Raw genomic sequence first — 55,756 nt, 5'->3', positions numbered from 1 at the left:
TCGACCTGCACCGGGTAGGGGACCGGCAGGCCGAGCTCCCAGCAGCGGTTGAGGGCGGACCACTCCGAGACCGCCCACTCGCCGGCGGCGACCTCGCGGCCGAAGGTGGACTTGCGCTTGACCGCGCGCTCGTCGCGCGAGCGCTTCATGCTGCGCCCCTCGGTGTAGCTCGCCGCACGGTGGAAGGTGCGGTGCTCCGGCGCGCGGTAGCGCTTGGCCGCCATCACCACCGACTGCGCCGGGTCGTGCGGGTCGGTGCGGTCCAGCAGGAAGACGTCGGCCTCCTTGCCGGTCTTCAAGATGCCGAGCTCGGTGTCGACCGCGCCCTGCGAGGTCACCACCCAGTCGGGACGGGGCTCGGGGCCGCGGGACAGCGGCTCGACGTCGAGCCAGGTCGACCAGCGTTGGCCGGGCCCGAGGTCGTCGTAGGCCCGGTAGTCGAAGACGAACCGGGGGTCGAGGTCAGGGGAGAGGTTCTCCTGGGACAAGACGGGTGCTCCTGGGGATCGAGAGGAATCGGTCTGAAGGCAGGCCGAGGACAGTCATGGACATGTCACGCTCCTCTCGACGGGTCCGCGGGGCGCGCGGACGACGTAGCCGATGCTCGCGCATCCCGATCCGGCACGACAACCGGTTTTCCGTCGGAGGATTGACGTACGGTGCTGCCATGCGTTGGCGGATCGTTCTCGTGGTGCTCCTGCTGGTCCTCGTCCCGGGCTTCTCGGGCGCTGCCGTGCGCACGGCCGCACCCAGCGGCGGCGGGGGGAGTGGCCCCGACCCGTACTGGAAGCTCGACGGCAACGGCGGCACCAACGCCCTGCGCTACGACGTCCGCGTCGGCTACGACTTCTCGCGGGCGCGCCTCAGCGGCCGCACGATCGTCACGATGCGGGCCACCAAGGACCTCTACAGCCTCAACCTCGACCTGCTGCTGCCGGTCTCCGGGGTCACCGTCGACGGGCGCAAGGCCCGCTTCGGCAAGCCCAACAACCACGAGCTCTACATCCGCCCCGCCCGGGCGATCCGCAAGGGCGCGATCTTCAAGGTGGCCGTGGCCTACGGCGGCTACCCGGGCCGCTACCGCTACGCCGGCGAGCGCAACTGGCTCGCCGACAGCGGCGAGGTCGTCGCGATGAACGAGCCGCACATGGCGCCGTGGTGGTTCCCCTCCAACGACCACCCCAGCGACAAGGCCGTCTTCGACATCCGGGTGACCACCCCGCGCGGCAAGCGGGTCGTCAGCAACGGCAGCTACGTCGGCCGCACGGTCCGCGGCACCAAGGCCACCACGCACTGGCGGATGAGCGACCCGATGGCGACCTACCTCGCGTTCTTCGCGGCGGGCCGGTTCCAGGTCGAGACCGGCCGCAGCGCCGCCGGCATCCGTTACGTCAACGCCGTCTCGGCCCGGCTGCCGAAGGCGGAGCGGACCCGGGCGATGGCGGCGCTGCGCCGCACCGGCGCGATCACCGACTGGCTGCAGTCCTGGGTGGGGAAGTACCCGTTCACCTCCACCGGTGGGCTGGTGACCAGCCTCGGCGTGGGCTTCGCCCTGGAGAACCAGACGCGTCCGACGTACGGCTCGTGGGTCTACCCGGGGGTGATCGTGCACGAGATCGCCCACCAGTGGTTCGGCGACAGCGTCTCCGTGCAGCGCTGGCGCGACATCTGGATCAACGAGGGCTTCGCGACCTTCAGCGAGGTCGCCTACGACGCCGCGCACGGCGGCCCCTCGGTGAAGACCTGGCTCGACCGGGCCTGGGACGAGGAGTGCGGGGAGCGAGGATCGTTCTGGGCGATCAACCTCAGCAACCCCGGCGCGGCCAACATCTTCGACTCGGCGGTCTACGACCGCGGGGCGATGGTGCTCGCGGCCCTGCAGAGCCGGATCGGTGCCACCGCGATGCGCGACCTGCTGCGCACCTGGGTCGCCTCGCACCACGACGGCAACGCGACGGTCGCGCAGTTCGAGGCGCTCGCCTCGGCGCGCACCGGCCAGGACCTGCGCGGGTTCTTCCAGGCCTGGCTGCGCTCCGGCGCGGCGCCGGCGGCCACGCCGGCCAACGGGTTGACCCACGCCTGCCCGTAGCCTCCCTCCGCGCCGAGTGACACCCACGGCAGCCGCACGGCGCCGTACGACCTGCCGGAGGTGTCACTCGCCCGGCCGGGCGAGGTCCAGCGCGCCTCCCACGTGACGGGTGGGGCGTTTGGTACCAATGTGTCGACCTGTGCCCCCGTCGGGCGCGCGCCCGCACCAGGATGGAGACCCATGGACGCCAAGAAGCTGATCGCCCTGGTGGTGATCGTGTTCCTCGGGTTCTGGATGTTCACCGACCCCTCGGGGCTGGCGGTCACGTCCAAGAGCGCGGCGAGCAACGGCTGGGACCTGACCACCCAGGCCTTCGACGGGGTCATCGACTTCGTCGGCGCGATGGACTGACCCAGGGACTCCTCATGAGCTTCGTCGCGGGCCTCGTGGTCCGGCTCGGCGACCCGAAGATCGGCAAGCACCTCCTGCGCGACGAGGGCGAGGTGGTCGTCGACGAGGTGACCCACCACTGGTTCGCCTACCTGCGCCCCGGTGCCGAGGGCGTGCTGGCGACCCTGCTGCTGGTCTGGAGCTGGTTCGTGGCCGTCCAGGTCGCCTGGTTCTTCCTCATCGTCGCGGTCGCCCTGCTCGCGCACGCCGCGTGGGGCTGGCTGGCGGTCCTGCGCGACCGCTTCGTGATCACCAACATGCGGGTCTTCCGCGTGCACGGCGTGCTCTCCCAGAGCCTCGCCACCATGCCGCTGAGCCGGATCCTCGACATCTCGGTGAAGAAGCCGCTGCACGGGCGCATGCTCGGCTTCGGCCACTTCTGCTTCGAGTCGGCCGCGCAGGAGCAGGGCCTGCGCGACATCCGGTACGTCGGGCGGCCCGACGACCGCGACCTCGCCATCCAGCGCGTCGTCCAGCGCTCTGGCCTGCGCGGCCCCCGCGTCCCGAACTAGCCTCGATGGGCCGAGCGCGCCCTCGCTGCGCTCCGCCGCGCTGCCGGCCACGCGGTCGCGTCCGGTGCCACCGAGTCCGCCTAGCGACAAACCACCGGCGACCGGTATCTGGATGACCGGTATCTGATCGCCCGTCGTCGGTGTCTCCACCGGGGCTTCGTAGGATTGCGGGCATGACGCAGCAGCCGTTCTCCCGTCCCGGAGCCATCGACCTCTCGGCGCTGAAGCGGCCCGCCCCGGCCGCCGGCGGCAGTACGCCGAGCGCGGCACCCGCAGGCGGCGCGAGCGCCGGGTCGGCGTACTCGGTGGCGGTGGACGAGGCGAACTTCCAGAACGTGCTCGAGGCGTCGATGACGGCGCCGGTCGTGCTGGTGTTCCACTCCGCGACCCAGTCGCCGGAGAGCGAGCAGCTGGCACGCGACGTGGCCACCGTGGCGGCCGAGTACGACGGCCGGTTCCTCGCCGCGAGCATCGACGTGGACGCCGTGCCGCAGATCGCCCAGGCGATGCAGATCCCGCAGGTGCCGCTGATGCTGGTGATCCTCGACGGTCGGCCGGCGACCCAGCCGATCCCGGGAGCGGCGCCGATCGACGACATCCGGGCCCTGTTCAACCAGCTCGCCCAGCAGCTCACCGCCCAGGGCATCGCCGGGCGGCACCAGCCGAACGCGTTCGCCGCGCCCGCGGCCCCCGGCGAGGAGGGCGAGGAGGCCGAGGTCGACCCGCGCTACGCGCCGGCCCAGGACGCGCTCGCCGCGGGCGACATCGACCGTGCGGTCGCGGAGTACCAGAAGCTCGTCGACGGCAACCCCGCCGACGCCGAGGCCGCCGCCGGCCTGGCGATGGCGAAGGTGCTGCAGCGCACCCAGGGCGTCGACCTCAACGCGGCGCGGGCCGCGGCCGCCGCGAGCCCCGACGACCTCGACGCGCAGACCCTCGTCGCCGACCTGGACATGCTGGGCGGCCACGTGGAGGACGCCTTCGCACGGCTGGTGGAGCTGGTCCGTCGTACGGCCGGCAAGGACCGCGACCGGGCCCGCGAGCACCTGCTCGGGCTCTTCGGCGCGGTCGGCAACGACGACCCGCGGGTGCTCAAGGGCCGCCAGGCCCTCGCGTCTGCCCTGTTCTGAGCCGATGGGCTTCCGGCAGGGCGCCGGCTTCCTGCTGCGGGGGCTGCGGCTGTGGCGCGAGCGGCCCCGTCTGATGCTGCTCGGCATCGTCCCGGCGCTGATCGTCGGGGTGCTGCTGGCGGGGGCGTTCGTCGCCCTGGTCGTCTACGCCGACGACCTGATCTCCTGGGCCACCCCCTTCGCCGACGGCTGGTCCGAGGCGATCCGCTCGGTGTTCCGGGCGCTGCTGTGGCTGCTGGTCGTCGCCGGTGCCGGCATGCTCGCGATCGTCACCTTCACCGGGCTCACGCTCGCGGTGGGCGACCCCTTCTACGAGAAGATCTGGAAGGAGGTCGAGCTCTCGCTCGGCGGCACCGTGCCCGACCGTGGCGTCGGCTGGCTGCGTGGCATCGCCGACGGGCTGGTGCTGGTGGTGATGGGGGTCGTCACCGCCGTCGTGGTCTTCGCGATCGGGCTGCTGCCGCTGGTCGGAGCGGTGATCGGATTCGCGCTCGGCCTGGTCCTGTCCGGCCGGCTGCTCGCGGGCGAGCTCGTCTCCCGGCCATTGGAGGCGCGCGGCCTCGACCGTGCGCAGCGGGCCGCGCTGATGAGGCAGCACCGCGGTGCGATGCTCGGCTTCGGGGTCTGCGTGCAGGCCTGCTTCCTGGTGCCCCTCGGCGGGATCGCGGTGATGCCGGCGGCGGTGGCCGGCGCGACGTACCTGGCCCGGGAGGCGCTGGACCGCGCGCCGCGATGACCAGATGCGGTAAACCTTCCGCGAATTCGGCGATGGTCGCGTAAGACCTCCGTCGCGGCGGTGTCCGGCACCGGGACAATCGTCGATCGAGGGAGCAGCACCGATGCCATCCGGCAGCGCCGCCGCGCGCACGCACACCACCAGGAACCGAGCCCGGGGAGGGCGCCTCGCGCGCTGGCTCTCCGCCGTCGCGGTCCTCGCCACGGGGATCGCCGTGCCGGCCCTCGTGCTGGCGCCCGCGGACGCGGTGAGTGTCGGCAACGTCACCGGCGCGGTCTCCGACGTCCGCAACGCCGACGGCACCCCGGTGCCCTGCCTGCACTACGCGCCCGGGGCCGGCACGCCGTCGGCCGGCGAGGTGGACTTCTCCTACGGCGTGCCGAGCGGTGCCACCGGATGTCCGGCGGCGCTCGACCTCGACCGCCAGAGCGGGGTCGGCTTCGACGCCCACAACGCGGGTGACGTGGACCCGGGCCAGGCCTTCCTGCTCGCCTCGATCATCCACTACAACAACCCGATCCGCTCCTCGGGCGGCGCCGGCTCGACGTTCCTCGGCGGCACCCTGTCGCTGCGGCTGGGCGACTTCCAGGGCACGCCGACGGTGGACTACCCGTGGGTGCTGGAGGAGACGCCGAACGTCGCCGGCCGGTGCGCGTACGGCGCCACGAACGGCCCGTGCGACGACCGGCTGAGCTTCACCGACCCGAGCGGCTCCCGGGCGGTCACCGACGCGACCGGCCAGCGCTACCGGCTGACCATCACCTCGGTCGCGAAGGCGCCCGGATCCACCTGCCCGGCCACGCCGCCTGCGAACGCCACCGACGCCTTCGTGACCCCGGAGCAGCAGGAGACCACCGGCTGCGTCTACGGCATCCTCGACCCGGTCCGCCAGGTCACCATCGAGAAGCAGACCCTGCCGCAGGGTGCGCCGGACCGGTTCACCTTCGACCTCGACGGGGACACCGTCGACGGCCCGCTGCCGGCGAGCACGACGCTCGGCGACGACGACACCGCGTCGTACGAGGTCAGCGGGGAGTCGACCTTCGGTGAGCGGGACGCCGCCGGCTGGACGCTGACCGGCCTCGCCTGCACCGGCGACACCTCGGGGGTGCGCACCGACCTCGCCACCGGCGTCGTGACCGTGGGCGCCGAGGGCGGCGACGTGCACTGCGTCTTCACCAACACCCAGGGTGGTGCGATCGTCGAGAAGCGCGACGCCGACGGCGGTGCGCTGATCGGTGCCGCGACCTTCCGCTTCGAGCACGCCGGCCGTCCGGCGATCGAGGTCACCGACAACCAGGCGCCCGACGCCGACCCGACCCTGGGCCGGGTCGAGGTGCGCGGCCTGGTCCCCGGTGCGTGGACGGTCACCGAGATCGCCGCGCCCGAGGGCTACCGGATCGACGACCCGAGCCCGGTCCCCTTCACCGTGCCGGCCGGTGACGCCACCCCGGTGCGGGTGCCCGCCTTCACCGACAGCCGGCTGACCTCGGAGCTGTCGGTCCTCAAGCACGAGGCGCGTCCGGACGGGTCCGTCACCGACACCGTCGTACCGGGCGCCGTCTTCCAGCTGTGGCGCGAGAGCAACGGCGAGACCGGGCTCCAGCCCGGCGCCGACACCGCGGTGGGCAGCCCCTGCACGACGGCCGGCACCGCGCCGTGCACGGTCGGCGACCTGCCGTTCGGCACGTACTACTGGCAGGAGACCCAGGCGCCGCAGGGCTACGAGCTGCCCGCCGACGCGATCTCCGCGGCGATCGTGGTCGACGCGAGCAACGCCGGCGGCCGCTTCCCGGTGACCGTGATCGGTGACCCGCAGAAGCGCAGCGCGCTGTCGGTCGTGAAGACGGACGCGAGCACCGGGGCGCACCTGCCCGGGGCGACCTTCGCGCTCTACCGCGACACCAACGGCACCGCTGGCCTCCAGCGGGACGAGGACACCCTGCGCGACACCTGCGTGACGGGGGCGGCGGGCTCGTGCACGATCGGCGACCTGCCGTTCGGGACGTACTGGTGGGTCGAGACCGCCGCGCCGACGGGCTACGCGCTCCCGGCGGACCCGGTCGTCGGCCCGGTCACGGTCGACGCCACCAACGCCGGTACGACGATCGCCCCGGCCACGCTGGCCGACCCGCAGGTCCGCTCCGCGCTCACCGTCGTCAAGCGCGACGCGAGCACGGACGCCGAGCTGGACGGTGCGGTCTTCGAGCTGCGCCGGCAGGGCACGGACGGCTCCTGGACGACGTACGGCACCTGCACCACGCAGGCCGGGCGCTGCACCGTCGGTGGCCTGGAGTTCGGCACCTACGTCTGGCACGAGCTGACCCCACCGGTGGGCTACGACCTGCCCGCGGACCGCGACTCCGACCCGATCGAGGTCACCGCGGCCAACGCCGGCGGCGACTTCGCGCTGACGACCTTCCGCGACCCGCAGACCGCCAGCACGCTGGCGGTGCTCAAGCAGGACCAGGAGACCGGTACGACGCTCGACGGCGCCACCTTCGCGCTCCACACCGAGACCAACGGCGTCCCCGGCCTCCAGCCGGACGGCGACCGCCTGGTCGAGGAGTGCACCACCGCCGGTGGCGTGGCGTGCTCGGTCGACGGGCTGCCGTTCGGTACGTACTACTGGCTGGAGACGGTGGCGCCGCAGGGCTACGACCTGCCGGCCGGCGCCCAGTCCGGCGCGATCGTGGTCACCGCGGAGAACGCCGGCAGCACCTTCCCGGTGACCGTGATCGGCGACCCGCAGAAGCGCAGCGCGCTGAGCGTGGTCAAGCACGACGCCGAGACCGGTGCCGTGCTGGCCGGGGCGACGTTCGAGCTGTGGCGCGACACGGATGGCGACGGCCGCCTCGACGCCGCGACGGACACGAAGGTCGGTGCCTGCACCACCACCACCGAGGCGTGCGGCGTGGACCCGGTCGGGTTCGGCACGTACTTCTGGCGGGAGACCAAGGCGCCCCAGGGCTACCAGCTGCCGAAGGACGCGGTGTCGGTGCCGATCGTGGTGTCGGCCGCCAACGCCGGCACCACCTTCACCCCGGTCCCGGTGGCCGACCCGCAGAAGCGCAGCCGGATCGACCTGCGCAAGACCGACGCCTTCACCGCGAAGGCGCTGGCGGGCGCGGTCTTCCAGCTCTACGCCGACACCGACCGTGACGGCCGCCGCGACCCGGGCGAGCCGATGGTCGGCGGGCCGCGCACGAGCGACGCACAGGGCCGGATCGCCTGGGACCGTCTGCTCGTCGGCGGGTACGTCGCGGTGGAGACCAAGGCCCCGAAGGGCTACGTCCTGCCGACCGGCACCGCGGCCGAGCACGCCGTGGAGGTCACGACCGCCAACGCCGGCTCGACGCTGACGATCGCCGTCACCAACGAGCGCGGTGGCACGGTCGGCGGCATCGTCGAGGACCCGCCGGCCGGAACCCCGACGAGCGCGTCGGGTGTGCTGCCCAACACCGGCGCCCCGACGTACGCCGTCCCGCTGGTGGCCTTCGCCGCCCTGCTGGTGCTGCTCGGCGGGTGGCTGATGGCCGGTGAGCAGCGGCGCCGCGCGCACTTGTAACTACGTGTTCAGGCCTCTACCAGGGTGGTAGACCACCCTGGTAGAGGCCACAACACCCGGGTAGATGAGCGCCGCGGACCGGTCAGCCCAGCCCGGCGAACGCGGCGAGCACGGCCTGTACGGCGGGGGAGTCGGCCATCGTGCGCCGGTGCAGGGCGTCGACCAGGCGGATCGGCTCCGGGTCCACCACCCGTACGGCGACCAGGTCGTCCCCGAGCGGTCCACGACCCATCCGCGGGACCAGCGCGACGCCGAGCCCGGCGCGCACCAGCGCCAGGTGCGACTCGAACTCCCCGCTGACGTGGGCGATCCGCGGTGGGCGGCCGGTGCCGTCGTACATCCGGGAGAGCCACTGGCGGCAGATCGTCCCCTCGGGCGTGGCGATCCAGCCGACGTCGACGAGGTCGTGGGGGGTGACCCGGGGCCGCCGCGCGAGCGGGTCGTCGCGGTGCACGACCAGCTCGGCGAGGTCGGTGGCGACAGCGGTGGTGACGACGTGGTCCGGCACCGCGAGCGGCACACCGCCCCAGCGGTGCACGATCCCGAGCTCGGCCTGGCCGGAGGCGACGAGGTCGACGACGTCCCACGGCTCGCGCTCGTCGAGGGTCAGCTCGAGGTCGGGGTGCGCGTCGCGCAGGGTCCGTGCGATCGGGGCGATCAGCCCGCGCATGGCGGTGGAGAAGGCCGCGAGCCGGACCCGGCCGGCGACGACCCCGGCGCGTTGCTGGAGCCCGGCCTCGAGCTGCTCCAGGTCGGCGAGCACCCGTTCGCCGGCGTCGACGAGGTGCTGGCCGTGGCTGGTCAGCATGACCCCGCGACCCACTCGCTCGAGCAGCGGCACACCGGTCTGCTTCTCCAGCCGCTTGACCTGCTGCGAGATCGCGCTCGGGGTGAAGCCGGTGGCGGCGGCCGCGGCGACGACCGAGCCGTGGGTCGCGACGGCGCGCAGCCCGGCGAGGGCATCCAGATTGATCATGCAGTGACGCTACATGAAATGACACACAACTGTTCGCTGGTGCTTCATGGTGTGCAGCCCCGACGATGGACACGTGACTCGTAGGGACCAGGCCCTCGCCGCGCTCGTCGCGACCATCTGGGGCTTCAACTTCGTCGTGATCGACTGGGGCATGGGCGATGTGCCGCCGCTGCTCTTCCTCGCCGTGCGCTTCCTGGCGGTGCTCGTGCCGGCGGTCTTCCTGCTGCCGCGCCCGCCCGTGCCGTGGCGCACCATCGTGGCGGTCGGGACGTTCATGTCGCTCGGCCAGTTCGGCTTCCTGTACGTCGCGATGGACGCCGGCATGCCGCCCGGGCTCGCCGGCCTGGTGCTCCAGGCCCAGGTCGTGCTGACGATCGGGCTCGCCGCCGTGGTGCTCCGCGAGCGGCCCACCCGGCCGCAGGTCGCGGGGGTGCTGCTCGGGGTGGTCGGCCTGGTCGTGGTCGGGCTCGGCCGCGGCGGGCACGTCCCGGCGGTCGCGCTGCTGCTGTGCCTGAGCGCCGCGGCGATGTGGGCGATCGGCAACGTCGTCTCCCGTGCGAGCGGGGCCAGGGGCGGGCTGAGCCTGACGGTGTGGTCCGCGCTCGTCGTACCGTTGCCGCTCGTCGCGCTCTCGCTGCTGGTCGACGGGCCGGTCGCGGTGGCCGACGGTGTCGCCGCCTTCGGCTGGCGGGCCGCGTTCTCCACGCTCTACACCGCGGGGCTGGCCTCGCTGGTGGGCTACGGGCTCTTCAACAGCCTGCTCTCGCGCAACCCGTCCTCGGCGGTGGTGCCGTGGATCCTGCTCGTGCCGCCGGTCGCGATCGGCTCGGCGTGGGCGCTGCTCGACGAGGTGCCCTCGGCGGGCGAGCTCGCCGGGGGAGCGCTGCTGGTGCTCGGTGTCCTGGTCGCCCAGGCCCGGTGGAGCAGGCTCAGCGGCCGGACTCGGAGTACGCCGGGCCCTCGCCCGCGAGATGAGCCAGCGCCGCTCGCACCCGTCGCGCCGTGAAGTCGGCGGCGCGCTCGTCGACCTGAGCCAGGGTCAGGAACTCTGCGCTCCTGATCTCGCGGGCCTGCGGCACGATCCGCTCGGTGATCGACGCCGGGTGCACGCCGCCGTCGAAGACCAGGCACAGCGCGTCGTCCCAGCCGCCCCACGGCGGCAGCCAGTCGGTCAGCAGCAGCGGGCCGGCCGCGATCTCCAGCGCCAGCTCCTCCTCGACCTCGCGGGAGACCGCGACGAGGGGGGACTCGCCGACCTCGACGACCCCGCCGGGCAGGTCCCAGTCGCTCTTGTAGGTGAGCTCGCACAGCAGCACCCGCGGCTCGGGCGACTCGTCACGCACCAGCATCTGCGCGATCCCGCGCTTGCGCGGCAGGAAGGAGTTGAGCAGCGCCCGGAAGCCGCCGGGCTCGTGCACCGGCACGTCGTCGACCAGGCGCGCGTAGACGACCACGTCCCCGGCCCGTCCGCGCTGCACGCCCTCGCGGCGCAGCCCCGACCAGGTCGCGATCCGCTGCGCCTCGGCGTCGTCGACGGCGACCTTGACCTCGACCCGCTCGTGGTCGGCGAGGGCCGTGGCCACCTGGCGTCGTACGACGTCCACGGCGGCCTGCCAGCCGCGGTCGGTCAGGTCGGAGGTCCAGGTCAGCCGGGCGGTGCCGTCGTCGACGGTCGCATGACTGATCTCCGGCTGCTCGGACACGCCCCGAACCCTAGTAGACCGGTGGCTATTGCCCGGAGGGCGCTCGCAGCCACAGCGTCGCCAGCGGCGGTACGACGAGCGAGGCGTACGCCGCGCTGCCGCCGGGCGCCCCCGACTCCATCGCCCCCGCGGCCTCCGCGTGCACGGTGCCGAGGTTGCCGACCCCGCTGCCGCCGTAGGGGACGGCGTCGGTGTTGAGCAGCTCGGTCCAGGGTCCGGCGACGGGCAGGCCGAGCCGGTAGTCGTGGGGGACGGCGGCGAAGTTCGCGACGCAGACCACGTCGGGAACGTCCGGCCGGCCGGAGCGGCGCACGAAGGAGAAGACGTTGTGCCCGGCGTCCTGGGCGTCGATCCACGCGAAGCCGGCGGGGTCGTTGTCGCGGGCCCACAGTGCGGGCTCGTCGCGGTAGCGGGCGTTGAGGTCGCGCACGAAGTCGTGCACCCCGCGGTGCTCGGGCTTGGCGAGCAGCCACCAGTCGAGCTCGCGGGCCTCGGCCCACTCCGACTCCTGGGCGAACTCGCTGCCCATCATGATCAGCTGCTTGCCCGGGTGGGCCCACATGAACGCGAGGTAGGCGCGCAGGGTGGCGAGCTGCTGCCAGCGGTCGCCGGGCATCTTGCGCACCAGCGAGCCCTTGCCGTGGACGACCTCGTCGTGGCTCAGCGGCAGCACGTAGTTCTCGGAGAAGGCGTAGACGAGGGAGAAGGTCATCTCGCCGTGGTGGTAGGCACGGTGCACCGGCTCGTGGGCGAGGTAGCCGAGGCTGTCGTGCATCCAGCCCATGTTCCACTTGAAGCCGAAGCCCAGCCCGCCGCCGGAGGTGGCGCCGGTGACCCCGGGCCACGCGGTGGACTCCTCGGCGATGGTGACGATGCCCGGCACCCGCTTGTACGCCGTGGCGTTCAGCTCCTGCAGGAACTGCACCGCCTCGAGGTGCTCGCGGCCGCCGTACCGGTTGGGGTGCCACTCGCCGTGGCTGCGCCCGTAGTCGAGGTAGAGCATCGAGGCGACGCCGTCGACGCGCAGCCCGTCGACGTGGAACTCCTCCAGCCAGTAGAGCGCGTTGGCGACGAGGAAGTTGCGGACCTCGGGCCGGCCGAAGTCGAAGATGTAGGAGCCCCACTCGGGGTGCCAGCCGCGCTGGGGGTCGGGGTGCTCGTAGAGCGCGGTGCCGTCGAAGCGGGCCAGCGCCCACTCGTCGGTCGCGAAGTGGCCCGGCACCCAGTCCAGGACCACCGCGATGCCGGCGGCGTGCAGGGCGTCGACCAGCCGGCGGAAGCCGTCGGGGTCGCCGAAGCGGGCGTCCGGGGCGAAGTACGACGTCACGTGGTAGCCCCACGAGCCGCCGAACGGGTGCTGCATGACCGGCATCAGCTCGACGTGGGTGAAGCCCAGGTCGGCCAGGTAGGCCGGCAGGTCCGCGGCGAGCTCGTCGTAGGACCAGAAGGTGCCGTCGGGGTGCTTCTTCCACGAGCCGAGGTGCAGCTCGTAGGTCGCCATCGGCTCGTTCACCGGCTGCCTGCGGGCCCGCTCGGCGAGCCACGCGTCGTCGCTCCACTCGTGACTGCTGGCGAAGACGCGGGACGCGGTGGCGGGCGGCTTCTCGGCGTAGAACGCCATCGGGTCGGCCTTGTGGCGCCACACGCCGTCGGCGCCCTCCACGACGTACTTGTACGACGCGCCGGAGCCCACGCCGGGCACGAACGCCTCCCACAGCCCGCTGCCGATCGGCGTCATCCGGTGGGCGTTGCCGTCCCAGCCGTTGAACTCGCCGATGACGCTGACGTTGCGAGCGTTGGGGGCCCACACCACGAAGCTGGTGCCGTGCTCCGGCTCGCTGCGCACGTGGGCGCCGAGGGCTTGCCACAGCAGCTCGTGGCGGCCTTCCGCGACGAGGTGCAGATCGATCTCTCCGAGGGTCGACGGCACGATGGGCGGCATCCTCTCGAGTCTAGCGGCGGGTGGTGAGGTGACCCAGTGGGCACCTGCACGCCGGCTGTACCCAGGAGGTGGCCGGTCAGTCGTGGCTCGTCCGCCTATTGATTTTCGATAGGAAATGAGCGACAGTCGACATATGACTCTCGTTCGTCGTGCGGTCCTCCCGCTCCGCGCCGTGCTCGTGATGGCCTTCGCGCTGCTGGTGGTCTTCCAGGTGCTCTCGATGCCCGGCCAGTTCCGCCACCAGGCCGAGCAACACCCCGAGGACGCCGAGCTCCGCTGGCCGCTGACCATCGTGGCGGTGCTCGTCATCGCCTGCGTGCAGGTCGTCATCGTGTGCACCTGGCGGCTGCTGACGATGGTCGCCGAGGACCGGATCTTCACCCGCGCCTCGATGCGCTGGGTGGACGCGATCGTGGTCGCCATCGGCGTCGGCTGGCTGCTGATGGCCGGCGTCCTCCTCGGGCTCGCCGGCTACTGGGACGACCCGGGGGCACCGCTGCTGCTGACCCTCCTGCTGCTCTGCGCGGGCGCGCTCGGGCTGCTCATGATCGTGATGCGCGAGCTGCTGCGGCAGGCGACCGACCTGCGCACCGACCTGGACGCGGTGATCTGAGTGGCGATCGTCGTCCGGATCGACGTCGAGCTGGCCCGTCGCAAGATGAGCGTGGGGGAGTTCGCCGAGCAGGTCGGGCTCACCCCGGCCAACGTCGCGGTGCTCAAGAACGGCCGGGCCAAGGCCGTGCGCTTCAGCACCCTGGAGGCGATGTGCCGGGTGCTGGAGTGCCAGCCCGGCGACCTGCTCGAGTACGTCGAGGACTGAGTCGCCGCGCGGGTCTGGTGTGATGGACCGGTGACGAGCGAGGAGCGGCTGGGCTGGCGGCTCACGGTGCTGGTGCCGGGTGTGCTGGCGTTCTTGTCGATGATCGGCCCCTTCAGCATCGACACCCCCTTCCCGGCGTTCGCCCAGATGGGCCGCGAGCTCCCGGCGACGGCCGGCCAGCTGCAGCTCGTGGTGACCGTCTACCTCGCCGCCTTCGCCGCGATGAGCGTGCTGCACGGCCCGATCTCCGACGCCGTCGGACGACGCCCGGTGATGGTCGTCTCGATGGCCGTCTACGTCGCCGCCTCGATCGCCTGCGCCTTCGCGCCCAACCTGGTCCTGCTCCTCGTCGGCCGTGCCTTCCAGGGCCTCAGCGCGGGCGGGGCGACCATCGTCAGCCGCACCGTCATCCGCGACCTGTTCGAGGGCGCGACGGCACAGCGGCTGATGAGCCGGGTCGCGGTCATCTTCGGCATCGCGCCGGCCATCGGGCCGATCATCGGCGGCCTCGTCCTCCAGCTCGGCGACTGGCCGCTCATCTTCGTCTTCCAGGCCGTGCTGGGCGTGGCGCTGGTGCTCGCCGTGGTGCTGCTCCTGCCCGAGACGCATCCCCGCGAGCGTCGTACCTCGCTGCGGGTGGGGGAGGTCCTCGGTGGCCTCGCCGCGGTCGCCCGCCGGCCTGCCTTCCACCGGCTGGCATGGTCGACCGCGCTGATCTTCGGAGCGCAGTTCCTCTACATCGGCGGGGCCGCGATCTTCGTCGTCGACGTGCTCGGCCAGGGCGAGCTCGACTTCTGGAAGCTCTTCGTGCCGATGATCGGCTGCATGATGCTCGGCTCCTGGCTGTGCGGCCGCGCAGCGGGCCGGATCACCGCCCGCCGGCTGACCTCGATCGGCTGCACGACCTCCTTCGTCGGCGGTGTCGTCGGTGTCCTGGTCGCAGCCTCGCCGGCCGCCACCGACCTGCCCTGGGCGGTCGTCGGGATCAGCCTGGTCGCGCTCGGCAACGGGATCACCTATCCGACGATGCAGCTGCTGCTCCTCGACCTCTTCCCCGGCCGGCTCGGCGCCGTGGTGTCGATGTCGTCCTTCCTGGCGCTGATCCTGAACGCGGTCACGGCGGTCGCCGTCACGCCGTACCTGGGGAGCGCACTCGGCTTCGCCACCGCCGCCCTCGTCGGCGTGGGGGCCGGGCAGCTGTGCTGGGCCTGGCACTGCGCGATCGAGGACCGCGACTGCGCGGTCGCCGACGTGCACGCGCGGGAGCCGGTGGAGCTCCTGTGAGCCCGTGGGTCCGGGGTCATCCTCAGGGCCGGCGCCGCCCGAGCACGCCGACCACGCCCACCAGCGCGACGAGCAGCACGGTCAGCCAGGACATCGCCGTCACGGCGCTGACGCCGCGCACGGCCAGCCCGATGCCGACGGCCGGCACGCTCATCCCGAGGTAGGCCACGAGGAAGAGCCCGGCCAGCGCCTCGCCCCGCTCGGCCGGCGCGGCCAGTCCGGCGACCGCGCCCACCGCGGACTTGAAGAGCAGCCCGGCACCCGCGCCGGCGACCACGCCGCCGAGCAGGAAAAGCCCCAGGGAGGCGGCGTGCATGCCCAGGGTCAGCAGGACGAGGCCGGCGGCGACACTGAGCAGCCCGGCCCGGCGGCGCAGGTCGAGGGACAGGCCGCCGCTCGTCGCCTGCGCGAGCGCCGCGCTGCCGAAGACCGAGAACACGACCAGCCCGGCCAGCGCCCGTGAGGGGTGGTGGAGGCTGCCGGCGACGAAGCCGGGTGCCACCGAGGTGAACAGCCCGAACACCCCGAAGGCCACGAATCCGGACAGCACCGCCGCGAGCCAGGTGCGCGGGTCGCGGTGGTCGGCCCGCGGCCGCTGGGGACGGTACGCCGGCCGCTCGGCCGGGCGCTCGACGGTCTCCGGGGTGAGCGCCACCGCGGCGATCGCGGCGGCGACGAGGGCCACGAACACGACGTACGCGGTCCGCAGGGGAGCGGGCGCCCACTCGGCGAGGACGCCGGTGAGCAGGGCGCCGGCGCCGAGGCCGCCGATGTTGACGGTCGTCGAGACCACCTCGAAGCGGCGCGGCCCGGCGCCCGGGCGGTGCCGGGCGTCGAGGTCGGCGAGCGCGGCGGTGGCGGTCGCGGTCAGCATCCCGACGCCGAGGCCGTTGACGAAGCGCGCGACCAGCAGCGTGGCGAGGTCGGTGCCGCTGAGGAAGAGCACAGCCGCGACCAGCTCCAGGACGAGCGCGGGCACGAGCACCCGCCGCCGCCCGAGCCAGTCCGAGACGTGGCCGGCGAGCACCAGCGCGGTGGCGACGCCGACGGCGTAGGCCGCGAAGACCACGGTGATCATGAACGTCGAGAAGCCGTCGCGCTCCTGGTAGACGGGGAAGAGCGGGGCCGGCACGGTCGAGAACGCCATCGCGACGAGGAAGGCGAAGGCGACGTACCAGAAGCCGCGGCCGTGCCCGGTGGTGCGGGGCGTGGTCGGCGGAGCGGGCGCGGTGATCGTCATGGCTCCAGCCTGCCGCGCGCAAGCCATCACGTCCAACGAAGAATAATGCATTGATCTATCATCAGAAGCGATAGATTGGTCGGCATGGAGCTGCGCCACCTGGACTACTTCGTCGCGGTCGCCGAGGAGGGCAGCTTCACCGCGGCCGCCGCCCGGCTGCACGTCGTGCAGTCAGCCGTCTCCGCCGGGGTCAAGGCCCTGGAGCGCGAGCTCGGCACCGTGCTGCTGGAGCGGACCTCACGCAGGGTCGGGCTCACCGACGCCGGTGCCGTGCTGCTGCCGCACGCCCGGGCCAGCCTGGACGCGGCCCGCGACGGCCGCGAGGCGGTCGCCGCGGCCGAGGGCGGCCTTCGCGGGACCGTGCGGGTGGGGATGCTGACCTCGGTGGGCTGGCTCGACGTGCCGGCCCTGCTGGCGCGCTTCCACCACGCCCACCCCGGCGTGGCGCTGCGCCTCAGCGCCGCGCCCTCCGGGTCCAGTGGCCTCGTCGCCTCGGTGGCCGAACGACGTCTCGACCTGGCCTTCGTGTCGGTCCCCGGCCCGCGGCCCACGGGGGTGCGGCTGACCGACCTCGGTGCCGTGCCGATGGACCTGGTGCTGCCGCTCGACGACCCGCTCGCGGACCGCCGCCGGATCAGCGTGGCCGACCTCGCCGAGCGCGACTTCGTCGACTCGCCACTCGGCTTCGGCAACCGCGGCGTGGTCGACCGAGCCTTCGAGGCCGCCGGCGTCGCGCGCCGGGTGGTCATCGAGGTCGCCGACATCGCCACCGCGCCGAGCTACGTCCGGCACGGGCTCGGCATCGCGATCCTGCCCCGCTTCACCACCGAGCGGCTGGGCGCCGGCACCGTGGTCCGCACCGTCGAGGGCGCCGACCTCAGCTGGCCGATCGGTCTCGCGACCCCCGCCGACCGGACGCCGAGCGCGGCCGCCGCCCGGCTGGCCGAGATGGTCGTCGCGGACGCCGCGAGCCGCGCGGGCTGAGCCGACGCAGTCGCTCAGCCGACGAGCCGGGCCACCCCGGCGAGCGGGATCGGCAGCCAGGCCGGGCGGTTGCGGGCCTCGTAGAGGCACTCGTAGACGGCCTTGTCGACGACGTACGCCGTCAGCAGGGTGCGGTCGGCCGGGCCCAGCCCACCTTCGCCGCAGTAGGCCGCGAGGAACGCCTTGCGGTTGCGACGCGCCCACTCACCGGCCCGGATCGCGCGCTGGTGCAGCACGTCGGGGTCCTCCTCGGGCAGCGAGGCCGCCACGGCGTGCGGGGCGTAGTCGAAGGAGCGGGTCATCCCGGCGACGTCGCGCCACGGCGAGTCGGGGAGCAGCCGCTCGGCGAGGGTCTTGGCGGGCTCGCCCTCGAAGTCCACGAACTTCCAGCCGTTGACGGTGCGCAGTGTCTGGCCGAGGTGGAGGTCGGCGTGGACCCGCTGCACCGGGATCTCGCCGAGTCCGGCGACCGCGGCGAAGAGGTCCCGCGCGCCGTCGGCGTGCTCGGCCAGCTCCGGCACCACGCCGATCGCCGCGTCCAGGCGTTGGGTCATCACTTCGGCGAGCACCGACGCCGACGTGGTGGAGGTGGGGAAGGCGTCGCGGAGCTGGGCGTGCACCTCGGCGAGCGCCTCGCCGAGCCGGGCGGCCTCGCCGGCGAAGTCGCCGCCGACCTCCTCGGCATGCAGGTCGGCCTCGGCGAACAGGTCGCGCACGCTGGCCAGCGCCTGGCCCCAGCCGTCGGAGGCGGTGCGCAGGAACTGCTGCAGCATGCCGAGCTGCAGGTCCTCGTGCTCGATCCAGCCGTAGAGCGCGGCGATGTGCGGGGAGCCGGCCTCGGTGAGGGCACGGTGCGTGGTGACGTCGGGGTTCTCGCCCGGGGTCACCTTGCGGAACAGCTTGAGCACCGAGTCCTCACCGAAGAACACCGAGGAATTCGACTGCTCGCCGCTGAACGGGCTGCCCGGGGCGTCCAGGTCGAGGTCGTGGCCCTCGATGCGCACGAACCGGATCGGCCCGTCCGGCGGGTCGCCGAAGGCTCGCAGGTACGCCGCCATCGCGTCCCGGTCCTGCACGGCGTCGTACGCGGTGCGGCCCTCCCAGGTGCCGACCAGGGCGTGCTCGATGCGGTCCTGCGGCGCGTCGTAGAGGGCGAGGGGGACCTGGTAGATCTCCACCTCGTCCGCCTGCCCCGAGCCCGTCGAAGGGTAGGTGACCTCGACGAGCAGCACGACGACCTCGGGGGAGGTGCCGAGGCTGCCGACCTCGGTGGTCCCGGTGACCGTGAACGTCCGCCCCTTGCCGCCGAACCACCGGCTGCGGGCGAGGAAGGAGTCGATCACAGCACGGGCCTCCCGGTCGTGTCCGGATCGGTGAGCCGGAACCAGTAGAAGCCGTGCCCACTCAGGGTCAGCAGATACGGGAGCTCGCCGATCCGCGGGAAGGGCACCCCGCCGATCAGCTCCACTGGCACCCGGCCCTCGAAGCGGCGCAGGTCCAGCTCGACGGGCTGCGGGAAGCGGGACAGGTTGTTGACGCACAGGATCACGTCGGAGCCGTCGGGCAGCTCGCGCACGTAGGACAGCACGGTCGGGTTGGAGCCGCCCAGGTCCTCGAAGGTGCCGAGGCCGAAGGCGTCGTGCTGGCGGCGGATGTGGATCATCCGGCGGGTCCAGTGCAGCAGCGAGGAGGGGTTCTCCAGCTGCGCCTCGACGTTGACGCTCTGGTAGCCGTAGACCGGGTCCTGGATCGCCGGCAGGTGCAGCTTGCCGGGGGTGGCCGCGGAGAAGCCCGCGTTGCGGTCGGGGGTCCACTGCATCGGCGTACGGACGCCGTCACGGTCACCGAGCCAGATGTTGTCGCCCATCCCGATCTCGTCGCCGTAGTAGAGGACGGGGGAGCCGGGCAGCGAGAGCAGCAGGGCCGTGAACAGCTCGATCTGGTTGGTGTCGTTGTCGAGCAGCGGCGCGAGCCGGCGGCGGATGCCGATGTTGGCCTTCATGCGGGGGTCCTTGGCGTACTCGCCCCACATGTAGTCGCGGTCCTCGTCGGTGACCATCTCCAGGGTCAGCTCGTCGTGGTTGCGCAGGAAGATGCCCCACTGGCAGCCCGACGGGATGTCCGGGGTCTGCTCCATGATCTCCGAGATCGGGAAACGGGACTCGCGCCGCACGGCCATGAAGATGCGCGGCATCACCGGGAAGTGGAAGGCCATGTGGCACTCGTCGCCGCCCACCTCGGGGTCGCCGAAGTACTCCACCACGTCGGTCGGCCACTGGTTGGCCTCGCACAGCAGCACCCGGCCGGGGTAGTTGTCGTCGACGAACCGGCGCACCTTCTTGAGCATCTCGTGCGTCTCGGGAAGGTTCTCGCCGTTGGTGCCCGGGCGCTCGTAGAGGTAGGGCACCGCGTCCAGCCGGAAGCCGTCGAGGCCCATGTCGAGCCAGAAGGCCATCGCCTCCAGCATCGCGTCCTGCACCTTCGGGTTGTCGAAGTTGAGGTCCGGCTGGTGGTGGAAGAAGCGGTGCCAGTAGTACTGCCCCCGGGTCTGGTCCCAGGTCCAGTTCGACGGCTCGGTGTCGACGAAGATGATCCGCGCGTCCTGGTAGAGCTCGTCGGTGTCGGACCAGACGTAGAAGTCGCCGTAGGGGCCGTCGGGGTCGTTGCGGGAGGCCTGGAACCACGGGTGCGCGTCACTGGTGTGGTTCATGACGAAGTCGATGATCACCCGGATGCCGCGCTCGTGCGCGGCGTCGAGGAAGGCGTGGAAGTCGTCGACCGTGCCGCACTCGGGGAGGATGTCGGTGTAGTCGGCGACGTCGTAGCCGCCGTCGCGCAGCGGCGAGGTGAAGAACGGCGGCACCCACAGGCAGTCGACGCCCAGCCACTGCAGGTAGTCGAGCTTCTCCGTGAGCCCGCGGAAGTCGCCCGTCCCGTCGGCGTCGGCGTCGCGGAAGGAGCGCACCAGCACCTCGTAGAAGACCGCGGTGCGGAACCACTCCGGCTCCTCGCCCAGCACGATCGACCCGGTCGTGGCCTCGCTCATGCGCCTGCTCCCTTCACCACGAGGATGTGCGCCGGCTCCGCGGGGGTGAGCCGGACGTAGTTGTCCTCACCCCACGTCCAGCTGCTCCTGGTGACCTCGTCCTCGACCGTGTACGACGCCCCGGGCAGCATGCCCAGCGCGGCCAGGTCGAGGTGGACCATCGCCTCGTGGGCCTGGTGCGGGTCGAGGTTGAGCACCACGACCACCCGGTCGGCACCGGCGGTCTTGGAGAAGCACAGGATGTGCTCGTCGTTCGTCTCGTGCACCGTGAGGTTGCGCAGCAGCTGCAGCGCGGGGTGCGCGCGGCGGATCGCGTTCAGCCGGCTGACGTACGCCGTGAGGTCGGCCCCGATCGTGCCGGGCGCCGTCGCGGCGGCCCAGTCCCGCACCCGGACCTGGTACTTCTCGGAGTCGAGGTACTCCTCGCTGCCCGGGCGCACGGCCACGTGCTCGCCGAGCTCGTAGCCGGCGTACATCCCCCACAGCGGCGAGGACATCGCCGCCAGCGCGGCCCGGATCTTGAAGGCCGGCGGGCCGCCGTACTGCAGGAACTCGTGGAGGATGTCGGGGGTGTTGACGAAGAAGTTCGGCCGCACCCGGTGGGCCGACTCGGTGCTCACCTCGCGCAGGTAGTCCTCGATCTCCTCCTTCTCCGTGCGCCACGTGAAGTAGGTGTAGGACTGGTGGAAGCCGATCGCACCGAGGGTCTGCAGCATCGGCGGCTTGGTGAAGGCCTCGGAGAGGAAGACGACGTCGGGGTCGGTGCGTCGTACCTCACCCAGCAGCCACTGCCAGAACGCGACCGGCTTGGTGTGCGGGTTGTCGACGCGGAAGGTGCGCACGCCGTGGGACATCCACAGCCGCACCACGCGCAGCACCTCGTTGGCGATGCCCTCGGGGTCGTCGTCGAAGTTGATCGGGTAGATGTCCTGGTACTTCTTCGGCGGGTTCTCCGCGTAGGCGATCGTGCCGTCGGCGCGGGTGGTGAACCATTCCGGGTGCGCGGCGACCCACGGGTGGTCGGGCGCGCACTGCAGGGCGAGGTCGAGCGCCACCTCCAGGCCCGACTCCGCGGCGGCCGCGACGAAGGCGTCGAAGTCGGCGAAGGTGCCCAGGTCCGGGTGGATCGCGTCGTGCCCGCCGTCCTTGCTGCCGATCGCCCACGGCGAGCCCGCCCAGTCGGCCGGCGTCTCCTCGTCGTCGGGCAGGACGGCGTTGTTCGGGCCCTTGCGGTTGACCTCGCCGATCGGGTGGATCGGCGGCAGGTAGATCACGTCGAAGCCCATCGCCGCCACCGCGGGCAGGCGCTCGGCGGCCGTCGCGAACGTGCCGGAGACGACCTCGCCGGTCGCCTTGTCGTACGTCGCTCCCTCGGAGCGGGGGAAGAACTCGTACCAGCTCGCGTAGCGCGCCCGGGGCCGGTCGGCGTAGACCGGGTAGGGGCCGCTGATGGTGAGCAGGTCGCGCAGCGGGTGGGCCAGCAGCACGGCCCGCAGCTCGGGCGACTCCAGCTGGGCGAGCCGGGCCTCGGCAGGCCGTTCGGTGTCCCGTGCGGCCTTGACGGCCGCCTGGACGGTGGCCTTCTCGGCCTTGCCCAGGCCGTCGGCGAGCACCCGCTCGAGCAGCAGGACGCCCTCGGCGAACATCAGCTCGGTGTCGATCCCGGCGCGGATCTTGATGCCCGCGGCGTGCTGCCAGGTCGCGACCGGGTCGGCCCAGGCGTGCACCTCGAAGGCCCACGAGCCGACCACGTCGGGCGTCACCCAGGCCTGGTGGCGGTCGACGCTGTGCCGGTCGACCGTGGCGACCGGGCTCATCCGGACCGGTGGTCGCCGGTTGCCGTCGGGGTCGACGAGCACGACCTCCGCGCCGAACCTGTCGTGGCCCTCGCGGAAGACCGTGGCGCTGACCGGGAACGGCTCGCCGGCACTGGCCTTCGCCGGCAGCGGTCCCTCGGTCGGGCCGGTGTCGAGCACCGGCTGTACGTCGATGACGGGGATGCGTCCGACCATGTCTCCGAACCTATCGATGAGTCCTAACCGTTGGCCAAGTCCCACACGTCGACCGTGTCGCCCGGCGCCAGCGGCGTGGTACCCGGAGACAGGTCGATCAGTGCGTCCGCTCCCGCGAACCACCCGAGAAAACCGGATCCGGCCGGTCCCCAGGGGGTGACCTCGCCGCTCGCGCGGTCCAGCCGGCCGCGGCGCCACTGCCGCTTCGCGGCCAGCGGCGTGAGCGCCTCGGTGAGCCGGGCGCGCACCACCGGGCGATGCGGCAGCGGGTGCCCGTACGCCGCGCGCAGGGCCGGGCGCACGAAGACCTCCCACGACGTCAGCGCACTCACCGGGTTGCCCGGGAGGCAGACCACCGGCACCCCGGCGACCCGCCCCGAGCCTTGCGGCATCCCGGGCTGCATGGCGACCTTGACGAACTCCACCCCGCGCGGGCCGAGGGCGTCCTTGACCACCTCGTAGGCGCCGGCGCTCACCCCGCCGGAGGTGAGCACGAGGTCCACGTCGCCGCCCGAGAGCTCGTCGTCGATCCGGGCGAGGAAGCCGCCCACGTCGTCGGCGACCCACAGCCGTCGTACGGCGACCGCGCCGGCGTCCTCGACCGCGGCCGAGAGCAGCACCCCGTTGGCGTCGCGGATCTGGCCCGAGCCGGGCTCGGGCTCCTCGGCGAGCTCGGAGCCGGTGGAGATCACGAGCACCCGCGGACGGCGGCGGACCTCCACCTCGCGCACGCCCAGCGCGGCGAGCACGCCGAGCTGCGCGGCGCCGAGCACGGCGCCCGCGGCGAGCACCTCGTCGCCGACGGCGACGTCTCCACCGGCGGGTCGCACGAAGCTGCCCACGTCCCGGGCCGCGCTGATCACGACGGTCTCGGTGCCGCCGTCGGTCACCTCCACCTCGACCACCGCGTCGGCGCCGCGGGGGACCGGGGCGCCGGTCATGATCCGCACCGTGGTGCCGGGAGCGAGGTCGCTGACGGGCGCCCCGGCCGGCACGTCACCGGCCACGGGCAGCCGGACCGGCTGCTCGGCGGACGCCGCGGCGACCTCGGCCGCCCGGACGGCGTACCCGTCCATGCCGGAGTTGTCGAAGGCGGGCAGCTGCTCCTCGGCGCGCACGGCCGTGGCGAGCACCCGCCCGCGCGCGGCGTCGAGGGGCACCCGCTCGGTCGGCCACGCGCCCGGGCGGGCGAGCAGATCGGCGACATGGCGCTGGTGGTCGGCGACGGGGCGCGGCTGGGTGCTCATCGCCCGCCAGCCTAGGGGCAGTCGTCCGGCGCCGCCTTCCCCGCGAAGCGGTCGGCGAGGTAGGCCATCCCCTGCGGCGCGAGCAGCACGGCGCCGGAGACGTGCTCGGCGAGCGGCAGGGCGAGGAAGCGCGCGTCGGCGCCGCGGGCGCACCAGGCGTGGAAGAGCGCCTGGCCCATCGCGAAGGGCATGATCTCGTCCTGCCGGGCGTAGCTCACCAGCACCGGTGTCCGCGGCGCGACCCGGCCCAGCTCGTTCTCGTCCATCCGGCGCCGGAACGCGGGGATGGTGCGTGGGTCCACGGTGAAGTAGCGCGCGAGCTGCTTCGGCAGCAGGAGACCGACGGCGATCGCGTCGTAGATGCAGGTGGTCCGCACCCAGGAGACGACCTGCCGGCCCAGCGGGGTGAGGTACGGGTCGAGGTCGACGTCGGGGTACGCCGAGGTGAAGCCGCTCGCGGCATAGGCGAGCAGGAAGGCGAACGGGCTGCCGTCGTGGCGCTCCAGGAGGGCGTCGAAGTCCGACGGCGCGGCGCCGACGACGGCACCGGTGATCCGCACGTCCGGGGCGTACGACGGCTGCTGCTCGATCGCGCCGCCGGCGGCCCCACCGCCCTCGGACCAGCCGTAGATCGCGACCGGCCCGTCCGGGGCCAGCCCCGCCCCGGGCAGCCGACGGGCGGCCCGCACCGAGTCGAGGACCGCCCGGCCGAGGGCGCGGGTGACGACGTACGGGTGCTCGCCCGGCGTGCCCAGGCCGGGGTAGTCGGTCACCGCGACGGCCCATCCGCGGGCCAGCGCCTGCGCGATCTGCGGCGTCTCGTACTCGGTGCCCGCGCGGAGCTGGGCGGAGGCCGCGCACCGGTCTGCGAGTCCCTGGGTGCCGACGGCGAAGCCGACGACCGGGCGGCTGCCGCGACCGGTCCAGGGCGTGCGCGGGACGAGCACCGTGCCGGAGACGACGTCGACACCGCCGGTGGCGTTCGTCGAGCGGTAGCGGACCTGCCAGGCCCGCGCCGGCAGCAGCGGCACGCTCACCGGCGTGGCCGCGACCAGGTCGCCGGGACGTGCGGGCTCGGCGGCCGCGGGCACGGCGAGGGCGGTGAGCGCCACGACGGTGGCGAGGACGGTGCGCATCATCGGGTCACCTCGGTGAGTCGGCTCTTGACGACCTTGCCGGTCGCGTTGCGAGGCAGGTCCGCCACCACGACGATGTCGCGCGGCAGCTCGTAGCGCGCCAGCCGATCGCGCAGGTGGGCGCGGACAGCGTCCTCGTCGTAGCCGTCGCGGGTGACGACGTAGGCCCGCAGGCGCTGCCCGAAGTCCTCGTCCGGCACGCCGACGACGGCCGCGTCCGCGATGGCCGGGTGCCCGAGCAGGGCGTCCTCGACGGGCTGCGGGAAGACGTTCTCGCCGCCGGAGACGATCATGTCGTCGGCCCGGCCGTCGATGAACAGCCGGCCGCGTGCGTCGAGGTGCCCGAGGTCGCCGCTGGCGAGGTGGCCGTGCCGCACGTCCTTGCTGCCGCCGCCGGTGTAGCCGTCGAAGGTCATCGGGCTGGACACGAAGACCTGGCCGACCGTGCCGGTGGGCACGCGCTGCCCGGCCTCGTCGAGGACGAGCACCGAGGCGCCGAGGGCCGGCCGGCCGACCGTGCCCGGCGCGGCCCGCAGGTCCGCGGGCGTGGCGAAGGTGACGATGCCGATCTCCGAGGAGCCGTAGCCGTCGTGCAGCACGTCGCCGACGACGTCCATGAAGGCGGAGGCGACGCTCGGGCTGAGCGGCGCGGCGCCGGACAGCACGGCGCGCAGCGACCCGGTGCGGCCGGCGAGGCCGGGCAGCGCGCTGAGCCGCTGGAGCATCGCGGGCACCGCGACCAGGTCGGTCACCTGGTGCCGCTGGATCGCGGCGAGGGCCTGCTCGGCGTCGAAGCGGCGCTGCAGCACCACGGTGTCGCCCATGGCGAGCCCGAGCAGCAGCGTGGCCAGGCCCATCCCGTGGAAGGCCGGCGGGCTGACCAGCATCGTGCTGCCCGTGCGCAGGCCGAGGCGGTGCACGGCGCTGGCCGCCATGCCCAGCAGCGACAGCGGCTCCGGCGTGCGCGGGACGCCCTTGGGTGCGCCGGTCGTGCCGGAGGTGAGCAGCACGAGCTGGCCCGGACGGCGGACCCGGGGGAGCGGCGTGCTCGCCGGCGGCAGGTCGACCGGGCCGTCCTCCCACAGGCTCAGGGCCGGCAGGTCAGGTCCGGCCTCGGCGAGGCGCCCGGTGAGGTCGTCGTCGTGGAGCACGACCGCGGGCTCCTGCCGGGCCAGGATCGCGCCGAGCTGGGCCGCGGGCAGCTCGGTGTTGACCATCAGCACGTCCGCGCCGATCCGCCCGGCCGCGAGGATGCCCTCGACCACGGCGCGGGAGTTGCGGCACATCACGGCGACGCCCTGGTTGGGGCGCACCTCGTACCGGTCGGCGAGGTGGGTGGCGAGCGCGTCGGCGCGCTCGGACAGCTCGCGGTAGGTGAGCTCGCCGCCGTCGTCGACGATCGCGACCCGGTCCGGCCAGCGCACCGCGGACACCCCGACCAGGGTCGCGGGAGAGGCGCCCCAGCGCCGCGTCTGAGCCGCGATCCGGGCCAGCCGCACCGGGCCGACGGGCCGGACGACGCCGGCACGGGTCAGCACCGCGGCGGCGGCCAGCAGCTCCTTCATCGGGCCTTGCCGCCCACCTCGGCGCGCGGGTGCGCGTCCGGCAGCGGTACGTCGCCGCGAGCGCTCGCGGTGTCGCCGGAGTGGCGCGCCATCACCCGCATCGCCGCGGCGATCGGGCGGCGGGCGAGGGCGTCGGTGGCCTGTGCGGGGGTCACCCACCAGGGCGTGATCTCCCGCTCCCGCTTCACGATCGAGCGTGCCACCAGCCACGCGGCGTCGTCGGCGGTCATCCCGGGCAGGCGGCGCATCGACGGTGTCGGCGCGCTCATCCGGGTGTAGATGAGGGTCATGTAGATCGTCGAGACGTCCACGCCGTCGGGCGTGATCTCGGGCGTGATCGAGCGCAGCCACACGTCGAAGGCCGTCTTGGTGGACTGGTAGACGCCCCAGCGTGGACCGGGTGGGATCCGCACCCCGATCGTGGAGACGTTGACGACCAGCCCCGAGCCGCGCTCGCGCATGTGGGGGAGCAGGCCGAGCAGCAGGCGGACCGGGCCGAGGTAGTTGACGTTGGTCATCCGGGTGAAGTCGTGGAAGCGCTCGTACTGCAGGTCCAGCGAACGGCGCATCGACTTGCCGGCGTTGTTGACGACGACGTCCACGCCGCCGTGCTCGGCCAGCACCTGCCGGACGAGGTCGCCGACGGCGTCGAAGTCGCCGAGGTCGACCGGGTACGCCGTCGCGGAGCCGCCGGCGGCCCGGATCTCGGCCACCAGCTCCTCCAGCCGCTCGGCCGTGCGGGCGACGACGAGCACGTGCGCGCCGTGCCGCGCGAGCAGCCGGGCGGTGGCCTCGCCGAGGCCGAAGGACGCCCCGGTGACCAGCACCGTCCTGCCCTCGACCGCGCGGCGCAGCGCCGCCTCGTCGGAGATCCGGGCGGAGTTGACCACCCGGTCGACGACCCGGTCGCGGGCCTTCGAGAGTCGCGGTGCCATGCGGGCTCCTTCATCGAGGTAACGTTGTCATTCAGATAATCACGTTATTTCAACGACGTCAACGGATAGGGTTCCGGTGTGCCCCGCCTCACCCGGACCGAGAGCCAGTCCCGCAACCGCGAGCTGCTGGTGGCCTCCGCACGCCGGCTGTTCCTGCGCGACGGCTACGCCGCCACCTCGCTCGCCGCGGTCGCGGCGGAGGCCGGGTTCTCCACCGGGGTCGTCTACTCGAACGTCGCGGGCAAGGCCGACCTGGCGCTCCTCGTGCTGCGCGAGATCCAGGCCGAGCAGATCGCGGCGCTGGAGGCCGCGCTGGAGGCAGGAGCCCGGCCCGAGGACAAGCTCGACGCCTTCGTCGGTTGGGCGGAGGCCGCGCTGGGCGGCGGGTGGCCCCAGCTGGAGCTGGAGTTCGCGCTCGACGCCCGCAGCGACCCGCGCCTGGTCGCCGAGGAGGCGGAGCGCCACGACGCCGCCCGGGACCTCGCCGAGCGGGCGCTGGCCCACCTCGTCCCGCCGGAGCTCGCACCGATGGTGCCGACCGGCGCGGTCGCCGAGGCGCTGGTCAACCTGGTCATCGGGGTGTCCGTACGACGCCTGATCGACCCGTCGGTGACCTACGACAGCATGCTCGGGCCGCTGCGCGACCTGCTCCGCGCCGTCGCGCCGGCCTGAGCCGCACGAGGCAAAAAGTCAGGACGGGTGAGGAAGCCCCCATGACCCGCCTCACCCGTCCGCTGACCGGTACAACCGCGCCCGGCCCCCGGGGTTACGGGACCTCGTCCCGACTTTCTCGCCACGCCCGGCCGTTGGAACGTTCAAGTCGGCTTCGATAACGTCGGACCCATGCGTGCGATCCGGAGGTTCACGGTCCGCCCCGTCCTGCCCGACGCGCTCGCCGGCCTCGGTGAGCTCGCCGCCAACCTGCGCTGGTCGTGGCACCCGCCGACCCAGGCGCTGTTCGCCCAGATCGACCCGGCCGGCTGGCTGGCGGTGGGCCACGACCCGCTGCGCCTGCTCGGCGAGGTCTCGGCCGAGCGGTGGGCGGAGCTGGCCGCCGACGAGGCCTACGTCGCGCGGGTCGCCGAGGTGCGCGCCGACCTCGCGTCGTACCTCACGGGGGAGCGGTGGTACCAGCGCGCCTCCGCCGCGGCGCCGGAGCAGACCTGGCCGGCCTCGATCGCCTACTTCTCCCCGGAGTTCGGCATCACCGCCGTGCTGCCGCAGTACTCCGGCGGTCTCGGCATCCTCGCCGGCGACCACCTCAAGGCGGCCAGTGACCTCGGCGCGCCGATCGTCGGCGTCGGGCTGCTCTACCGCCACGGCTACTTCAAGCAGGCGCTCTCCCGCGAGGCCTGGCAGGTCGAGTCCTACCCGGTGCTCGACCCCGACGGGCTGCCGATCTCGCTGCTGCGCGAGGAGGACGGCGAGCGCGCCACCGTCACGCTGAGCCTGCCCGGCGGCCCCGGCCTGCTCGCGCAGGTCTGGGTGGCCTCCGTCGGCCGGGTCCCGCTGCTGCTGCTCGACACCGACTTCGAGGCCAACCCGGAGCAGTACCGGCTCGTCACCGACCGGCTCTACGGCGGCAACACCGAGCACCGACTGCGCCAGGAGCTGCTCCTCGGTGTCGGCGGTGTCCGAGCGCTGCGTGCCTACGCCCGGATCACCGGCGCCCCCGCGCCCGAGGTGTTCCACACCAATGAGGGGCACGCCGGCTTCCTCGGCGTCGAGCGGATCCGCGAGCTCACCGCCGGGGGAGAGGTCGACTTCGCCACCGCGCTGGAGATCGGCCGCACGTCGACCGTCTTCACCACGCACACGCCCGTCCCCGCCGGCATCGACCGCTTCCCGCGCGAGCTCGTCGAGCAGCACCTCGGCGACCAGGGCGCCATGCCTGGCGTACCCGTCGACCTGGTGCTCGGCCTCGGCGCCGAGGACTACGACGGCGGCGACCCCGGCGTCTTCAACATGGCCGTCATGGGCTTCCGGCTCGCGCAGCGCGCCAACGGCGTCTCGCAGCTGCACGGGCACGTCAGCCGCGGCATGTTCAACGGCCTGTGGCCCGCCTTCGACGAGGCCGAGGTCCCGATCACCTCGATCACCAACGGCGTGCACGCCCCCACCTGGGTCGCGCCCGAGGTGCTCGCGCTCGGCGCCGCCCAGGGCGGCGACCCGGAGGGTGACGACACCGAGGCCTTCTGGGCCGCCTTCGACAAGGTGCCCGGCCCCGACGTGTGGGGCACCAAGCGGGCGCTGCGCGAGCGGCTCGTCGCCGACGCCCGGCGCCGGCTGCGCAAGTCGTGGGAGAAGCGCGGTGCCGCGCCCGCCGAGCTCGGCTGGATCGACGAGGCCCTCGACCCCGACGTGCTGACGATCGGGTTCGCGCGGCGCGTGCCGTCGTACAAGCGCCTGACGTTGATGCTGCGCGACCCCGAGCGGCTCAAGTCGCTCCTGCTGCACCCCGAGCGCCCGGTCCAGCTGGTCGTCGCCGGCAAGGCGCACCCGGCCGACGACGGCGGCAAGCGGCTGATCCAGGAGCTCGTGCGCTTCGCCGACGCCGAGGACGTGCGCCACCGCATCGTCTTCCTGCCCAACTACGACATCGCGCTCGCGCAGCCGCTCTACCCCGGCTGCGACGTGTGGCTCAACAACCCGCTGCGGCCCTACGAGGCGTGCGGCACCTCCGGCATGAAGGCCTCCCTCAACGGCGGGCTCAACCTGTCGATCCTCGACGGCTGGTGGGACGAGTGGTACGAGCCCGAGTTCGGCTGGCCGATCCCGTCGGCCGACGGACTGGAGGACTACTCCGACAAGCGCGACGACCTCGAGGCCGGTGCCCTCTACGACCTCATCGAGAACGAGGTCGCCCCCCGCTTCTACGACGTCGACTCCGAGGGCGTCCCGCTGCGCTGGGTCGAGATGCTGCGCCACACCTGGGCCAACCTCGGCCCCAAGGTGCTCGCCACCCGCATGGTCCGCGACTACATCGAGCGCCTCTACGCCCCCGCCGCCGCCTACTCACGGTCCCTGGCCGCTGTGCCCGACGGGGCGCGGTCGCTGGCCGAGTGGAAGGCCCGGGTCCGCGGCGCCTGGTCCGGCGTCCGCGTCGAGCACGTCGAGGCCCACGGCGTCGGCGACGTCACCGAGGTCGGCGCCGGCCTCTCCGTCCACTCCTACGTCGCCCTCGGCGACCTCGCCCCCGACGACGTCGAGGTCCAGCTCCTGCACGGCCGCGTCGATGCCGAGGACGACCTGCGCGACCCGACCGTCACGCCGCTGCGCCTCGTCGAGTCGTACGACGGCGGACGGCACCGCTTCGACGGGGACATCGAGCTCGGGCGGCCGGGGCCGTTCGGCTACACCGTGCGCGTCGTACCGAAGCATGCGTTGGTGGTCGCTCCGGCGGAACTGGGGGTCGTGGCGCTGGCGTGAGTCAGCTCGCCGCGGGCTCTTCCGAGCTGCCTGCGCTCCACCGGCTCACTCAGCCTCCTGGTCGCTCAGCAACGACCTGAGCTCTCGGAGGCTGACAACGGACTGGCGATCGACGTCCAGCTCGTCATCGATGGTGGCGGTCGATGCGTCCATGTCGAGGCGGATATTGAAGGTGTTCGAGGTGAACTCGCGTACCCCTGCCTGCAGTCGATGCATCGCCTCGAGGAGCTCCGATCGCATGGACTCGTCCAGCTCGTGAGCGAGGAGTTCCTCCAGAGCCGACCGGTTCGTCACCATGCAGCCCTCACCTCGATTCCCTTTCCAGCCACCCGTCCCGCCCGGCCATCCAGCCGGGCGGGACGAGGCGCTCAGCGACCCAGCGGCCGCAGGTAGTCCGGCGTCCGGTCGAGCTTGGCGTTCCGCACCGGCCGGCCGTCACCGGCGACCGCCTTCGACGCCTTGTCGGAGGAGCCGAGCCCGGCCCAGTCGAGGATCTGGGCGGTGACCTTCAGCCGCTCGGCCTCGGGCAGCTGGGCGATCCGGGCGCCGTGGGTGCCGCCGGCGACGACGTGCACGGAGCACTCGCGGCGCTCGGCGCGCTTGCCGCAGGTGAACTGCTCGGCGCCCCACGGGTCGTTGCCGCCGTAGACGTAGAGCATGTTCGTGGAGCGGGTGCGCACCCAGCGGTCGATGTCGGGCATCGCGCGGCGGTCGAAGCGGATCGGCTTGAGCTCGGCGGGCACGAAGTTCGCGCCACCCCAGCCGCCCGGGAAGTGCAGGACGTCGGCGAGCGGCGCCTCGTAGGCCTCGTACCAGCCGAGCTGGTAGGCGGCCTGGTAGTAGTACGCGAGCGTGCCGAGCAGGCCCTGGTCCAGATACCCCGTGAGCGGTACGACGCCCTGGGTCCAGTCCCAGACCTGCTCCTTCGTCGCGTCCGGCCCCGGTACGTCGGCGCAGGCGGACTGCGGGGAGTACTGCCAGAACGTGAAGTACAGGTCGACGACGGCGGTCTCCATGCCGCGGTCCAGGCTGCCGAGGACGTTCCAGGTGTCGCCGGTGGCCTCGGCGTCCTGCCGGGTGCGCTCGAGGAACCAGGCGCGGTCGGGGCCGAGGATCCGGCGCTGCACGGCGGTGAGCGCCGCGCGGCAGGCCGGGTCGGTGCCGACGTTGGCGAGGAAGCGGTTGTAGGCGTCGCGGTCGTTGTCGACGTCGTTCGGGGCGACGTAGGGGATGGTGCCGTCGACGTCGGCCGGGAAGAAGCGGCGGTGGTAGGTCGCGGTCATCCCGCCCTTGGAGCCGCCGGTGGTGAGCCAGTTCTCGCGGTAGAGCCGCTGGAAGGACTTGATGATCCGGTGCTGGTCGGAGGCGGCCTGCCAGATGGTGAGCTGCTTCGGCCAGTCCGGCTTCGCGGGGATCGAGGGCTCGAAGAAGCGGTACTCCATGCTCAGCTGGTTGCCGTCGACGATCTGCGTCGGCTCGCTGCGGCTCGGGTTGGCGGACAGGTTGTAGCCGCTCGTGTACATCACCATCGGCCGGGCGGTGTCCTTGTGCAGCAGCGAGAGCCGCTGCTCGAAGGTGCCGGCCCTCGGGTGCCGGTGGTCGACCGGCTGGCGGAAGGTGATCTTGAAGAACCGGTAGCCGGCGGGCGCGGTCGCCTCGGTCACCGAGGTGACCCCGGGCAGCGCGGCGACCTGGTCGCGGATGTCGGCGGTGGCCGGCGCCTGCGCGGTGGGCGCGGCCGGGCCGGACGGGGGAGCGGAGACGGCGGGGCTGAGGGTGAGACCGGCCGTCGCGACGGCCGTGGTGAGCACGGCGCCGAGGGCGGACCTGAGGCGGGGCATGGGTGACCTCCCGAGAGGGTGTGGACTTGTGCGGTCCCCCGAACCTAGTCGGCCGCCTCCTCCATGACCACCACCGAGCGGGCGCCGATCGTCAGCACCTCACCGACCTCGACCCTCCGGCCGGCCGGCAGCCCGGGGTCGGTGGACAGCACGACCGAACCGGCGAAGACCCAGTCGTTGTCGGGCAGGTAGACCTCGACCTGCTCCGCCCCGGCGTGGAACCACAGCAGGAACGAGGAGTCGATCTGCTGCTCCCCGTGCGGGCCCGGCGTGCGCAGCGGCTTGCCGGAGACGAACATCCCGACGGTCCGCAGCCCCGCGTCGTACCAGTCCTCGTCGGTCATCTCGCGCCCCGACGGGTGCAGCCAGGCCAGGTCCTTGGGCCCGCCGACGATGGTGGGCCGGCCCTCGAACCAGTGACGTTGCCGCAGCGCCGGGTGCTCGCGCCGCAGCCGCAGCGCGCTCTTGGTGGTCTCGTAGACGTCCAGCCAGGCGTCGTCGGCGCGCCAGTCGACCCAGGAGATCTCGTTGTCCTGGCAGTAGGCGTTGTTGTTGCCGCCCTGGGTGCGCCCGCGCTCGTCCCCGGCCGTGAGCATCGGTACGCCGTTGGACAGGCACAGCGTCGCCATCAGGTTGGCCGCCTGCCGCCGCCGCAGCGCGCGGATCTCCGGGTCGTCGGTCTCGCCCTCGACACCGTGGTTCCAGGAGCGGTTGTTGTCGGACCCGTCGCGGTTGTCCTCGCCGTTGGCCTCGTTGTGCTTGACGTCGTAGGACACCAGGTCGCGCACCGTGAAGCCGTCGTGGGCGGTGACGAAGTTGACCGAGTTGTACGCCGAGCGCCCGTCGTCGGCGTACAGGTCCGAGGAGCCGGCGAGCCGGGTCGCGACGGTCTGCGTGCCGGCGCTCTGCCCGCGCCAGAAGTCGCGGATCACGTCGCGGTACTGGTCGTTCCACTCCACCCACGGCGGCGGCATCTTCCCGACGAGGTAGCCGTCCATGGACACGTCCCACGGCTCCGCGATCAGCTTCACGTGCCGCAGCACGGGGTCCTGCCCGATGGCGGTGAGCAGCCGGCAGGCCATGTCGACCGGGACGACGTTCGTGCCGGCTGTGCGGGTCAGCGCCGACATCAGGTCGAAGCGGAAGCCGTCGACGTGCATCTCGGTGACCCAGTAGCGCAGCGAGTCCAGGATCAGCCGCAGCGCCAGCGGGTCCTCGGTGTCGACGGTGTTGCCGCACCCGGTGACGTCCCAGTAGGTGTCGTCGAACTCGTGCTGCGCGCCCGGCGGGATGCGCCGGTAGAACCCGCGGTCGTCGTAGCCCCGGAAGGAGTACGTCGGGCCGTCCGGCCCCGCCTCCGCGGTGTGGTTGTAGACCACGTCGAGGATGACCTCGATCCCCGCGGCGTGCAGGCTGCGCACCATCTCCTTGAACTCCGTGACCTGCTGGCCGCGGTCGCCGCTCGCGGCGTAGGCGGCGTGCGGCGCGAAGTACCCGATCGAGTTGTAGCCCCAGTAGTTGACCGTGCCGCGCTCGACGAGGGCGGGCTCGGAGAAGAACTGGTGCACCGGCAGCAGCTCGACCGCGGTGACACCGAGGTCGCGCAGGTAGTCGGTGACGACGGGGTGCCCCAGGCCGGCGTACGTGCCGCGGACCTCCTCAGGGATCCGGTCGTGCAGCTTCGTGAAGCCCTTGACGTGCAGCTCGTAGACGACGGTGTCGAGGAAGCGGCGCCGGATCGGGCTCTCGCCCTGCCAGTCGAACGACGGGTCGACCACGACGCTCCAGGCGGCGCCGGCCTCGCCGGAGACGGCGAGGGCGTAGGGGTCGAGCAACAGGACGCTCGCATCGAAGCGCATCCCGTCCTCGGGCTCGTGCGGCCCGTCGACCCGGTAGCCGTAGCGGGTGCCGGGCGCGATGTCCGGGAGCGCGCCGTGCCAGATGCCGAGGGACTGCTCGCTCAGGGCGTAGCGCCGTTCGGCCTCACCGGGTCCGTCGAGCCCGATGCACAGCCACACGCCGGTGGCGTTGGGGGCGTGGACGGCGAAGTTCGTCGACTCCGGTGACCAGGTCGCGCCGAGCGGCCAGTTGCGTCCCGGCCACACCTCGGCCTGCTCTCCGAGGGCTCTCCACAGGCTGGGCGTCACCCGGACATCATGCCGGGTCTGACAACGCCGACCCGCGGAAGTCGGGGGTTCGGGTGACCTCCGCCACGGGGGACGGCAGAATGCGGGACGGGGGCCCCACCCCGTGTCGAGCGAGAGGGAGCAGATGAGCAGCGAGTTCGTGCGCCTGGAGGTGGCCGACGGCGTCGGGACCATCCGGCTCGACCGGGCCAAGGCGATGAACGCCATCAGCATCCAGGTGCAGGACGAGCTCCGGCTCGCCGCGGACGAGGCGACCGACCGGGCCGACGTCCGTGCGGTCGTGGTGTGGGGCGGCGAGAAGGTCTTCGCCGCCGGCAACGACGTCAAGGAGATGGCCGCCATGTCGTACACCGACATGGTCGACCGGGTGGAGAAGCTGCAGGGCGCGGTCAACGCGATCGCCCGCATCCCCAAGCCCGTCGTCGCGGCCGTCAACGGCTACGCGCTCGGCGGCGGCTGCGAGCTGGCCCTCGCGGCCGACGTCCGCTTCATCGCCGACAACGCGGTCCTCGGCCAGCCCGAGGTCCTGCTCGGCATCATCCCCGGCGCCGGCGGCACCCAGCGGCTGCCACGGCTGGTCGGCCCCGCCAAGGCCAAGGACCTGCTCTACACGGGCCGGTTCGTCAAGGCGGACGAGGCGCTCGCGATCGGCCTGGCCGACCGTGTCCTGCCCGCCGCCGAGGTGTACGACGAGGCGCGGGCCTGGGCGGCGAGGTTCGCCACCGCGGCGCCGTACGCCCTGCGCGCGATCAAGGAGTCGGTGGACCGCGGCCTCGAGTCCGATCTCGAGACCGGTCTGCAGGTCGAGCGGCAGCACTTCTCGGCGATCTTCGCCACCGAGGACAGCAGGACCGGCATGCAGTCCTTCATCGACAACGGGCCGGGCAAGGCCACCTTCGAGGGACGGTGAGCAGTGATGGCGGACGACAAGGCAGCCGACCAGGCTGACAAGCAGACCGACAAGCACGCGGACAGGCAGTCCGGCGGCGGGACCGACCGGTCGGCGGCGCGGTCGCTGGCGGCCACCCGGGCCCGCGACACCATCGCGCGCACGGTGTGGATCGTGTGCGTGACGCTGGCGCTGGTCCTGGCGGCCGCTGCGTTCTCCTACGCCCTGGAGGCCAACGAGGACAACGGCCTGGTCCAGGCGGTGCGCGACCTGGCCAACACCTTCGACCTCGGGTTCTTCGACCTCGACAACCCGGTCAAGGCGTTCGACGACCCCAACGGTGCGGTGAAGACGGCGCTGTTCAACTACGGCATCGCCTGCGTGGTCTACCTCATGGCCGGCCGGATCCTCGAGCGGCTGATCCGGCCCTGACCCGGCCCGGGGTGTGAGGTAGTCCACTGAGACGCGGTTCCCGCTGCTGGTGACCGGGCGGTAACCTGCGAACGCTGCCCTCAACGGGCCACAGTTGCTCCCTGCGCGGACCCCGCGGCAGGGACCCACGAAGCACAGGAAGGGGCCGGTCCGGCCACAACCATGACTCTCTCCAACATTGTCGTCCTTGTGAAGTACGTCCCGGACGCCACGGGTGACCGCAAGTTCGAGGCGGACAACACCGTCGACCGCGTCGGTGTCGACGGCCTGCTGTCCGAGCTCGACGAGTACGCCGTCGAGCAGGCCCTCCAGATCAAGGAGAAGCGCGCCGACGAGGAGATCACCGTCACCGCGCTCACCGTCGGTCCGGCCGAGGCCGAGGCGGCCGTCCGCAAGGCGCTGCAGATGGGCGCCGACAAGGCCGTCCACGTCTCCGACGACGCGATCGCCGGCTCCGACGCCATCGCGACCTCGCTGGTGCTCGCCAAGGCGATCGAGAAGATCGGCGTCCCGGAGCTGATCGTGGGTGGCCTCGCGTCCACCGACGGCGGCATGAGCGTCGTGCCGGCGATGCTGGCCGAGCGGCTCAACCTGCCGCAGGTCACGCTGGCCGCGGTCGTGGAGACCCAGGGCGACCAGATCCGCATCAAGCGCGACGGCGACACCGCCACCGAGGTCATCGGCGGCACGCTGCCGCTGGTGCTGTCGGTCACCGACCAGTCGGGCGAGGCCCGCTACCCGTCGTTCAAGGGCATCATGGCGGCGAAGAAGAAGCCGCTGGAGTCGCTGAGCCTGTCCGACATCGGCGTGGACGCCGGTGAGGTCGGCCTCGACGCCGCCTGGACCACGGTCGAGGCCACCGCCGCCCGCCCGCCGCGCACCGCCGGCGAGATCGTCAAGGACGAGGACGGCTCGGGCGCCACGGCGCTGGTCGACTTCCTCGCGTCCAAGAAGTTCATCTGAGAAGCGCCGAGAGGATCGAATAGACATGTCTGAAGTTCTGGTTCTCGTCGACCACGTCGACGGCGCTGTCCGCAAGCCGACGTACGAGCTGCTGGCGATCGCCAAGCGGATCGGTTCCCCCTCGGCCGTCTTCATCGGCGGTGCCGACAAGGCCGACGCCGCCGCCGAGGCGGTCAAGGGCTACGGCGCCGACAAGGTCTACGTCGTCGACGACGCGGAGATCAAGGGCTACCTCGTGGCCCCCAAGGCCGAGGTGCTCCAGCAGCTCGCCGAGCAGGCCTCGCCGGCCGCGATCCTGATCCCGGCCTCGGCCGAGGGCAAGGAGATCGCCGGTCGCCTCGCGATCAAGCTCTCGTCGGGCCTGATCACCGACGCCGTCGACGTCAAGGTCGACGGCGACGACATCGTCACCACCCAGTCGGTCTTCGCCGGCAACTTCACCGTCGACGCCAAGGTGGTCAAGGGCACGCCGATCATCGCGGTCAAGCCCAACGCGGCGGCGCCCGAGCAGGGCGACGGTGCGGGTGCGGTCGAGCAGTTCTCCGCGACCATCTCCGACGCCGCCAAGACCGCGCAGATCGTGGCCGCGCAGCCGCGCCAGGCGACCGGTCGCCCCGAGCTCACCGAGGCCGCCATCGTGGTCTCCGGTGGTCGTGGCACCGGCGGTGACTTCACCGCGGTCGAGGCCCTCGCGGACGCGCTCGGCGCGGCTGTCGGCGCCTCGCGTGCCGCCGTCGACTCCGGCTGGAAGCCGCACACCTTCCAGGTCGGCCAGACCGGCAAGGTCGTCTCGCCGCAGCTCTACGTCGCCAACGGCATCTCCGGCGCCATCCAGCACCGGGCCGGCATGCAGACCTCGAAGACCATCGTGGCCGTCAACAAGGACGAGGAGGCCCCGATCTTCGAGCTCGTCGACTTCGGTGTCGTGGGCGACCTCCACTCCGTCCTCCCGGCCGTGACCGCCGAGGTGGAGAAGCGCAAGGGCTGACCTCAGCCTTCGGCTCCTACGACGAGCGCCGCGGCCCCCGAGAGGGTGACCGCGGCGCTCGCCGTTTCGCCCGAGCAGCTGGAGCGGTCAGTGCTCCTCGTCGGTCCCGTAGCCGTGGTCGTCGACCAGGCCGACCTTGTAGTAGGTCACCTTGCGGTGGCCCGGCGTACCGCTGAGCCGCAGCTTGCGCAGGGCGCGGTTGTTGGTGGTGCTGGACTCGACGAGGTTGCGGTTCGGGTTGGCCTCGACGGCGATGTAGTAGTCGCCGTTGGGCAGGTTGTCGATGCGGAACGCTTGCCCGGCCCGGAACTGCTGGTAGGTGTCGCCCGAGCCCGGGGCGAGCACCTCGCGCAGCGAGATCGAGCCACGGTCACCACATGCGGTGTGCAGGTCGGTGTTCTCCGGCTGCCAGTCGGCGCCGGGCACGGTGTAGTCGACGGCGTCGGTGTTGGCGAGGCAGAAGGACTCCTTGCGTGAGACGACGACCTCGCTCTTGTCGGCGCGCAGCAGGGAGTACTTGGCGAAGTCCTTGAAGTGCCAGTGGTTGTGGCTGGGCGCCTTGTGCCAGATCATCGTGCCGACCTTGCGGTAGCCGGTCTGGTTGCCGTCGCGGTCGATGAAGTACTGGTAGGCGTCCATCACGTCGCTGGTCCCGCGACGGAAGCCGTCGACGACCATCGGGCCGTCCCCGGCGTTCCAGACGGTGGCGGAGAAGCGCAGGTAGCGGCTGTCCTCGGAGACCTGCATGCCGAACGCCGGCAGCGAGCGCAGGTCCGGTACGGCGTCCCCGGGCGCCCCCGCGCGTGCCGCGGTCGGCCGCGCGTCGGGCCGTGGCCGGGCGGCGGTCCGCCTGCCGTCGGCTGCGCGGTCGACGCCCACGTCGGTCTCCTTGCGCACGACCAGGCGGTAGCTGCGCACGGCGTCCGCGGTCCGGATCCCCAGCGCGTCGACGTAGGGCCGGCCGATCCGGGCGAGCACGGTGTAGGTGCCGGGCGGCAGGCGCAGGGCCGCGCCGTCGAGGCCGACGCTGCTGAGCCAGCCCCGCTGGATGCCCTGCACCGAGCCGAGGGTGAACGGGTGCGCCGGGCAGCCCTGTGGGTAGGGGGAGCGCAGCGGCGCGTCCGGCCGGGTGCGCTGGGTGTTCCAGGAGTTGAGGCACAGGTCGAGCCGGCGGGTGCGGACGACCTTGCCGTCCGTGGCCCGAGTGATGGCGAGGTAGACGAAGCCGTTGAGCGCCGGCCAACGGTCCTGGGTGCCGGCCGGCAGGACGACCGGGCCGCCGGGGGACTGCCAGGTCGTCCGGATCGGGCTGGTCCAGGTCGGGCGCTGGGAGCGGATCTCGAAGGCGCGGTCGCGGGCCAGCAGCCCGAGCCCGATGTCGTCGATCGTCCCGTCGTACGTCGTGACGGTGACGGTGCTCGCGGCAGTGAGCGCCACCGGTGAGCCGGGTGCGGGCTCGGCCCCGGCGGGCGGATCGGCCACCGTGGGCACGAGGGCGGTCGTGGTGAGCACTGCGGCGACGGCACCGAGACGCAGCTTCATGTCTTCTCTCCTCAGTCGAGTGGGTCCCCGGGAGGAGTGACGCTCGCCGCAGCCGTTCGGTTGCGAGTCATATGCGGTCGCGTGGCGTTTGGTAGAAGTAAGTACAGCGATATACCTTGCTTTGGTGCTTGCGCCGAACCGGATCCTGCGGACCGCTCCCATCGCCCTGGTGGCGGCCCTCGCGACGGTGCTCGCGCTGCTCGCCGCGCCGGCCACCCAGGCCGCCGCGCCAGCGCAGAAGGCGGTGCCGTGGGCGCCGTACCTCGGCATCACCTTCAACAACCCGATCGGCCCGCTGTCCCAGCGCAACGTCATCGTGCGCCGCATCCACGCGGCGATCGACCACACCCCGGCGGGGCAGACGATCCGGATCGCGACGTACAACCTCGGGCTCAAGACGAGCGCCGACAAGCTGATCGCGGCCAAGAAGCGCGGCGTGCGGGTGCAGGTCATCGTCAACGCCAACCTGATCGGGCCGCTCGAGGCGAGGGTGCAGCGCGCGCTCGGCAAGAACCCCAACCGGGCGAGCTTCCTCTACGTGTGCCGTGACGCCTGCCGCAACAGCGCCTCGACCGGCAACATGCACCTGAAGATCTACTCCTTCACCCGCAGCGGCACGGCACGGCAGCTGTTCATCAGCAGCTCCTCCAACCTCGGCGGCCCGGCCATGCACGGCCAGTGGAACGACTCGGTCGCGCTCGCCGGCCAGACCGCGTTGTTCACGACCTGGTGGCGGCTGTTCGACCAGATGCGCAAGGACCGCGCGGTCTCGCCACGGCGGGTCAACTACGTCAGCAGCGCCGTCAGCGCCTACTTCCAGCGACTCGTGCCGGGCGGGGCGCAGGGCCGGGTGACGACGAACAAGGTGATCACCGACGCGCCGTACGTCCGGCTCCGGGGCGTCACCTGCGTGGCGCCGAAGGGCTTCGGCAGCAACGGCCGCACGGTCATCACCGTCAACATGCGCGCCTGGTACGCCACCCGCGGCGAGCGGCTGGCGAGCCTGCTGGCCGCCCGCAAGGCGGGTGGCTGCAAGGTGCGCGTGATCGGCTCGCTGATGAGCAAGGAGGTCGTGCGGATCCTCCAGCGGGCCAAGATCCCGGTGAAGGCCGCCGACTGGCAGTGGGGCCCGCGCCCCTCGACCTCGGACGCCGACGAGACCGTCTACGGCCCCAGCTGCTACTCCCACCTCAAGTACGTCACCGTCAACGGCACCTACCGCGGCCGTGGCGACCGGTTGGTGTGGACCGGCTCGGAGAACTGGTCGCCGCCCGGCCTGAGCAGCGACGAGGTCACCCTCGAGCTGCACGGCGCGCAGACGGTGAAGGCCTACAACGACCAGTGGGCGAAGATGTGGGCCAGCGGCCGGACCACCCACCGGGTGGGCATCGAGCCGAAGTACCGCCCCTGCGCCTGAGCCCTATCCTTGGGCACATGAGTGCCGAGGTCGCCGTCCGAGAGGTCGCCCAGCGGGCGCGGGTCGCCAGCCGGGGGCTGGCCCTGGCCACCCGGGCGCAGAAGGACGCCACGCTGCACGCGATGGCCGACGCCCTGCTCGCCCGGGCCGAGGAGGTCCTGGCGGCCAACGCCGAGGACGTCGCCCGCGCCGAGGCTGGCGGCACACCGGCCAACATCATCGACCGGCTCCGGCTCACCACCGAGCGGCTCGAGGGCATGGCCACGGGCCTGCGCGAGGTCGCCGGTCTCGCCGATCCGGTCGGCGAGGTGGTCCGCGGCGGCGTGCTCGCCAACGGTCTCGAGCTCCGGCAGGTCCGGGTGCCCTTCGGCGTGGTCGGGATGATCTACGAGGCCCGGCCCAACGTCACCGCCGACGCCGCCGGCATCTGCCTGAAGTCCGGCAACGCCGTGCTGCTGCGCGGCAGCTCCTCGGCGCGCTCCAGCAACACCGCCATCGTCGCCGTGCTGCGCGACGCGGTCCTCGCCTCCGGCCTGGAGGCCGACGTCGTCCAGCTCGTGCCGGGCGAGAGCCACGACAGCGTCAAGGCGCTGATGCGCGCCCGTGGTCTGGTCGACGTGCTCATCCCGCGCGGTGGTGCCGGCCTCATCCAGTCCGTCGTCGAGGAGTCCACGGTCCCCGTCATCGAGACCGGCGTCGGCAACTGCCACGTCTACGTCGACAAGGCCGCCGACCTCGACAAGGCGCTCCCGCTCGTCCTCAACGCCAAGACCCACCGCACCAGCGTGTGCAACGCGGCCGAGTCGCTGCTCGTGCACGCCGACGTCGCCGCGGAGTTCCTCCCGCGGGTCGTGGCGGCGCTGCAGGAGGCCGGGGTGACCGTCCACGGCGACGACGCCTTCGGCTCCTACGACGGCGTGGTCGCGGCCACCGACGAGGACTGGGGCACCGAGTACCTCTCGCTCGACATCGCCGCGCGCGTCGTACCGGACCTGGACGGGGCGCTGGAGCACATCCGGACCTGGTCCAGCGGGCACTCCGACGCGATCGTCACCGAGGACCAGGGCGCCGCGCGGCGCTTCGTGGCCGAGGTCGACTCAGCGGCGGTGCTGGTCAACGCCTCCACGCGGTTCACCGACGGGGGAGAGTTCGGCTTCGGCGCCGAGATCGGCATCAGCACCCAGAAGCTGCACGCCCGTGGTCCGATGGGCCTGCCCGAGATGACCTCCACCAAGTACGTCGTCATCGGCGACGGCCACGTCCGCTGACGCCAGCCGCCACAGCCCCCACGCCATCGCGGCCACCGCAGCCGCCGACACCGCCGTCGACCCGGCACCGGCGGCGGGCACCTCGCCGAGCACGAAGTGCGCGAAGGCGAGCGTCAGCAGGCAGTTGACGACGTTGAGCACCGGCATCGACGCCGACAACCGGGCCGCGCGGTAGGCCAGCTGGTTGACGGCGACGCCGCCGACCCCGCAGGTCGCCAGCACGACGTACAGGCGGTCGGCCTCGATGAGCACGGACATCAGCCCGAAGAGCACCCCGGAGGCGCTGCCGAGCAGGAACGCCCGCCCCGTCGGGTGCGGGACGCCGGCCGCCACCGCGATCAGCAGCACGGCCACGAGCGCGCAGGCACCCACGGCGGCGAGCAGGAGGGCCGCGTCGGGTGGCCGCGGGCTCTCCCGGGCATCGGTCGCCAGCAGCAGCGCGGCGATCGCCAGCGCGGTCACCGCGACGGCGACCAGCTCGCGACGTCCGGGCCGGGACCGGGCCAGCGCCGCCCGCAGCGGCACGGCCAGCACGATGCCCAGGATCGCCAGCGGCTGCACCAGCCCGATCGGCCCGTGGTCGAGGGCCAGCACGTGGAAGACGAAGCCGATCGGGCCCAGCACGACGGCCAGGAGCACGGCCACGAGCGGCTTCCGGGACGCCGTCAGGTGCTGGCTCGCGGTCGACACCGCGGTCGTCGCGGCGCTCGCCAACGCGAACACCACGGCCAACCAGATCACGCCGTGAGGCTAGGGCGGGCAGGTGGCCGTCCGGTGAATGCGCGGTACTCCTGGGGGGATGTCGTCGGGACACTTCCTGCCGCGCGGTAGGTTTCGCGGCATGGCAGGCTCCCCGGACCGGATCTACGCCGATCCCTCCGTCGAACGGCTCTTCACCGGGGCCACCATCATCACCTTCGTCCGCACCGTCATCACGCTCGCGATCGCCGTCTGGGCGGCGTACGACGAGAGCCTGACCTGGATCGTCATCGGGCTGGTGACCTACTGGGTCGGCGACAGCATCGACGGGGAGTGGGCGCGCTGGCGCGACTGCGAGACCCGGATGGGCGCGGTCGTCGACATGATGTGCGACCGGCTCAGCTGCGGGGTGCTCTACGTCGGGCTGATCTGGCTCCAGCCCGGCGGCTGGATCAGCGACGAGCCGATGAAGTGGATCGGGATCCCGATCGCGATCTACCTCTTCGAGTTCATGGTCATCGACATGTACCTCTCGCTGGCCTTCCTCGCCTGGCCGATCCGCAGCCCCAACTACTTCCACGTGATCGACCGCCGGATCTACCTGTGGAACTGGTCGCGCGTCGGCAAGGCTGCCAACTCCGGCGCCTTCGCGGTGATCCTGCTCGTCAGCGGCTGGGTGTGGCTGGGCACGATCATCGCCGTGGGGCTGCTCGTCCTGAAGTGCGTGTCGCTGCGCTGGCTGCTGCAGCTGGGGCTGCCGGTCCCTGAGCGTGAGGCTGCCGCGGCATGATCCTGTGGCTGACGACGTTCGCCTTCAGCGTCGCGTCCGCCCTGCTCCCGTTCCTCCCGATCGAGGTCTACATCCTCGGTGCCGGTGCCGCCGAGGGCGGTACGGCGACGGCGATCTCGCTCGGCATCGCCGCCGGTGCCGGCGCGACCGTCGGCAAGATCGTCGTCTACGAGGCGGCCCGCCGCGGGTCCGAGTCCGCCTGGGCCCAGAAGAAGCTCTCGGGGCCCAAGGTCAAGGCGACCTACGACAAGTGGATGGGCCGCATGCAGGGTCGTCCCTGGTACGCCGCCGCGATCATGTTCCTCGCCGCCTCCGTCGGGATCCCGCCGCTGCTCGCCATGGCGGCCATCGGCGGCATCCTGAAGATGCCGATGTGGGCTTTCGTCCCCACCGTCTTCGTCGGCCGATCGATCCGCTTCTCGCTGCTCTTCCTCGGCGTCGACTTCGCCATCCACTGACCTGTGGGCAAGGCCCGCGGCGGGGGTTCGGTAGGCTGCGCGCATGCTCAGCCAGATCAGCCTCACCGCCCTCGCCGTCGTCAGCGCCGCCGAGGAGCACGGCGAGCCCGCCGTGAACCCGTGGTTCATCGGTGGCGGCGTGCTGGCCTTCCTCCTGTTCCTGCTGCTGGGCCTGGTCTGGTTCGGCGGCGGCCGCGACCACAGCTGAGACCGTGCCGGGACCGGACGGCCGCGCCCGCATCGGCGTGATGGGCGGCACGTTCGACCCGATCCACCACGGCCACCTGGTCGCCGCCTCGGAGGTGCAGGGCTGGTTCGGCCTCGACGAGGTCGTCTTCGTGCCGACCGGCCAGCCCTGGCAGAAGGCCGAGCGCGAGGTCTCCCCGGCCGAGCACCGCTACCTGATGACGGTCATCGCGACCGCCGCGAACCCCCGGTTCACGGTGAGCCGGGTGGACATCGACCGGGCCGGTCCGACGTACACCGTGGACACCCTGCGCGACCTGCGGGCCCAGCGTCCCGACGCCGACTTCTACTTCATCACCGGCGCGGACGCGCTCACCGACATCTTCAGCTGGCACGACGCCGAGGACGCCTTCGAGCTCGCCCACTTCGTGGGCTGCACCCGGCCCGGGGCCGACATGGACCCCGCGACGTTGGCGAAGATCCCGCACGACCGTGTGACCATGGTGGAGGTGCCGGCCCTGGCGATCTCCTCCACGGACTGCCGGGACCGACAGCGCGCCGGCCAGCCGGTCTGGTACCTCGTGCCCGACGGCGTCGTGCAGTACATCACCAAGCACGGGCTCTACGCCCGCACTGATCCCACTGATTCGGAGTTCCATGACCGCCACTGACCACGCCGTCGAGCTGATCCGCGCGGCGGCCCTCGCCGCCTCCGACAAGCTCGCGACCGACCAGCTGGCCTTCGACGTGAGCGAGCAGCTCGCCATCACCGACGCCTTCCTGCTGGCCTCCGGCGGCAACGACCGGCAGGTCCGCGCCATCGTGGAGGAGGTCGAGGACAAGCTGCGCGAGCTCGGCGCCAAGCCGATCCGACGCGAGGGTCACCGCGACGGCCGTTGGGTGCTGCTCGACTACGGCGACGTGGTCATCCACGTCCAGCACGCCGAGGAGCGCGAGTTCTACGCCCTCGAGCGCCTGTGGCGCGACTGCCCGCTGATCGAGCTGCCCGCGGAGATCTCCGGCCCGCCGGCCCCCACCGCGTGAGCGCGCGCCGAATCGTCCTGCTGCGGCACGGCCGCACCGCCTGGAACGCCGCCCGCCGGGTCCAGGGCCAGCTCGACACCGAGCTCGACGAGACCGGCCTCGAGCAGGCCCGTGCCGTCGCGCCGCTGGTCGCCGAGCTCGCCCCGGTCCGGATCGTCTCCAGCGACCTGGCCAGGGCCGCGGTCACCGCGCAGACGGTGGCCAAGGTGTGCGGTCTCGAGCCGTCGTACGACGAGCGGCTGCGGGAGTTTCGCCTCGGCGACCTCCAGGGCCTGACCCACGACGAGCTGGAGGCCCGCGACCCCGCGGGCTTCGCCCGGTTCCGCGGCGGCGACTGGGACGACCTCCCGGGCGCCGAGACCCCCGCCGAGGTCGCCGCCCGCTTCACCGCCGCGCTCACCGACCTCGCCGCCGGCCTCGGGCCGGGGGAGTGCGGCGTCGCCGTCTCCCACGGCGCCGCGACCCGCACCGGCGTGGTCGCCTTCCTGGGCTGGCCGCTCACCGTCGCGACGGACCTGCGCGGCCTGGGCAACTGCGGACGGGTGGTGCTCGACGAGCGTCCTTCCGGCGCGTGGGCCCTGTCGTCGTACAACGCCTGAGGGGAAACCGACCCCCGGATTTCACCTCGGGTGGATGGGTTGGCTAGTATTCCGCAGGTTGCTCCGCTTCCGCGGGGATCACAACTGAATGGGGCTGTGGCGCAGCTGGTAGCGCATCTGCATGGCATGCAGAGGGTCAGGGGTTCGAGTCCCCTCAGCTCCACCGAAGAAGGGCCGCGACGCACGTGCGTCGCGGCCCTTCGGCATTTCCGGTCCCGGTCCCGGACGTGCGTCCGGATCGAGGTGCCCGGCCATGGACACCCCGGCCGGTCGGCGCGACGGTGTCGGGATGAGCCGTCCCCGCAGGTACGTCGCCCGGTCCGCCGCAGTCCTGGTCGCCGCCGTGGTCGCGCTGGTCGCGACCGCCGGCCCCACCTGGCCGTGGGTGACCATCGCGCCAGCCGGCAGCCCGGTCACCTTCGTCGGCACGGCAATCAAGCTCACCGACATCCCCGCGGCGCACACGGTCTCGTGCACGTCTTTCGGCGTCGCCGGCGTCGTGACCCCCGCGGCGGGCACCAACCTCGCCTACGGAGCCAGCACGGCGAACCTGGCGACGATGACCTCGTCGGGCTGCACGAACCCCATCGCTGGAGCCTGCACGCTCACCGGGAGCGGGGTCTGGGGCTTCGCGCTGACCGGGCCGGTGTCCGGCGGGCTCTGGCCGGCGCGGTTCTCGAACGTGCGGGTCGCTGCGGTCTGCGGCAGCGTGGGGTGCTCGTTCACGATGACGGGCGCCGTCGACGGCCGCTTCGACCGGACGGTCGGGTCGCCGACGTACCAGCGCTTCACGCCGGTGACCGGGTCCTCGGGACTGCTGGTCGCGGCCAGTCCCGCGCCGAGTGCGGGCTGCGCGCTGCTGGACGTCGTAGCGGGTGACGACGTCGCGGTGGGCGGCTACCTGACGAACACCGGCACGGCGATCTGACCGGTCGTTCTCGGAACCGGTGCCGAGGCAACCGCCGGGCTGGCCGGGAGCGCCGGATGCTGTGTTGGATCGGAGCAGCCCGGTCTACGAAGAGGTCGCCATGGACGCGCTGCTGCCGGACCCGTGGGACGAGGCCCGGGTCGAGGACGACTTCGCCGTGACCCGGATCGGCGTCCTCGCCTCCGGCCGGATGCCGGCGGAGCGGGGGATGGTCGCCTCCTGGCTGGCGTGCACGGGCGAGCTGCTCGACCAGTGGGCTTCCTGGGGCTGGGCGGTCCCGGAGCTGCGCCTGGTCCGGTTCGACCCGGAGCGGGTGCGGGCGGTCATCACCCCGGACCGACCACTGGTCCGGGCCCGCGAGATCGACACCCTGCTGCGGCTGCGTCTCGACGGCAACCTCGACCTGTGCGGTCACCTCTCCGGCCCCCCGCCGGCGGAGCCCTTCGTCTACGAGTGGTCCGCCGCGGCGCACCTCGAGCCGCCGGACTGGATCAGCCTGTTCCTCGACGTGAGCATCGTGGGCGCGGTCCCCGAGGAGGTGCGGCGGCGGATCACGCGGCAGGTGGTCCAGGTGGTGCGTACGACGGTCGCCGACCCGCGCATCCACTACGCCGAGGCCGGTCCGCGCAGCATGGCGCACGGCGCCACCCCCTGGGAGGACGCCTACGACGAGGACCCGATGGCCTCCGGTGCCCGGCTCGCGCCGCAGTGGCTGCGCGGGACCGGCGCGGTGACCTACGTCCACGACCGCGTGGTCGACGCCCTCGGCGGCCGCCAGCACCTGGGCGCGGCGCTCGTCGACGCCGAGGTGCTGCCGAGCGAGGAGGGTGTGGTCGTGGTGGCCCGGCCGAGCCTGTGGTCGGAGGATCCCCGCCAGGACGCGCGGATCCGCGCGGCGGTGGCCGAGCGGCTGGTGCCCCTGGACCCGCTGCTGGACGCGGTGCGGTTCGCGGCGGACTGGGTGGGCGGGCCGGACGCGGCCAGCGTGGACGCGCACTTCGCCACGGAAACGTGGGACTGACGTGAGCCGTGCGCGGGTCTAGCCTGGCCGCATGAGCGCAGGGGCGGGCGATGCCGCCTTCACCGGGTCGATCCCGGAGGTCTACGAGCGGCTGATGGTGCCGATGATCTTCGCGGAGCCGGCCGAGCTGCTGGCCGCGGCGGTGCTGGCCGCCGCGCCGCACGACGTGCTGGAGGTCGCGGCCGGCACCGGGGTGCTCACCCGGCTGCTGGAGCGAGCGGCCGACGTACGGTTGGTCGCCACCGACCTGAATGCCCCGATGCTGCGGGCCGCGGAGCGGCGCAGCACGTCCGGCCGGGTGACCTGGCAGGTGGCCGACGCGACCGACCTGCCGTTCCCGGACACCTCCTTCGACGTGGTCGCCTGCCAGTTCGGCGCGATGTTCTTCCCCGACCGCGTCCAGGGGTACGCCGAGGCGGGCCGCGTGCTGCGCCCCGGCGGCCTGCTCGCGTTCAACACCTGGGACCGGATCGAGCGCAACGCGATCGCCGAGACCGTCACCGACGCCCTGACGGCGGCGGTGCCGGAGGCGGACCTGGCGTTCATGAGGCGCACGCCGCACGGCTACTTCGAGCCGGACCGTGTCGTCGCCGATCTCGTCGAGGCCGGCTTCACGACCATCGGGGTCGAGGAGGTCGACGGCACCAGCCTCAGCACGACCGCCGAGGCCGCGGTCGCCTTCTGCCAGGGGACTCCGCTGCGCGGGGAGATCGAGCGGTGCCCGGGGCTCGACGTCGAACGGGCCACCGAGATCGCGGAGGCGGGCCTGGTCGCACGCTACGGCGCGGGCCCGTTCGCGGCGCCGACGCGGTGGCTCCAGGTCACCGCTCGCCGCCCGGGCTAGGCGCGACCGGCGGCCTCCGCGACGAAGCCCGCAGCCGCCTCGACCAGCTGGTCCAGCCCCGGCTGCTCCAGCGGGTAGTGACCGGCGTCCTCCAGCATGACCGTGCGCACCGGCACCCTCGTGATCCGCGCCAGGAAGGGCTCGGACAGGTGCAGGGGGGTCCACCGGTCGGCGGCGGGCTGGGTGAGCAGCACCGGACAGACGTCGAAGTCGCCGGGCTCGGTGACGGGCCGGTAGTTGAGGTAGGAGTCGAGGAAGGCGATGGTGGCGCTGTTGCCGGCCGAGGTCTTGTCGGCGTAGCAGGCCCTCTTGGCGGCCTTGTCGTTGACGAGCGTGCGCATCTTGCTGACCAGGCGCATCGGCAGCCGCAGCCGGCGCAGGGGAGTGCGCGCGAGCAGCGCCATCACCCGGGCGCCGACGAAGCCGGTCACCGGGTCGAAGGCGGTCTGCACGCGCACCTGTCGCGAGCGCTGGTCGAGGAAGGTCATCCCGATGATCCCGCTGACGCGGCCGTTGAGCGCGGCCACGTGGTAGGTCTCCATGCCGCCGGCGGAGAGGCCGTAGAGCACCACCGGGCGGCCGTCGGCGAGCTCGCGGTCCACCAGCGCCGAGCCCAGCCGCACCCAGTCGTCGTAGGTGACCAGCGCGCCGTCCGCCACCTCCGTGACGCCGTACGTCGGCATGTCGATCGCGATCGTCTCGTAGCCCCGCTCGGCGAGCGGCCGGCCGAGCACCAGCGACATCTGGCGTCCGTTAGTCCCCACGCCGTGCAGCAGGATCACCTTCGCCGGTGCGTCCGGGTCGCGGTAGGTGTCGAGGTGCACCCGGTGCCCGTCGACCTCCCACCACTCCTCGGCGGGCTCGGTGCCGGGGGTGAGCCGGTAGGCCGCGGGCAGGAATTCCTGGATGGCACGCCACTCGGGCTGGTTCGCGTAGCTCATGGTGGGTCCATCTCCCCATGCTCTGGACGCGCTGTCCAGGGCAGCGGTCTCACTTGCGGTCAGCCGGCCGGATCCAGTCCGAGCAGGCCGGCGCGCAGCAGGGCGAGCCCGTCCGCGGTCCACGGGTCGAGGCCGACCAGGTCCGCGACCCGGCGCAGCCGGTAGTCCACGGTGTTGGGGTGCACGCTCACCAGCTCCGCGGTGCGGGTGCGGCTCTGCCCGGTCGCGAGGTGCGCGTGCAGCGTCGCGACCAGGTCCGGGCGGGTGGCGAGCGGCGCGAGCCGGGCCCGGAGCGCGTCGGCGACCGGCCCCGGCCGGGAGAGCTGGTAGTCGAGGAGGACGTCGTCCATCGCGTAGGTCCCCGGAGACCGGGAGGTACGCCGGACCAGGTCGACGATCTCGCGGGCCAGCGCCGCGGCGGCGGGCACCTCGGCGATGCCCGCCGTCGTCGTACCGGCCCAGACCTCCGCTCCCGCGGCGCCGCCCAGCCGCCGGACCAGCGCGTCGACGGCGGCGGTGTCCCAGGCGTTCTCGTCACCGTGGGGATGGGGGAGCAGCACCAGGCCGCCGTAGGGGTCGAGCTCGAACAGCGGCACGTTGACCCGGTCGCCGGCGAGCTCGGCGCGCAGCGCCCGCAGCCTCCGGCGCGCGGTGATCGCGGCCGGCCGGCTCCAGCCGCCCTCCGGCGGCTCACCACCGATGTGGAGGGCCACCACGGTGTAGCGCTCGGGCAGGCTGACCCCGAGCGAGGTCGCGACCTGGTCGACCTCGTCACCCGCGAGCAGCGCCGCGACGAGCGAGGTGCGCACGGTCTCCGCCTCGTCGCCGCTCATCCGCAGCTCCTCCAGGTAGGCGCCGGTCACCGCGAGCATCACCTCGGTCAGGTGCGCCAGCGCGGCGTCGCCGAGCGCACCCAGGTCGGTCACGTCGTCGGGCCCCGCCGTCGCCGCCACGGTCGTCCACACCGTGGCGATCCCCGTGAGGTAGGCCCGCTGCACCAGGTCGAGCGGGAAGCCCTCCTCCGCCCGGCGGTACGCCGAGGCGGTGACCCGCGCGAGGATCTCGGGGTCCGGCGCGGCGCCGGCCACCCGGGCCTCGAAGAGCAGCAGGTTGTCCCGGGCGACGCCGCGCACGTCGACGCCGAGCAGGTCGGGCAGCTCGGCGTACATCGCGACCTGGCGCGCGATGTCGTCGAGGATCGACTCGACGAGCTGGTGACGCCCGGTGCGCAGCAGGTCGTCGATGGGGCGGCCGGAGAAGGTCAGCACTTGTGAAGAATCACAAAGCCCGCCGGGGTTTTCCAGAGCGCTGCCACTCGCCGAGACCGACCGGCTCGTCAAGGATTCCTGTGAGCGGCGCCACACGCCGCCCCAGGGAGGAGAACGATCATGAAGCGAGCAACAGGTCCGCGCCGGATGCGCTGGATCACGAGGCTGTTGGGAGCCGGCCTCGTCGCGGTGGGCCTGGTGGCCCCGGTGGCGGCCAGTGCCCCGGCCCAGGCGGCGGCGCCGACGAGCGGCTGGAACGACTGGTCCTGCCGGCCCTCGGCCGCGCACCCGCAGCCGGTCGTGCTGCTGCACGGCCTGGGGGGCCAGGCAGTGACGAACTGGTTCTACCACGGCACCAAGCTCGCGGACGCCGGCTACTGCGTGTTCTCGACGACCTACGGCCAGGGTGCCTTCGGCGACCTCGTCGGCGGGCTCGGCTCGATGCGCACCAGCGCCGTCCAGGTCGGTGCCTTCGTCGACAAGGTGCGCGCGGCCACCGGCGCGGCCGAGGTCGACCTGGTCGGCCACTCCGAGGGCAGCACGGTCTCGGCGTACTACCTCAAGCACGAGGGCGGGGCCGCGAAGGTCAAGGACTACGTCGGCTTCGGCACGAACTATCAGGGCTCCACGCTCAACGGGCTGTCCGTCCTGCTCAAGGCGGCCATGCCGTTCCTGCCGAGCATCACGGCGTTCGTGCAGTCGCAGTGCGCGTCCTGCCTGGAGTTCCTCGCGCCCAACGACTTCCTCGACGACCTCCAGCGCGGCGGTGTGGCGGTCCCGGGGGTGGCCTACACCAACATCATGTCGCGCTACGACACCGTCGTGACGCCGTACACGAGCGGCCGGATCGACCAGCCCGGAGTGACCAACATCGTGCTGCAGGACCGCTGCGCGTTCGACGTCTCGGGCCACCTCGCGATGGCCGTCGACCCGAACGTCAACCTGCTCATCCGCCGTGCGCTGGACCCGCAGGACCCGCCGGCGATGAGGTGCAGCCTGAGCCTGCCGGCGCCCTTCTGAGCGGGGGAGGGGGACGGCTCGCCTCGGGAGGGGGTGAGCCGTCCGCGCGGGCGGGCATGGTGCCACCGCACCGGCCCGCCCGCAAGACTCCTCCGGCTCATGCGTGAGTGCCCGGACCTCGCCGACCCTGGTGCCAGGGAGGCCGGATCCGAGCAGAAGGAGCACGTCATGGTGGAGAAGGAGCTGCGCGGCGCGGGAGTGCGCCACGTGAAGCTGGCCCTGGAGCCCGACACGGGTTTCGACGAGATCGTGGACATCCTCCGGGAGACCCTCACGATCAAGGTGCCGAAGGGCGGCTGCGCGCCGTGCCTGAGCGGCCTGGACCGGCTGTCGATCGACAGCATCGTCTTCGAGCGGCTGCAGCAGGTCGCCCGGTTCGAGCGGTTCTGAGGGCCGGTCGTGCTGGGCGTGGGACTGCTCTACCAGCCGGCCTGGCGCGACCTGGTCCTCGACGGCACGCTGCCGGTCGACTACCTGGAGGTCATCCCCGACACGCTCTGGCGCGACCGCGGTGCTGCGGAGCCCGTGCGGTTCGTGTCCGAGCCGGAGGACCGCCGCTACCTGGAGCAGGTGCGGGCCCGGATGCCCGTCCTGCTGCACGGCATCGGGTTGTCGATCGGCAGCGCCCGCCCCCTCGACGAGGGGTACGTCGACGAGCTCGCCGCCTGGGTGGAGTGGCTCGACCCGCCGTGGCTCAGCGAGCACCTCGCCTACTGCGCGGTGGAGGAGCAGGGGGAGTCGGTCAACCTGGGCCTGACCCTGCCGCTGGCCCTGGACGAGGAGACCGTCGACCGGGTGGGGCCGCGGGTGCGGGCGCTCGCCGAGCGCCTCGGCCGGCCGTTCCTGCTGGAGAACAACGTCTACTACTTCGCCACGCCCGCCGAGCCGCTGACCGAGCCGCAGGTGCTCAACGCGATCAGTGCCCGGTACGGCGGAGGCGTCCTGCTCGACCTGCACAACCTGTGGGTGAACGTGCGCAACGGCGCGATGTCCGCGCCGTCGTACCTGGCGGAGCTGGAGCTGTCCGCGGTGCGCGAGGTGCACGTCGCGGGCGGCATGGAGCTCGACGGCTTCTACCTCGACGCGCACTCCGGCGCCCCGCCCGAGGAGGTGTGGGCGTTGCTCGACCAGGTGGTCGCGGCCTGCCCGAACCTCGGCGGGATCACCTTCGAGCTGCTCGGCTCGTGGGGCGAGGAGGTCGGCCTCGCCGGCGTCGCCGCGGTGCTCGACCGTGCGCGGGCGGCGCTCGGGGCGGTGCGGTGAGCGCCGCGTCGTACCAGCGGGCGCAGGCGCGGATGGTGCTGGAGCCGGCGTACGCCCGCCGGGTCGCGGCGGGCGAGGAGCCCGACGGTCTCACGGAGGTCGAGGCCGCGCGGCTGCGGGCCCAGGCGGGCGACCCGGGGCTGGCGCTGTGCACGACGCTGCACGAGGGCTGGCGGCTCACCAAGCTGCTGACCCTGCTGCCCACGGTCTTCGCGATCGGCGACCCCGACGACCTGGCGGCGCTGGTGCGGGAGTTCTGGGACGGGCGCCGCCCGCGCGGGCTGCGCTTCGAGGGCGAGGCCGCGGAGTTCGCCCGGCTGGTCGCGGAGCGGGCCGGCGCCGGGCCGTTGCGCGAGGTCGCCCTGCTGGAGGCGGCCGCACTGGTGGCCGCGACGTGACCGTCCGATGAAGAGTGCGTACGTCGCCGTCCACGCTGCTGCTCCGGCTCCTCGCCCGACCTAGCCTCGCCGGGTGGAGTCGCGCACCGCTCGTCACTCGCTCGCTGCCCTGGCGCTCGGCGTCGGGCTCTGGTGCGCCCTGCTCGCGTGGCGCTGGGACTGGTTCATCGACCTGCGCGTCTACGAGCTGGGGGCGAGCGCCCTCTTCGGCGGTGACCTCTACGGCGTCCGCTTCCACGTGGCGGACCTGCCGTTCACCTACCCGCCCTTCGCGGCGCTGCTGATGCTGCCGCTGGCGGTGCTGCCGATCTGGGTCAGCGCGTTCGTCTGGTCGGTCGCGTGCGTGCTCGTGCTCGCGTGGGTCGTCGACCGCACGCTGCGAGCCGGTGGGGTCGCCGCGCGCCCGTGGGTGCTGCCGGCCGTCGTCGCCGCGGCCCTGCTGGCCGAGCCGGTCTGGTCGACCTTCTCCTTCGGGCAGGTCAACCTCTTCCTGATGGCCGCGATCCTCGCCGACGTGCTGCGCCCGGAGCGCAAGCACGCCGGCTGGCTGGTCGGCGTGGTGGCCGGCATCAAGCTCACGCCGCTGTTCTTCGTCGCCGTCCTCCTCGTGCTGGGCTACCGCCGTGCCGCCGGCACCGCGGTCGGCGCCTTCGCCGCCACCGTCCTGCTCGGTGCGGTGGCCGCGCCGAGCGCCTCCTGGGCGTACTGGACCGACGTGCTGTGGGACCCGGGCCGTGTCGGCGGGGTCGAGTACGCCGGCAACCAGTCCGTGCTCGGCATCCTCAGCCGGCTGCTGGGGCACGAGGCCCCGACCTCGCTGTGGTTCGCCGTCGCCGGGGCGACAGCCCTGGTCTCCCTGCTTGCCGCGCGGCTGCTGTGGACCTCCGGCTCGCCGGCCGCCCGGCCGCTCGCGGTGTGCACGGCGTCGTACGGGATGCTGCTGGCCTCGCCGATCTCCTGGGACCACCACTGGGTGTGGCTGGTGCCGACGGTGGTGGCGCTGTGGGTCAGCGAGCTGCGGCGGGCGCGCGTGGTGGCCGGCGTGGTCGCGGGGGTCGCCTGCTCCCGGGCGATCTGGTGGTCGCCCTTCCGCAACGGCAAGGAGTACGGCTGGAGCTTCGCCGAGGGGGTCGCCGGCAACGCCTACGTGATCGTGGCGGTGATCCTGCTGGTGGCCACCACGACGTGGGGTCTGCGTGCCGCGCGTCGCAGCGACTCAGGAGCCGCGCGGCGGCTCCGCCTCTTCGCGTAGCCGTGGCTCGGTGCGGTTGTCGGGCCGGATGCCGTGCTTGTCGGCGTAGAACGCGCGCACCCGGTCCATGTCGGCACGCACGTCGCCGGTCGGGTGGAAGGTCGGGCCCATCCCGAGCGTGCGGCTCGGTCCGTCGACGAAGCCCAGGCTGATCGGCAGTCCGGTCTGCTGGGACATCCGGTAGAAGCCGGGCTTCCAGAACTCACCCTTGCTCCGGGTGCCCTCGGCGGCGATGACGAGCTGGAAGGCGTCGTCCTGCTCCGCCGCGACGAGGAGGGCGCGGATGGTCGCTCCTGGGCTGGACCGGTCGAGCGGGATGCCGCCGGTGTGGCGCAGGACCCAGCCGACGAAGCCCTTGAAGTAGCGGTCGGCGACGAGGACGTGCGGTCGCACGCCGTGGGCCCAGGCGATCATCAGCATCGCCACCCAGTCCCACTGCGAGGTGTGCGGCGCGCCGACCAGGATCCCGCTCTCGGGGACCTCGCCGACGAGCCGCCAACGGGTCACGCGCAGGAGGCCGCGCGCGACGGTGCGCCGGACCCGCATGGGATGTGCCATGGGGTGACCGTAGCCGTCCGGCGTACGGGCTCAGCCTCCGTGGCGGTCCGAGGGGTCGACGGGGGGAGCGGTGGGGTCGGGGAACATGCGCTCGGTGTCGTTGGCGACGTCCTCGTTGCGCTTGCGGTCGGCCAGGAAGGCCCACAGGAGGCCGCCGACGATGAAGACGGCGACGACGGCGCCGAGGAAGATCGCGACTGCTGCGGTGTCCATGGCGGGGTGGTACCCCGAAGTCCGCGGAACAGTCGCCGACACC

General features: G+C 72.7%; 53 protein-coding genes and 1 tRNA gene (1 of these 54 running past the window's edge). 34 read left to right on the top strand and 20 right to left on the bottom strand.

The genetic code is table 11. The features are described from left to right. Positions 1 to 488: the 5' portion of a serine protein kinase RIO gene (locus MRBLML1_RS21840; protein ID WP_364520067.1), read on the bottom strand. The gene continues 358 nt to the left of window position 1, outside the view; 488 of the gene's 846 nt are visible here — the first part of the coding sequence; it begins with the start codon at positions 486 to 488; its stop codon lies off the left edge, out of view. Between the two features lie 179 nt (positions 489 to 667). Between MRBLML1_RS21840 and MRBLML1_RS21835 the strand changes: the two genes are divergently transcribed. The 6 genes from MRBLML1_RS21835 (at position 668) to MRBLML1_RS21810 (ending at position 8,425) form a co-directional block, all read left to right on the top strand. Beyond that, positions 668 to 2,089 carry a M1 family metallopeptidase gene (locus MRBLML1_RS21835; protein WP_364520065.1) on the top strand — a complete coding sequence of 474 codons (1,422 nt, stop codon included), beginning with the start codon at positions 668 to 670 and terminating at the stop codon, positions 2,087 to 2,089. Positions 2,090 to 2,269: 180 nt separating this feature from the next. Beyond that, positions 2,270 to 2,440: a hypothetical protein gene (locus MRBLML1_RS21830; protein WP_364520063.1), complete on the top strand. Its 171-nt coding sequence runs from the start codon at positions 2,270 to 2,272 to the stop codon at positions 2,438 to 2,440. A 14-nt stretch (positions 2,441 to 2,454) separates the two neighbouring features. Further along, positions 2,455 to 2,991 (top strand): PH domain-containing protein, encoded by a 537-nt coding sequence (locus tag MRBLML1_RS21825; RefSeq protein ID WP_364520061.1) that lies wholly within the window; start codon positions 2,455 to 2,457, stop codon positions 2,989 to 2,991. 173 nt (positions 2,992 to 3,164) lie between these two features. Further along, positions 3,165 to 4,121: a co-chaperone YbbN gene (locus tag MRBLML1_RS21820; RefSeq protein WP_364520059.1), complete on the top strand. Its 957-nt coding sequence runs from the start codon at positions 3,165 to 3,167 to the stop codon at positions 4,119 to 4,121. Between the two features lie 4 nt (positions 4,122 to 4,125). Beyond that, positions 4,126 to 4,857, top strand: a complete 732-nt coding sequence (locus MRBLML1_RS21815; RefSeq protein ID WP_364520057.1) for an EI24 domain-containing protein — start codon at positions 4,126 to 4,128, stop codon at positions 4,855 to 4,857. A gap of 103 nt (positions 4,858 to 4,960) precedes the next feature. After that, positions 4,961 to 8,425, top strand: coding sequence for a SpaA isopeptide-forming pilin-related protein (locus tag MRBLML1_RS21810; RefSeq protein WP_364520055.1), 3,465 nt, complete (start codon positions 4,961 to 4,963; stop codon positions 8,423 to 8,425). Between the two features lie 82 nt (positions 8,426 to 8,507). Here MRBLML1_RS21810 and MRBLML1_RS21805 read toward each other — a convergent pair whose 3' ends face one another. Beyond that, positions 8,508 to 9,401 carry a LysR family transcriptional regulator gene (locus MRBLML1_RS21805; protein ID WP_364520053.1) on the bottom strand — a complete coding sequence of 298 codons (894 nt, stop codon included), beginning with the start codon at positions 9,399 to 9,401 and terminating at the stop codon, positions 8,508 to 8,510. A gap of 73 nt (positions 9,402 to 9,474) precedes the next feature. On the opposite strand from MRBLML1_RS21805, the gene MRBLML1_RS21800 reads away from it, so the two are divergent. Continuing rightward, the gene (locus tag MRBLML1_RS21800; protein ID WP_364520051.1) at positions 9,475 to 10,407 is read left to right on the top strand and encodes an EamA family transporter; all 933 of its coding nucleotides are present in this window, start codon (positions 9,475 to 9,477) and stop codon (positions 10,405 to 10,407) included. Here the strand turns inward: MRBLML1_RS21800 and MRBLML1_RS21795 are convergent. Further along, positions 10,331 to 11,104: an NUDIX hydrolase gene (locus MRBLML1_RS21795; protein WP_364520049.1), complete on the bottom strand. Its 774-nt coding sequence runs from the start codon at positions 11,102 to 11,104 to the stop codon at positions 10,331 to 10,333. The genes MRBLML1_RS21800 and MRBLML1_RS21795 overlap by 77 nt on opposite strands. A 25-nt stretch (positions 11,105 to 11,129) precedes the next feature. After that, the gene (gene glgB, locus MRBLML1_RS21790) at positions 11,130 to 13,046 is read right to left on the bottom strand and encodes a 1,4-alpha-glucan branching protein GlgB (protein WP_364520047.1); all 1,917 of its coding nucleotides are present in this window, start codon (positions 13,044 to 13,046) and stop codon (positions 11,130 to 11,132) included. A gap of 133 nt (positions 13,047 to 13,179) precedes the next feature. Between glgB and MRBLML1_RS21785 the strand changes: the two genes are divergently transcribed. The 3 genes from MRBLML1_RS21785 to MRBLML1_RS21775 are packed head-to-tail and all read left to right on the top strand — an operon-like array spanning position 13,180 to position 15,150. After that, on the top strand, positions 13,180 to 13,659 hold the full coding sequence (locus MRBLML1_RS21785) for a DUF2975 domain-containing protein (protein ID WP_364520045.1): 480 nt from the start codon (positions 13,180 to 13,182) through the stop codon (positions 13,657 to 13,659). Continuing rightward, the gene (locus MRBLML1_RS21780; protein WP_364520043.1) at positions 13,660 to 13,866 is read left to right on the top strand and encodes a helix-turn-helix domain-containing protein; all 207 of its coding nucleotides are present in this window, start codon (positions 13,660 to 13,662) and stop codon (positions 13,864 to 13,866) included. A gap of 30 nt (positions 13,867 to 13,896) precedes the next feature. Next, positions 13,897 to 15,150: a multidrug effflux MFS transporter gene (locus MRBLML1_RS21775; RefSeq protein ID WP_364520041.1), complete on the top strand. Its 1,254-nt coding sequence runs from the start codon at positions 13,897 to 13,899 to the stop codon at positions 15,148 to 15,150. Between the two features lie 22 nt (positions 15,151 to 15,172). Here MRBLML1_RS21775 and MRBLML1_RS21770 read toward each other — a convergent pair whose 3' ends face one another. Further along, entirely contained in the window at positions 15,173 to 16,390 is a 1,218-nt protein-coding gene (locus tag MRBLML1_RS21770) for an MFS transporter (RefSeq protein ID WP_364520039.1), read from the bottom strand. Positions 16,391 to 16,474: 84 nt separating this feature from the next. Between MRBLML1_RS21770 and MRBLML1_RS21765 the strand changes: the two genes are divergently transcribed. Beyond that, positions 16,475 to 17,374: a LysR family transcriptional regulator gene (locus MRBLML1_RS21765; RefSeq protein ID WP_364520037.1), complete on the top strand. Its 900-nt coding sequence runs from the start codon at positions 16,475 to 16,477 to the stop codon at positions 17,372 to 17,374. A 14-nt stretch (positions 17,375 to 17,388) separates the two neighbouring features. Here the strand turns inward: MRBLML1_RS21765 and MRBLML1_RS21760 are convergent, their stop codons facing one another. Genes MRBLML1_RS21760 through MRBLML1_RS21730 form a run of 7 tightly spaced genes read right to left on the bottom strand, consistent with a single transcriptional unit; the run spans position 17,389 to position 27,315 of the window. Continuing rightward, a complete protein-coding gene (locus MRBLML1_RS21760) occupies positions 17,389 to 18,717 on the bottom strand; it encodes a maltokinase N-terminal cap-like domain-containing protein (RefSeq protein WP_364520035.1) in 1,329 nt (442 codons plus the stop codon). After that, positions 18,714 to 20,420 (bottom strand): maltose alpha-D-glucosyltransferase, encoded by a 1,707-nt coding sequence (gene treS, locus MRBLML1_RS21755; RefSeq protein ID WP_364520033.1) that lies wholly within the window; start codon positions 20,418 to 20,420, stop codon positions 18,714 to 18,716. The genes MRBLML1_RS21760 and treS overlap by 4 nt, the downstream gene beginning before the upstream one ends. Then, entirely contained in the window at positions 20,417 to 22,432 is a 2,016-nt protein-coding gene (locus tag MRBLML1_RS21750; protein ID WP_364520031.1) for a maltotransferase domain-containing protein, read from the bottom strand. The genes treS and MRBLML1_RS21750 overlap by 4 nt, the downstream gene beginning before the upstream one ends. Before the next feature lie 23 nt (positions 22,433 to 22,455). Then, a complete protein-coding gene (gene glp, locus MRBLML1_RS21745; protein WP_364520029.1) occupies positions 22,456 to 23,679 on the bottom strand; it encodes a gephyrin-like molybdotransferase Glp in 1,224 nt (407 codons plus the stop codon). 11 nt (positions 23,680 to 23,690) lie between these two features. Further along, positions 23,691 to 24,818: a lipase family protein gene (locus tag MRBLML1_RS21740; RefSeq protein WP_364520027.1), complete on the bottom strand. Its 1,128-nt coding sequence runs from the start codon at positions 24,816 to 24,818 to the stop codon at positions 23,691 to 23,693. Then, positions 24,815 to 26,380, bottom strand: a complete 1,566-nt coding sequence (locus MRBLML1_RS21735) for an AMP-binding protein (RefSeq protein WP_364520025.1) — start codon at positions 26,378 to 26,380, stop codon at positions 24,815 to 24,817. The genes MRBLML1_RS21740 and MRBLML1_RS21735 overlap by 4 nt, the downstream gene beginning before the upstream one ends. Beyond that, positions 26,377 to 27,315: an SDR family NAD(P)-dependent oxidoreductase gene (locus tag MRBLML1_RS21730; RefSeq protein WP_364520023.1), complete on the bottom strand. Its 939-nt coding sequence runs from the start codon at positions 27,313 to 27,315 to the stop codon at positions 26,377 to 26,379. Before MRBLML1_RS21730 ends, MRBLML1_RS21735 begins: the two co-directional genes overlap by 4 nt. A 78-nt stretch (positions 27,316 to 27,393) precedes the next feature. Here MRBLML1_RS21730 and MRBLML1_RS21725 point away from each other — a divergent pair, with 78 nt between their 5' ends. Together MRBLML1_RS21725 and glgP are read left to right on the top strand one after the other, a co-directional pair. Continuing rightward, positions 27,394 to 27,987 carry a TetR/AcrR family transcriptional regulator gene (locus tag MRBLML1_RS21725; protein ID WP_364520021.1) on the top strand — a complete coding sequence of 198 codons (594 nt, stop codon included), beginning with the start codon at positions 27,394 to 27,396 and terminating at the stop codon, positions 27,985 to 27,987. A gap of 171 nt (positions 27,988 to 28,158) precedes the next feature. After that, a complete protein-coding gene (gene glgP, locus MRBLML1_RS21720; RefSeq protein ID WP_364520019.1) occupies positions 28,159 to 30,744 on the top strand; it encodes an alpha-glucan family phosphorylase in 2,586 nt (861 codons plus the stop codon). A gap of 45 nt (positions 30,745 to 30,789) precedes the next feature. Here the strand turns inward: glgP and MRBLML1_RS21715 are convergent, their stop codons facing one another. The 3 genes from MRBLML1_RS21715 to glgX all read right to left on the bottom strand — a co-directional run bounded on the left by MRBLML1_RS21715 (position 30,790) and on the right by glgX (position 34,732). Then, entirely contained in the window at positions 30,790 to 31,041 is a 252-nt protein-coding gene (locus MRBLML1_RS21715) for a hypothetical protein (RefSeq protein ID WP_364520017.1), read from the bottom strand. Between the two features lie 71 nt (positions 31,042 to 31,112). Continuing rightward, positions 31,113 to 32,585 (bottom strand): S28 family serine protease, encoded by a 1,473-nt coding sequence (locus MRBLML1_RS21710; RefSeq protein WP_364520015.1) that lies wholly within the window; start codon positions 32,583 to 32,585, stop codon positions 31,113 to 31,115. Positions 32,586 to 32,629: 44 nt separating this feature from the next. Continuing rightward, entirely contained in the window at positions 32,630 to 34,732 is a 2,103-nt protein-coding gene (glgX, locus tag MRBLML1_RS21705) for a glycogen debranching protein GlgX (protein ID WP_364520013.1), read from the bottom strand. Positions 34,733 to 34,856: 124 nt separating this feature from the next. Here glgX and MRBLML1_RS21700 point away from each other — a divergent pair, with 124 nt between their 5' ends. From MRBLML1_RS21700 to MRBLML1_RS21685, 4 genes are all read left to right on the top strand, one after another. Further along, positions 34,857 to 35,642 (top strand): enoyl-CoA hydratase/isomerase family protein, encoded by a 786-nt coding sequence (locus tag MRBLML1_RS21700; RefSeq protein ID WP_364520011.1) that lies wholly within the window; start codon positions 34,857 to 34,859, stop codon positions 35,640 to 35,642. A 6-nt stretch (positions 35,643 to 35,648) separates the two neighbouring features. Beyond that, positions 35,649 to 36,053, top strand: coding sequence for a hypothetical protein (locus MRBLML1_RS21695; protein WP_364520009.1), 405 nt, complete (start codon positions 35,649 to 35,651; stop codon positions 36,051 to 36,053). 162 nt (positions 36,054 to 36,215) lie between these two features. Then, on the top strand, positions 36,216 to 37,016 hold the full coding sequence (locus MRBLML1_RS21690) for an electron transfer flavoprotein subunit beta/FixA family protein (RefSeq protein ID WP_364520007.1): 801 nt from the start codon (positions 36,216 to 36,218) through the stop codon (positions 37,014 to 37,016). A gap of 25 nt (positions 37,017 to 37,041) precedes the next feature. Then, complete coding sequence (locus tag MRBLML1_RS21685; RefSeq protein ID WP_364520005.1) at positions 37,042 to 38,004, top strand: electron transfer flavoprotein subunit alpha/FixB family protein; 963 nt, start codon at positions 37,042 to 37,044, stop codon at positions 38,002 to 38,004. Between the two features lie 87 nt (positions 38,005 to 38,091). Here the strand turns inward: MRBLML1_RS21685 and MRBLML1_RS21680 are convergent, their stop codons facing one another. Next, positions 38,092 to 39,546, bottom strand: coding sequence for a lysyl oxidase family protein (locus MRBLML1_RS21680; RefSeq protein WP_364520003.1), 1,455 nt, complete (start codon positions 39,544 to 39,546; stop codon positions 38,092 to 38,094). A 124-nt stretch (positions 39,547 to 39,670) separates the two neighbouring features. On the opposite strand from MRBLML1_RS21680, the gene MRBLML1_RS21675 reads away from it, so the two are divergent. From MRBLML1_RS21675 to MRBLML1_RS21620, 12 genes are all read left to right on the top strand, one after another. Beyond that, complete coding sequence (locus MRBLML1_RS21675) at positions 39,671 to 40,963, top strand: phospholipase D-like domain-containing protein (protein WP_364520001.1); 1,293 nt, start codon at positions 39,671 to 39,673, stop codon at positions 40,961 to 40,963. Positions 40,964 to 40,980: 17 nt separating this feature from the next. Further along, positions 40,981 to 42,231: a glutamate-5-semialdehyde dehydrogenase gene (locus MRBLML1_RS21670; protein WP_364519999.1), complete on the top strand. Its 1,251-nt coding sequence runs from the start codon at positions 40,981 to 40,983 to the stop codon at positions 42,229 to 42,231. Between the two features lie 841 nt (positions 42,232 to 43,072). Continuing rightward, positions 43,073 to 43,720: a CDP-alcohol phosphatidyltransferase family protein gene (locus MRBLML1_RS21665; protein WP_364519997.1), complete on the top strand. Its 648-nt coding sequence runs from the start codon at positions 43,073 to 43,075 to the stop codon at positions 43,718 to 43,720. Beyond that, complete coding sequence (locus tag MRBLML1_RS21660) at positions 43,717 to 44,178, top strand: hypothetical protein (protein ID WP_364519995.1); 462 nt, start codon at positions 43,717 to 43,719, stop codon at positions 44,176 to 44,178. Before MRBLML1_RS21665 ends, MRBLML1_RS21660 begins: the two co-directional genes overlap by 4 nt. 43 nt (positions 44,179 to 44,221) lie before the next feature. Next, the gene (locus tag MRBLML1_RS21655) at positions 44,222 to 44,386 is read left to right on the top strand and encodes a hypothetical protein (protein ID WP_179647526.1); all 165 of its coding nucleotides are present in this window, start codon (positions 44,222 to 44,224) and stop codon (positions 44,384 to 44,386) included. A gap of 4 nt (positions 44,387 to 44,390) precedes the next feature. Further along, positions 44,391 to 45,035, top strand: a complete 645-nt coding sequence (nadD, locus tag MRBLML1_RS21650) for a nicotinate-nucleotide adenylyltransferase (protein WP_364519993.1) — start codon at positions 44,391 to 44,393, stop codon at positions 45,033 to 45,035. Continuing rightward, positions 45,022 to 45,408: a ribosome silencing factor gene (rsfS, locus tag MRBLML1_RS21645; RefSeq protein ID WP_364519991.1), complete on the top strand. Its 387-nt coding sequence runs from the start codon at positions 45,022 to 45,024 to the stop codon at positions 45,406 to 45,408. The genes nadD and rsfS overlap by 14 nt, the downstream gene beginning before the upstream one ends. Further along, a complete protein-coding gene (locus MRBLML1_RS21640; protein WP_364519989.1) occupies positions 45,405 to 46,007 on the top strand; it encodes a histidine phosphatase family protein in 603 nt (200 codons plus the stop codon). Before rsfS ends, MRBLML1_RS21640 begins: the two co-directional genes overlap by 4 nt. Positions 46,008 to 46,097: 90 nt before the next feature. Beyond that, a tRNA-Ala gene (locus MRBLML1_RS21635) sits at positions 46,098 to 46,170 on the top strand. 126 nt (positions 46,171 to 46,296) lie between these two features. Next, a complete protein-coding gene (locus tag MRBLML1_RS21630) occupies positions 46,297 to 46,935 on the top strand; it encodes a hypothetical protein (RefSeq protein WP_364519987.1) in 639 nt (212 codons plus the stop codon). Between the two features lie 100 nt (positions 46,936 to 47,035). Then, positions 47,036 to 47,956, top strand: a complete 921-nt coding sequence (locus tag MRBLML1_RS21625) for a hypothetical protein (protein ID WP_364519985.1) — start codon at positions 47,036 to 47,038, stop codon at positions 47,954 to 47,956. A gap of 31 nt (positions 47,957 to 47,987) precedes the next feature. Then, entirely contained in the window at positions 47,988 to 48,800 is an 813-nt protein-coding gene (locus tag MRBLML1_RS21620; protein ID WP_364519983.1) for a class I SAM-dependent methyltransferase, read from the top strand. Here the strand turns inward: MRBLML1_RS21620 and MRBLML1_RS21615 are convergent. Together MRBLML1_RS21615 and MRBLML1_RS21610 are read right to left on the bottom strand one after the other, a co-directional pair. Beyond that, on the bottom strand, positions 48,797 to 49,741 hold the full coding sequence (locus MRBLML1_RS21615; protein WP_364519981.1) for an alpha/beta fold hydrolase: 945 nt from the start codon (positions 49,739 to 49,741) through the stop codon (positions 48,797 to 48,799). The genes MRBLML1_RS21620 and MRBLML1_RS21615 overlap by 4 nt on opposite strands. 59 nt (positions 49,742 to 49,800) lie before the next feature. Then, entirely contained in the window at positions 49,801 to 51,009 is a 1,209-nt protein-coding gene (locus tag MRBLML1_RS21610) for a PucR family transcriptional regulator (protein ID WP_364519979.1), read from the bottom strand. Positions 51,010 to 51,129: 120 nt separating this feature from the next. On the opposite strand from MRBLML1_RS21610, the gene MRBLML1_RS21605 reads away from it, so the two are divergent. From MRBLML1_RS21605 to MRBLML1_RS21585, 5 genes are all read left to right on the top strand, one after another. Further along, positions 51,130 to 52,029, top strand: a complete 900-nt coding sequence (locus tag MRBLML1_RS21605) for an alpha/beta fold hydrolase (protein ID WP_364519977.1) — start codon at positions 51,130 to 51,132, stop codon at positions 52,027 to 52,029. Between the two features lie 168 nt (positions 52,030 to 52,197). Further along, positions 52,198 to 52,419: a hypothetical protein gene (locus MRBLML1_RS21600; protein ID WP_364519975.1), complete on the top strand. Its 222-nt coding sequence runs from the start codon at positions 52,198 to 52,200 to the stop codon at positions 52,417 to 52,419. Positions 52,420 to 52,428: 9 nt separating this feature from the next. Beyond that, positions 52,429 to 53,292, top strand: a complete 864-nt coding sequence (locus tag MRBLML1_RS21595; RefSeq protein WP_364519973.1) for a DUF692 domain-containing protein — start codon at positions 52,429 to 52,431, stop codon at positions 53,290 to 53,292. Then, a complete protein-coding gene (locus MRBLML1_RS21590; RefSeq protein ID WP_364519971.1) occupies positions 53,289 to 53,690 on the top strand; it encodes a hypothetical protein in 402 nt (133 codons plus the stop codon). The genes MRBLML1_RS21595 and MRBLML1_RS21590 overlap by 4 nt, the downstream gene beginning before the upstream one ends. 73 nt (positions 53,691 to 53,763) lie before the next feature. Next, on the top strand, positions 53,764 to 54,942 hold the full coding sequence (locus MRBLML1_RS21585; RefSeq protein WP_364519969.1) for a glycosyltransferase 87 family protein: 1,179 nt from the start codon (positions 53,764 to 53,766) through the stop codon (positions 54,940 to 54,942). On the opposite strand, the gene MRBLML1_RS21580 is transcribed toward MRBLML1_RS21585, so the two are convergent. After that, a complete protein-coding gene (locus MRBLML1_RS21580) occupies positions 54,907 to 55,500 on the bottom strand; it encodes a 1-acyl-sn-glycerol-3-phosphate acyltransferase (RefSeq protein WP_364519967.1) in 594 nt (197 codons plus the stop codon). The two genes, MRBLML1_RS21585 and MRBLML1_RS21580, sit on opposite strands and share 36 nt — an antisense overlap. Positions 55,501 to 55,530: 30 nt before the next feature. Next, positions 55,531 to 55,713: a hypothetical protein gene (locus MRBLML1_RS21575; protein ID WP_364519965.1), complete on the bottom strand. Its 183-nt coding sequence runs from the start codon at positions 55,711 to 55,713 to the stop codon at positions 55,531 to 55,533. Positions 55,714 to 55,756 lie beyond the last annotated feature (43 nt).

It is taken from the genome of Nocardioides sp. LML1-1-1.1 (assembly GCF_040676175.1).
Taxonomy (GTDB): Bacteria; Actinomycetota; Actinomycetes; order Propionibacteriales; family Nocardioidaceae; genus Nocardioides.
The sequence above is the reverse complement of the archived record's forward strand: the minus strand, read 5'-3'. Positions and strand labels throughout refer to the sequence as shown.

Bases quoted from the DNA above. Each gene is read 5' to 3' on its own strand.
- MRBLML1_RS21835 (WP_364520065.1), top strand. From the start codon at position 668: ATGCGTTGGCGGATCGTTCTCGTGGTGCTCCTGCTGGTCCTCGTCCCG.
- MRBLML1_RS21830 (WP_364520063.1), top strand. From the start codon at position 2,270: ATGGACGCCAAGAAGCTGATCGCCCTGGTGGTGATCGTGTTCCTCGGG.
- MRBLML1_RS21825 (WP_364520061.1), top strand. From the start codon at position 2,455: ATGAGCTTCGTCGCGGGCCTCGTGGTCCGGCTCGGCGACCCGAAGATC.
- MRBLML1_RS21820 (WP_364520059.1), top strand. From the start codon at position 3,165: ATGACGCAGCAGCCGTTCTCCCGTCCCGGAGCCATCGACCTCTCGGCG.
- MRBLML1_RS21815 (WP_364520057.1), top strand. From the start codon at position 4,126: ATGGGCTTCCGGCAGGGCGCCGGCTTCCTGCTGCGGGGGCTGCGGCTG.
- MRBLML1_RS21810 (WP_364520055.1), top strand. From the start codon at position 4,961: ATGCCATCCGGCAGCGCCGCCGCGCGCACGCACACCACCAGGAACCGA.
- MRBLML1_RS21805 (WP_364520053.1), bottom strand. From the start codon at position 9,401: ATGATCAATCTGGATGCCCTCGCCGGGCTGCGCGCCGTCGCGACCCAC.
- glgB (WP_364520047.1), bottom strand. From the start codon at position 13,046: ATGCCGCCCATCGTGCCGTCGACCCTCGGAGAGATCGATCTGCACCTC.
- MRBLML1_RS21785 (WP_364520045.1), top strand. From the start codon at position 13,180: ATGACTCTCGTTCGTCGTGCGGTCCTCCCGCTCCGCGCCGTGCTCGTG.
- MRBLML1_RS21770 (WP_364520039.1), bottom strand. From the start codon at position 16,390: ATGACGATCACCGCGCCCGCTCCGCCGACCACGCCCCGCACCACCGGG.
- MRBLML1_RS21765 (WP_364520037.1), top strand. From the start codon at position 16,475: ATGGAGCTGCGCCACCTGGACTACTTCGTCGCGGTCGCCGAGGAGGGC.
- treS (WP_364520033.1), bottom strand. From the start codon at position 20,420: ATGAGCGAGGCCACGACCGGGTCGATCGTGCTGGGCGAGGAGCCGGAG.
- MRBLML1_RS21750 (WP_364520031.1), bottom strand. From the start codon at position 22,432: ATGGTCGGACGCATCCCCGTCATCGACGTACAGCCGGTGCTCGACACC.
- glp (WP_364520029.1), bottom strand. From the start codon at position 23,679: ATGAGCACCCAGCCGCGCCCCGTCGCCGACCACCAGCGCCATGTCGCC.
- MRBLML1_RS21740 (WP_364520027.1), bottom strand. From the start codon at position 24,818: ATGATGCGCACCGTCCTCGCCACCGTCGTGGCGCTCACCGCCCTCGCC.
- MRBLML1_RS21735 (WP_364520025.1), bottom strand. From the start codon at position 26,380: ATGAAGGAGCTGCTGGCCGCCGCCGCGGTGCTGACCCGTGCCGGCGTC.
- MRBLML1_RS21730 (WP_364520023.1), bottom strand. From the start codon at position 27,315: ATGGCACCGCGACTCTCGAAGGCCCGCGACCGGGTCGTCGACCGGGTG.
- glgP (WP_364520019.1), top strand. From the start codon at position 28,159: ATGCGTGCGATCCGGAGGTTCACGGTCCGCCCCGTCCTGCCCGACGCG.
- MRBLML1_RS21715 (WP_364520017.1), bottom strand. From the start codon at position 31,041: ATGGTGACGAACCGGTCGGCTCTGGAGGAACTCCTCGCTCACGAGCTG.
- MRBLML1_RS21710 (WP_364520015.1), bottom strand. From the start codon at position 32,585: ATGCCCCGCCTCAGGTCCGCCCTCGGCGCCGTGCTCACCACGGCCGTC.
- MRBLML1_RS21700 (WP_364520011.1), top strand. From the start codon at position 34,857: ATGAGCAGCGAGTTCGTGCGCCTGGAGGTGGCCGACGGCGTCGGGACC.
- MRBLML1_RS21695 (WP_364520009.1), top strand. From the start codon at position 35,649: ATGGCGGACGACAAGGCAGCCGACCAGGCTGACAAGCAGACCGACAAG.
- MRBLML1_RS21690 (WP_364520007.1), top strand. From the start codon at position 36,216: ATGACTCTCTCCAACATTGTCGTCCTTGTGAAGTACGTCCCGGACGCC.
- MRBLML1_RS21685 (WP_364520005.1), top strand. From the start codon at position 37,042: ATGTCTGAAGTTCTGGTTCTCGTCGACCACGTCGACGGCGCTGTCCGC.
- MRBLML1_RS21680 (WP_364520003.1), bottom strand. From the start codon at position 39,546: ATGAAGCTGCGTCTCGGTGCCGTCGCCGCAGTGCTCACCACGACCGCC.
- MRBLML1_RS21670 (WP_364519999.1), top strand. From the start codon at position 40,981: ATGAGTGCCGAGGTCGCCGTCCGAGAGGTCGCCCAGCGGGCGCGGGTC.
- MRBLML1_RS21665 (WP_364519997.1), top strand. From the start codon at position 43,073: ATGGCAGGCTCCCCGGACCGGATCTACGCCGATCCCTCCGTCGAACGG.
- MRBLML1_RS21660 (WP_364519995.1), top strand. From the start codon at position 43,717: ATGATCCTGTGGCTGACGACGTTCGCCTTCAGCGTCGCGTCCGCCCTG.
- MRBLML1_RS21655 (WP_179647526.1), top strand. From the start codon at position 44,222: ATGCTCAGCCAGATCAGCCTCACCGCCCTCGCCGTCGTCAGCGCCGCC.
- rsfS (WP_364519991.1), top strand. From the start codon at position 45,022: ATGACCGCCACTGACCACGCCGTCGAGCTGATCCGCGCGGCGGCCCTC.
- MRBLML1_RS21630 (WP_364519987.1), top strand. From the start codon at position 46,297: ATGAGCCGTCCCCGCAGGTACGTCGCCCGGTCCGCCGCAGTCCTGGTC.
- MRBLML1_RS21625 (WP_364519985.1), top strand. From the start codon at position 47,036: ATGGACGCGCTGCTGCCGGACCCGTGGGACGAGGCCCGGGTCGAGGAC.
- MRBLML1_RS21620 (WP_364519983.1), top strand. From the start codon at position 47,988: ATGAGCGCAGGGGCGGGCGATGCCGCCTTCACCGGGTCGATCCCGGAG.
- MRBLML1_RS21615 (WP_364519981.1), bottom strand. From the start codon at position 49,741: ATGAGCTACGCGAACCAGCCCGAGTGGCGTGCCATCCAGGAATTCCTG.
- MRBLML1_RS21605 (WP_364519977.1), top strand. From the start codon at position 51,130: ATGAAGCGAGCAACAGGTCCGCGCCGGATGCGCTGGATCACGAGGCTG.
- MRBLML1_RS21600 (WP_364519975.1), top strand. From the start codon at position 52,198: ATGGTGGAGAAGGAGCTGCGCGGCGCGGGAGTGCGCCACGTGAAGCTG.
- MRBLML1_RS21580 (WP_364519967.1), bottom strand. From the start codon at position 55,500: ATGGCACATCCCATGCGGGTCCGGCGCACCGTCGCGCGCGGCCTCCTG.
- MRBLML1_RS21575 (WP_364519965.1), bottom strand. From the start codon at position 55,713: ATGGACACCGCAGCAGTCGCGATCTTCCTCGGCGCCGTCGTCGCCGTC.